A 46,865-nucleotide genomic window follows, 5' to 3' on the forward strand; every position below is an offset into this window, starting at 1 on the left:
ATTAAAAGTGCTGGTGACAGCGGCACCGCGATGTGATCGCCAACTATCAGGCGCTGCGTGCAGAAGGCGTCGATGTGCCGGGATACGTGCTGCCGACGGTGGGCGATTCGCTGATGGGGCTGCGCCGCCCTGCCGAAGCCGAAAGCGTACTTCGTCAAGCATTGCAGCACTCACCGAACGACTTCAATACGCAATTGCTGCTGGCCTACGCATTACTGGAGCAGGAACGCTTCGATGAAGCAATGCCGCTATTCGAATCACTTGCCGCCACGCAAGCCCCATGGCCGCGTCGGGAAGGTGCCACCAGCGGTTACGAAAACTGGGACCGCTTCAGCGCCGATATCGCGCTGGCTACCGCACGTTCTGCGGCCAACGATAATCGCGGTGCGGAGGCATTGCTGCGCGAGCGTGCGGCCATTGGCCCGGATAATGCCGAGCTACAAGCGGCACTGGCATCGATCGAAGCGCGTCGCGGCCAGACCACGCAGGCACTGCAGCGCAATCGGATGGCGTTGACGCTGGATCCGCATCAGAAACAGGCGCGCAGCGGCGTGGTGGAAGCGCAACGCGATCTGGACCGCCTGGATCTTGCGGACGCCGCATTCGCGTCGCTGCAACCGGAGTATCCGGACGACGCCGGCCTGCAACGGCTTGGCGCATCGCTGGAACGTCAACGAGGCTGGCAGGTGCACCTGAGCCATGCATGGGGGCACAGCGAGAACGACACGCCGACCAACAGCACCTCGCCGCTCGGCAATCATTTCGGCAGTTCATTGCTGGAAGCCGAATCGCCGTTGCTGGGCGAGCGTTGGCGCGTGGGCCTGCGCGCACGCGACGATTGGGCGGATTTCCAGGACACCCGCGTGCGTTATCGCAGCTTCTGGCTGGGTACGCATTACCGCTACGACCGCCTGGATTTCAGCGCGTATGGCGGCCGCGCCCTCGATGATTTCGATCGCGACGGCACTGCCTGGGCACTGGATGCCGGCTGGCGCTTTTCCGATGCGTGGTATGGCAGCGTCGCCTGGCGCACGCGCGACCCGGAGGCCTCGCTGCAGGCGCGCCGCCTGGGCATCACCGGCGACAGCATCGGCGCTTTCGTCGCTGGACGCCCAGCGACGAAAGCCGCTGGGAACTGCAGGCGCGCCAGTTGCGTTATAGCGACGGCAATCGACGCGATCAGCTGGATCTTTCCGGCAGCCAACGCATGTGGGCCAACCCGCATGTCCTGGTCGATGGACTGTTCGCCGCCTCGGCCGGGCGCGCCGAAGACGACCGCGCGGTCGATTACTTCAATCCACGCCATAGCTCTGCAGTTGCCGCCGGCGTACGGATCGAACAGATCGGCTGGCGCCGGTACGACGATGCGTTTCGGCAGCGACTGGAAGTGACGGCCGGGCCGACCTACCAGTCCGGCTTCGGCAGCCGCTGGGTACCTGCGCTGGCCTATCGCCATCTGTGGTCGCTGGGCGATGGCAGCGCATTGAGCTACGGCGTGAGTTGGTCGCGCCCGGTCTACGACGGCCAGCGCGAACAGCAACTTGGATTGGATTTGGATTTCCGATGGGGAGGTACGCCGTGATCCGCCTGCCGCTGCTGCTGGTCGCACTGCTGCTGATGACGTTTGCCTCATCGGCGCAGGCGGGCCTGCTGGTGCTCAGCTACCACGACATTCGCGACGACGTCGCGGCCAAGGGCGACCCCGATCGCTATGCGGTGTCCACCAGCAATTTCGCCGCGCATCTGGATTGGCTGCGCTCGCATGCGTACCACCCGGTCAGCGTGCAACAGGTGCTCGATGCACGTGCCGGCAAGCGTGCCCTGCCCTCGCGGCCGGTGCTGCTGACCTTCGACGATGGCTTGCGCAGCGTCTATACACGGGCGTTCCCGTTGCTGCAGGCCTACGGCTATCCGGCGCTGGTCGCACCGGTGACCAGTTGGGTGGAACTGCCGGCTGGCCAGGTCGTGCCCTATGGCCCGCGCGATTTCACCCGCGACGATTTCGTCACCTGGGCACAGTTGCGCGAGATGCAGGACAGCGGCCTGGTCGAAATCGGCTCGCACAGCGATGACCTGCATAAAGGCATTCCCGGCAATCCGTTCGGCAATGAAACCCCGGCAGCGGTCACGCGGCGCTGGGATGCCGGCAACGGGTACGAAAGCGAAGCGCATTATCGTCAGCGGATCGAGACCGATCTACGCCATAGTCGCGACGCAATGGTGGCGCATCTGGGCAAACCGCCGCGCGCCATGGTGTGGCCATACGCTGCCTACAACCGCGCCAGCAACGAGATCGCCGCGCGCCTGGGCATGACGCTTAGCTTCGACCTGGAAGGCCGCTCGCACGAAGCCGATATCGGCCAGCAGGGTCGCGACCGGGTAGATGGTCAATCGTTGGCCAGCCTGGGCCGCCTGCTGCTGTTCAACAATCCCGACGTGCGCGATCTCGCTGGCGAACTGCGGCGTGATCTGTCGCGTGACGGCGTGCGTGCGATCCAGGTCGATCTGGATTATGTCTACGACCCGGACCCGGCACAGCTGGAGCGCAACCTTGATGTGCTGGTACAGCGCGTCAAGGACATCGGCCCCAGCCATGTGTTCTTGCAAGCCTTTGCCGACCCGGATGGCGATGGCGCTGCAGATGCGCTGTATTTCCCCAACCGCCATCTCCCGATGCGCGCGGATCTGTTCGGGCGCGTCGCCTGGCAGCTGCGCACGCGTGCCGGCGTACGTGTATTCGCCTGGTTGCCGGTGCTCGGCTTCCATTTGCCCGACGCGCAGCAACAAGCCGCATTGCAGATTCGTGGTAACGACCCCAAGGATGTGCCGCGCCTGGATCCAGGCAACCCGCGCACCCGCCAGCTGGTGGCAGACATCTACGAAGACCTCGCGGCTAATACCTACTTCGAAGGTCTGTTGTTCCATGACGATGCCTATCTGCGCGACGATGAAATACCGGCCTACGGCAATGGCGACCCGGCCAAGCGCACGCAGCAACTGATCGGCTTTACCCAGGAACTGAAAGCCGCCGCCGAACGCTGGCGGCCGAAGTTGGTGACGGTGCGCAATCTGTTCGCACAGCCGGTGCTGGAACCGCACAGCGAGGCCTGGTTCGCGCAGCGTCTGGAAGCCTTTGCCAGCGCGTACGACTACACCGCGCTGATGGCGATGCCATACATGGAGCAAGCCAACGACGCGAATGCCTGGCTCACGCAGTTGGCCACACGCGTCGGCCAACTGCCGCGCGGTTTCGACAAGACCATCTTCGAACTGCAGACGGTCGACTGGCGCAGCGGCAAACCGCTGTCCGACGGTGTGTTGCTCGCACACAGCAAGCTGCTGCTGGCAGCCGGCGTGCGTCATCTGGCGTATTACCCCGACGATTTCATCGGTGGTCATCCGTCTCTGCCCGAAGCGCGCGAAGCCATCTCGGCTCGCCAATTCCCCTATCTCGAGCGATGACCGATGACGACCAGCCTCCTACTGGCCGCCCTGTTCAACTTTGCGTTTTATTACCCGATCATCATGGCGTTCTTCTGGATGATCGGCGGCATCTACTACCACCTGCGCCGTGAGCGCGGCACGCCCGGTCCATCCAAGCCACCGCCGATGGCCAGCGAGCCGTTCGTCTCGATCCTGATGCCCTGCTACAACGAGGCCAAGCAAGTTGCCGAGACCATCGCGGCGATGAGCGCGCAGCAGTACGCAGACTTCGAGATCATTGCCATCAACGACGGCAGCACCGACCGCACTGCCGAAGTACTCGACGACCTCACCCACCACCACCCGCGCCTGCGCGTCGTGCATCTGGAGCAGAACCACGGCAAGGCCAACGCGTTGCGCGTCGGCACGCTGGCCGCGCGCTCGGACTATCTGGTGTGCGTGGACGCCGATGCAATCCTGGACCCGAACGCAACGCGCTGGATGGTCGGCCACCTGATCGCCGGCCCACGCGTGGGCGGCGTTACCGGCAATCCGCGCGTGCGCAACCGCACCACGCTGATGGGCCGCATGCAGGTGGGCGAATTTTCCGCCATCGTCGGGCTGATCAAACGCGCGCAACGCGTGTACGGACGGCTGTTTACCGTGTCTGGTGTGATCTGCGCGTTCCGTCGCTCGGCGCTGCATCACGTCGGCTTCTGGTCCGACAACATGGTGACCGAGGACATCGACATTTCCTGGCGCCTGCAGCTGGACGGCTGGGATATCCGCTACGAACCCAATGCGTTGTGCTGGATCCTGATGCCGGAAACCTTTCGCGGCCTGTGGATGCAGCGCCTGCGCTGGGCGCGCGGCGGTGTCGAGGTGTTGCTGAGCCATGGCCGCCGTGCGCTGGAATGGCGCAGCCGGCGTATGTGGGCAGTGCTGCTGGAATACGCGCTGAGCCTGGCCTGGGCGTACGCCATGCTGCTCATCATCGTGCTGTGGCTGCTCGGCAAGTTCATTGCGCTGCCGCCGGCCCTGTATGTCGACACCATCCTGCCGCGCTGGCATGGCCTTGTGCTGGCCGTGGTCTGCCTGCTGCAGTTCGCCACCAGTCTGATGATCGAACGCCGCTACGAAAAAGGCCTGGCTTGCCAGTTCTTCTGGGTGATCTGGTACCCGGCCGCGTTCTGGATGATCGGTATGCTCACCGCCGTCATCGCCTTCCCACGTGCCCTGCTAGCGCGCCGCAACAAGCGCGCTCGCTGGAAAAGCCCCGACCGAGGAATCCAATGACCCCGCCCATCATCAACCTGCCGCAACGCCTCGGCCGCTCGCGCCGCCTCGCCTACGGCGCCGCCACCGCCGGCGCATGGATGGTCTACTTCTATCTGTGGGCACCACTGGCAACGCTGATCGCCTGGTTTTTCGGCCTGCGCAGCGCCTATACCGAGCTCTATCTGCAACACAACGCGCTGGACCCGTTCGCTTTGGGCTCCCTACCGGTGATCGCCTTGATGAGCGCCGTCACCACGGTTGGCTGGGCCGAATACAACCGCCTGCGCTTCGTCAACGCCGACAAGCGCAAGCGTCCGCGCACCGTCGCCGAACCCGACGTCGACCAGCGCCTCGGCGCCACCGAACAACTCGGCACCCTGCTGCGGCATAGTCGCATCTCCTCGGTGGCAATGGACAAGTTTGCACGGCCGGTGGCGGTGCGGGTGGTGCGACATCGGTAACAGACGCAGCATTGGAGGACCGGTGGAAGACCACGTGGCAGCCTGCACAGGCAGGCCTTGGTTTACGAACACTGGTCAAGCTTGAAGGTTGCGAGGCTGCCACTGTCAAGCCCGCTGCAAACTTTTGAGCAGCCCGTTCAAATCTGACTCAGAGAATTGCGGGGTTCCGGCGAGTTGTGGTTGCTCCCCCGCCCGGCGCTGCCTGAGCGCGGATGAAAATCGAGGCTAGATCGTGCGGCAGATATCCGTTGTCAGGCAGCCATGTGTCGCGCAACCTGATGAGTATAGTTCCTGCAGACATGCGTATGAGGCACGGCATCCGGCCGCTGCGCAAGTTAGAAGCGGCCCTGAGAACTGCTGACCTCGATCTGGTGACCCCGGCCCGATTCGAACGGGCGACTTCCCCTTAGGAGGGGGCTTAGAAGATCATGCAGATAAGGCTCTGCGCCTCTTGTGTGGCTATGCTGTGGCTAAATAGCTTCAGCACCAAGACCCTTCTGCCCGATATGGGTCCAGCGAATCGGTACTTAAGGAGGGTTTACCCGGGTCTGCAAGCTGGCGGCACTATGGAATCGCAATTGTCTGCATAAAGAGACGTGTTTAGCCTTCAAAAAAAGGCCGCTCTCAGAGCGGCCTTTTTTCATGAGCAGAAGCTCATCCCACCGTGACAGTACACTTTGGGCAACCATTTGCCGGCGGAGGCGTCCAACCGCCGCCGCCACCGGTGCCGCCGCCATTGCCGCCGCCACCGCCACCGCCAATACCCGTACCCGCACCGCTACCTGGTGCTACCTGAGTATTCGGCAATGGTACAACGCAGACTGTCCCAGCAAAGCACGCAACCTGTGCTTGCTCTTTGCTTCCATCAGTGTACGTCACAGCAACAACGTCCCCGATGCTGACACTTGTAACTCCATAGGCAGTTTGGTACATACCAACGAGTCCTCGAAGCGCAGCCATCCGCAACTCAACACCGTCACCAATACCTACTCCTTGAGCGGCCGCAACGTTCCGAAAAACGCCAGAGCCAGCATTTATGCCGATCGTCTTTGCCACAGCAACAAACGAGATCGCAATTAAACCCAGAGCCATCAGGCGCTTCTTCAACGATTTCTTTTCCATGAAACTATCCTTAGTTTTTAGATAAAATACTTTTTACTTCCTTGACCTTGCTATCAAGCAAGGCTGCATCGCCCACACCAAGCAGGTTGCTTCGCACATACGATTCAAAGCTTGCACTCGAACACCCGCCGGTATTCATGCAAATCGAATTCATTAAGTCTGATCCCGCATCACAATTCAGACCCATTTGACACGCCGCTATGCTCCAAGCGTAGCCAGAAACTGGCCCCGCCGCGACACTACCATATTCTCCAAGCGACGATATATCGGAATTACCAGCCAATAACTGACCCAATTCAAAAACCGCAGCAGGGTCTCCCGCTACTGCAACCTTATCGACAAAGCCGCGGAGATCCTCCCCGTGCAAAGGTTTTAAGGTTGACATTTGCAAGCGAGCTTGTGCTGCAAGATCGCCCCCTCTTGCAGCTTGCTCCAGCCACAAGTTCCTCGCGTCCAGCGGAACGATTGCTCCACCATCCACTACGGCGCATTCTTCGACATATGCACGTGCCACGTTCATCATTCCCTTCGCATTGCTTTGTGACGTGGCTTGCTTCGCAATCGCCTCATAAGTCCCGAGAAATTTTTGAGGATCTCCACTAACCGCCACGCATCTGCCATAGGCTTCAGAAAGATCACGCTGTGCGGCAGGATCTCCTCGATTAGCTCTTTCTTTCAAGTCCAAAAATTTTTCTAGCGAACTATTGGAATTTGTGACTGGTCTAACAGCTCTCTGATCTGCCCCCGCTTGTACTGCACCAAACTCACCCGCAGAATTGTCGGATGGCAGCGCGTGCGTCTTGGTTGCAGAAACTGATTCGACTGGATGTTCCGCCATGCCGAACTTCCAAAAAATAACTACACCGAGCCCTGCAGCAAGTAATATGCTGCCGCCCCAAGCTAGATACTTTGATTTCATAATCGCTACAGCAGTCCATTGAATTTGACCCGCAGTGGGCCTCCCCTGAACGAGGAGTATGGCAGGTTGTCCATCAGCATCCAATAGATCGATGCTTGAATTTTGCAGCCGTGCAGTGATGCCGGCGTCCCCCGTGAAGCGTCCCCGTTTCTTCGAGTCACTCAGAAGTAGAGGTAGTTTGTAATTGTGCCATTGCGAAGCGGATGGGCGGCAAGCCGTCGAGTGATCGATGTGGTCGTTGGTGGTTGTATCGATGACGCCAGTCCTCGGCCATGCGCCGAACCTGCTCGAGCGTGGTGAACACGAAGCGATCCAGCACTTCTGTGTGGAAAGTTCGGTTGAAGCGTTCGATGTAGGCGTTCTGGGTGGGCTTGCCGGGCTGGATGTGGATCAGGGTGACGCCGTGCTGCTGTGCCCACTGCCTGAGCGCGGCGCTAATGAACTCTGGGCCGTTGTCCAGGCGCAGTCGCCTTGGGGCACCACGCAGCTCGACCAACTCGTCCAGTACACGGATGACCCGTGCCGAGGGCAGGCTGGTGTCGATTTCGATCTTCAACGATTCGCGATTGAAGTCATCGTTGATGTTGAAGGTGCGGAAGCGACGCCCAGACCACAGAGCATCGGACATGAAGTCCGCCGACCAAGTGTGGTTTGCCGCTTGCGGGATCTCCAGCGGCGCGCGGATGCGATCAGGCAGCCGGCGCTTGCCGCGACGTGGAAGGTTGAGCTTGAGCGTGGTTTAGACCCGCCAGGCGCGGGTCTTGCCCTAGTCCCGCGGCCGCAATGCCCACTCCATCAGCAGGCCAAAACCATGTCCGGGGTTGTCCTTCAGGAGCTCCTCGATTGCGGCGATGAGCGGGCCATCGTCGCGCTGGCGCGGACGGTAATGCCGTGCAGATCGGGATAGCTGCAACATCCGATCAGCTCGACGGGCACTGAGGCGGTGAGCGGTTTGCATGGCCAGACTCAATTGCAGTCGACGAGCCTGGCTCAACCTTTTCGCGACAGCACGTCCTTGAGCGCGTGGTGATCCAGTGCCAGCTCGGCATACATGCGCTTCATCCGGGCCAACTCGGCTTCCACGTCCTTCAGATGCCGCAACTGCGATACATCCATGCCGGCATATTTGGACTTCCAGACGTAATCGGTCGGCTCGCTGATCCCGTGCTTGCGACAGGTCTCGCCGACCTTTGCACCGGCCTCGACCTCTTTGAGGATCCGGACCATCTGTTCTTCGGTGAACTTGGACTTCTTCATGCAGAGCTCCTTGGGGTGGAACTCTACTTCCAAGTGGATCGAATTAACGAGGGCGCTTCACCACGTCTTACAGGAATTTTGTTGCGCAACACCCCACCAGAACAAGCTACTTTCAACCAGTTGTGGACATGCTTGAATATGTGGCGCCCACAATAATTGCCCCCCCCTTTCGTGGTAGTAGAAGGCATAACGGATTTTTACGCCCTTTCAATTGCGCTGAAATTTTCAGATAAAATATCTCGCCTAGCGTTCATACCCGGTGTCGGATCTGGAGCATCGGGCCTTCAGATAAGCTTACTTCTGGGCCGTGGGGATGCCTTTACGGTAATGTTAGATGACGATAAAGCCGGAAAAACATCTGCGAATAAATACCGTGCAGAATGGTATCTAACCAATCAGAGTGTTTTTACTGTCGGCGAACTTTTACCGGATTTCAAAAGCAAGAGACTAGAAGGATTTCTATCTGAAGCCCTAGTAGAGGACATTATGGCTCAACAATCACTGACTTCCCGCCCTTCTAAAAAGCAAATCGGCCTATTTCTAGCCGAGAAATTTTCTTCAGGTGCTGAAAAGAACCCTTTCGACAATGAAACACAGTCGAGATTTGAAAAACTCTTACAAGCTCTGCAAGACAGATTCCCGACTTGAGGCAGCCCACATAGTCTAGTCATCGGCTGTGTCCACTGCGTCCATTACCAGCGAACAAGTGGACTCAGGACCGAATTCAGCCAGATAGGTAAGGCTCAAACCATTGATTTCTGGTGACCCCGGCCCGATTCGAACGGGCGACCTTCCCCTTAGGAGGGGGACGCTCTATCCAGCTGAGCTACGGGGCCAAGGGTGGCATTGTCGCACGATCGTTGCGATTGCCAAGCCGGCCGGCGGTGGGCGGCCGGCGGAGCCTGCTAAAATCGGCGGCTACCGTGTTGCGGGTGGCTCTGCCACCACGACCGCCACTGTTTCCAGGAGATCCCATGTCCGCTGACCTGCTCAAGGCGCTCGACCTCGCTGCGTCCAATTCCGGCACCTATCTTGGCGAGGCGACCTGGTCGCAGGCCACCGGCGCCGGGGTGCTGCAGCCGCTCAATCCGACCACCAACGCGGTGATCGCCGAGGTGCAGGCCACCACGCCGGAAGACTACGAGCTGATCGTCCAGCGCGCGCAGGCGGCCTTCAAGGTGTGGCGCACCACGCCGGCGCCGCGTCGCGGTGAAGCCGTGCGTCTGTGCGGCGAGGCGTTGCGTGCGCACAAGGATGCGCTCGGTTCGCTGGTGGCGCTGGAAATGGGCAAGAGCAAGCCCGAAGGCGATGGCGAAGTGCAGGAGATGATCGACATCGCCGACTTTGCCGTGGGCCAGAGCCGCATGCTGTACGGCTACACCATGCATTCGGAGCGCCGCGGCCACCGCATGTACGAGCAGTACCAGCCGCTGGGCCTGGTCGGCATCATCAGTGCGTTCAACTTCCCGGTGGCGGTATGGGCCTGGAATGCGTTTTTGGCGGCGATTTGCGGCGATATCTGCATCTGGAAGCCGTCCAACAAGACGCCGTTGACCGCGATTGCCACGATGAAGATCTGCAACGCGGCACTGAAGGATGCCGGCTTCCCGGACATCTTCTTCCTGATCAACGATGCCGGCACGGCGCTGTCGGAGAAGCTGGTCGAAGACACCCGCGTGCCGTTGATCAGCTTCACCGGTTCGACCCAGATCGGCCGCGTGGTGGCAGAGAAGGTCGCCCGTCGCCTGGGCCGCTGCCTGCTGGAACTGGGCGGCAACAACGCCATCATCCTGGACGAAACCGCCGACCTGAAGCTGGCCATCCCGGGCATCGTGTTCGGCGCCGTCGGCACTGCCGGGCAGCGCTGCACCACCACCCGCCGGCTGATCGTGCACGCTTCCATTTATGACACCGTGCTGGCAACGCTGGTCAAGGCGTACAAGCAGCTCGACAGCAAGATCGGCGACCCGACCGACCCGGCAAACCTGATGGGCCCGCTCAACAGCCAGGGCGCCGTTGCGCAGTTCCTGGACTCGATCGCCAAGGCGAAGGCGGCCGGCGGCACGGTCGAAGTGGGCGGCACGGCGATCGATCGCCCGGGCAACTTCGTGCTGCCGGCGATTGTCACGGGGCTGCAGAACAGCGACGAGGTGGTGCAGCACGAGACCTTTGCGCCGATCCTGTACGTGATGAAGTACAGCACGTTGGATGAGGCGATCGAGCTACAGAACGGCGTGCCGCAGGGCCTGTCGTCATCGATCTTCACCCAGAACCTGAAGGCGGCCGAGAAGTTCCTGTCGGCGGCGGGCAGCGATTGCGGCATCGCCAACGTCAATATCGGTACCTCGGGTGCGGAGATCGGCGGCGCGTTCGGCGGCGAGAAGGAAACCGGCGGCGGGCGCGAGTCCGGCTCGGATGCGTGGAAGGTCTATATGCGTCGCCAGACCAACACCATCAACTACTCCGATTCGTTGCCGCTGGCACAGGGCATCAGGTTCGATCTTTGATCGGAAGCGGCTGGCAAGAGCACCGCGCTGCCGTCAGGCGGACGCGGTCGCTGCCCGGCACGGCACCTGCCATGTGGGCACTCCAGGGCTGAGCGCGCGGCTTGCATCCGCGCCGATTATTCGCTCCGTTTCGCTGATCACTGGAAGACTGTAAGGCTCATCTGGCCTTAGCCGGCGCGTCCTTTTGCGATGCAGCCGTGCTGCGACGACATACGGATGCAGGCTGACATGGACTGGCTGCAGCTCCTGATGCGGGTGGACGTGAAGCCGAAAGCCTGTCTTTGCTGCACGAAGCCGCGCCCGGCCACCACTCTCAGCTTGGATTGCAGCAGCAGCTGCCGACCTGCAAATGACAGCGTCGCAAGCGCGAACCGCATGGCCTGCATCGTCGGCTAAGCCAAGCCGCGTCGCCCATCTGCGATAGCACCAAGGCGGCCAGATCGGACCGTTCAACCCGTCAAATTTGACTCACCACGCCCAGCCGACTGCGTTTGGCCGCAAACGGCACGCCTTTTGCCCGGCGGCTCTGGGATAATCGTGCAACGCCAGCCTTCGGCTGCCTGCTCTTCAAGGAGTTCATGATGAACGTTGTCGTTCGACAGACCAGCGCCATGGCGATCGTCAGCCTGGTTGCCGGCATTCTCGGCTGGACGCTGATCCCGTTCCTGGGCAGCATCTGCGCCATCATTACCGGGCATCTGGCCCGCGCGGAAATCCGCCGCAATCCACAGGCCCTGGACGGCGAAGGCCTGGCCATCGGCGGTCTCATCATGGGCTGGCTGGCAGTGGCGCTCTGGATTGTGGGGATCGCGTTTTTCCTGCTGTTCTTCGGCGGCATGGCCTGGCTTGCGGCCGCCAACAGTTGAGCATGGCCACGCCCTCCTCCGCCCAGCGCTTCAACGACCGCGTGGCGGCCTACGTGCGCTACAGGCCCAGTTACCCGCCGCAGTTGCTGCGCTGGCTGCACGGAGAACTGGGCGTGACGCCCGCAACGGCAGTGGCCGACATCGGCGCCGGCACCGGCATTTCCGGCCGCCTGTTTTTGGAAGCCGGATATGCGGTGACGGCGGTGGAGCCCAACCAGGCCATGCGCGAAGCGGCGCTGCAGTGGCTGGCGGAATACCCTAAGTTTCAGGCGATCGCCGGCACCGCCGAAGCCACCGGGCTGGACGATGCCAGCGTGGGCCTGGTGTCTGCGGCACAAGCCTTCCACTGGTTCGACATGCGGGCCGTGCGCGACGAATGGGCGCGCATCCTGCAACCCGGGGGGCTGGCGGTGGTGTACTGGAATTCGCGCGAACTGGACAGCACCGCGTTCCTGCGCGGTTACGAGCAGTTGCTGCTGGATTACGGCACCGATTATTCCGCAGTGGCCGAGCGGTATCAGGACGATGCCACCATGCAGGCGTGGTTCGGCGAGGGTTTCCGCGCAATGGCGCGTTTCCCGAATGTGCAGCGGCTGGATTTCGAGAGCCTGCGCGGCCGCCTGCTATCGTCCTCTTACGCCCCGCTCGCGCACGACCCACGTCATGCCCCGATGCTTGCCGCGCTACGCACGTTGTTCGATGCGTATGCGTACGATGGGCTGATCGACTTCCAATACCAAACCCGCGTGTTCGCCGGGAGATTGAACTGACCCGCATGTATTCGCTTGCCCGCCCCTTCCTGTTTTCCCTGGATGCCGAGCGCGCCCACGCGCTGGCGTTGCGCTCCATCGACACCGCCTACCGCACCGGCACCACGGCGTTGCTGGCCAGGCGCCCGGTGCCGCTGCCCACCCCGGCTTTCGGCCTGATGTTCCCCAACCCGGTCGGGCTGGGTGCCGGGTTGGACAAGAACGGTGAGCACATCGATGCGTTATTTGCGCTGGGCTTTGGCTTTGTCGAGATCGGCACGGTGACGCCGCGCGCGCAGGAGGGCAACCCGAAGCCACGTATGTTCCGATTGCCGGAATACCAGGCGGTGATCAACCGCATGGGCTTCAACAATCTGGGCGTGGATGCGCTGGTGGCCAACGTGCAGCGCGCACGCCGCACGGCAGGCCTGCTCGGCATCAACATCGGCAAGAACAAGGACACGCCCAACGAGGAGGCCACCAGCGACTACCGTTACTGCATGGAGCGCGTGTATCCGCTGGCCGACTACATCACGGTCAACATCTCCTCGCCCAACACCGCAGGCTTGCGCGAGTTGCAGGAAGAACAATCGCTGCGCCGCCTGATTTCCGACTTGCGCGAAACCCAGGAAGCGCTAAGCGCGCAGCATGGCAAACGTGTGCCGATGCTGGTCAAGGTGGCGCCGGACCTCAACGACCGCGACATCGATGCCGCCGCACGCGTGCTGGCCGACCTGGCAGTGGATGGCGTGATCGCCACCAATACCACGGTGACGCGCACGCTGGTGGCCAATCACCCGCTGGCTGCCGAAGCCGGTGGTCTGTCCGGCGCGCCGCTGCTGGGGCAATCCACGCTGGTGCTGCGGCGCCTGCGCGCGCGCCTGCCCGAATCGATTCCGTTGATTGGCGTGGGCGGCATCAACTCCGGCGCCGATGCGGTGGCCAAGATGGCAGCCGGTGCGAGCCTGGTGCAGTGCTACAGCGGGTTGGTGTATCGCGGCCCGCAGCTCATCGGCGAATGCGTCAACGCCATCCGACGCCGCCGCGAAGCGCCCAGCGGCGGTGCGGTGTCGCCGTTATGAGCGATGCAGTGCAGACAGGCTGGCAGCTGAGCGAACAGGCGCCGCTGCGTGCGCTCAACACCTTCCATGTCGAAGCCACCGCGCGCTGGTTGCTCAATGTCCACGCGCCTGAGGCATTGCCGCAGGCATTGGCTGCGCCCGAGATCGCCGGACAACCGTTGCTGGTGCTGGGCAGCGGCAGCAATGTCTTGCTGGCCGGCGATCCGCCAGGCTGCGTGCTGTGTTTCGACAACCGCGAGACGTCCATCATCGCGCACCGTGCCGACCACGCCATCGTGCGGGCCGGCGCCGGCGTGAACTGGCATGCGCTGGTGCTGTATGCGCTGCAGCAGGGCTTGTCGGGGCTGGAAAACCTGGCACTGATTCCGGGCACCGTGGGCGCCTGCCCGATCCAGAACATTGGCGCGTACGGCGCGCAGGTGGGCGACTTCATCCACGTGGTGGAAGCCTTCGACCGGCATAGCCAGCAGTTCGTGCGGCTGGATGCGGCCGACTGCGCGTTCGGCTACCGCGACAGCGTGTTCAAGCAGCAGCCCGAGCGTTATCTGATCGTGGCGGTGGAATTCAATCTACCGCTGCTGCACGAACTGCGGCTGGACTACGCCGGCATTCGCGAGGAACTGGCAGGCATGGGCGCCGAACTGGCAGGCGCGGCCGATGTGGCGCAGGCGGTGATCAACATCCGTCGCCGCAAGCTGCCGGACCCGGATGTGCTGGGCAATGCGGGCAGTTTCTTCAAGAACCCATTGCTGCCGAGCGAGCAGATTGCCGCGTTGCAGGCCAGCTTTGCCGACATGCCGGTGTATCCGGGCGAGCAGGCCGGCCAGGGCAAATTGTCGGCCGCCTGGCTGATCGAGCAATGCGGCTGGAAGGGCAAGCGCGAAGGCGACGCGGGCGTGTCGCCCGACCACGCGCTGGTGCTGGTCAATTACGGCACCGCCACGGGCGCGCAGTTGCTGGATTTCGCGCGACGCATCGCCGAGTCGGTGCGCGAGCGCTATTCGGTGATTCTGGAGCCGGAACCGCGCATCATCGGGGCGCATTGGTGACGCCAGCGCAGGTTTCGCAGCGAGCCGCGCTGTGGATGCTCACCAGTACCGTCGCCTTCGGGCTGATGGCAATCACCATCCGCCTGGCCTCGAGCACCATTGCCACCGCCGAGATCGCATTTTTCCGCAATGCGTTCGGGTTGCTGACGTTGTTGCCGTTGATCCTGCGGCCGGGCAAGCCGCTGCCGCGCACGCGGCAATTGCCGCGGTACTTCGCCCGTACCTTGATCGGCCTGGCCTCGATGCTGTGCGGGTTTTGGGCGATCGGCCATCTGCCCCTGTCGCAGGCCATCTCGCTCTCCTACTCCACGCCGTTATTCGTCACGGTGCTGGCAGTGGTGTGGCTGCATGAGCAGGTACGGCTGCGGCGATGGCTGGCGGTGGCGGCGGGTTTTATCGGCGTGCTGGTGATCCTGCGGCCGGGCTCGTCCACGTTCACGCCCGGCTTGCTGATTGCGCTGCTGGCTGCGGTCATCAGCGCCATCGTCGCGATCCAGATCAAACAGCTCTCGCGCAGCGACGACTCCGACACGGTGGTGTTCTACACCTACGTGTTCTGGGTGCCGATGTCGCTGATTCCGGCGCTGTTCCAATGGACATGGCCGCAGGGCATCGACTGGGTATGGCTGGTGGCCACTGGCATCTTCGGCACCGCCGGGCAGTTGTTCTGGACGCGCGCACTCAAGCTGGGCGAAGTCTCTGCGCTGCAGCCGATCAGCTTCATGCAACTGCCGTTGGTGGCGCTGCTGGGCTGGTGGCTGTTCGGCGAGGCGATCGAACGCCACACCGTGATCGGTGCGGCCATCATCGTCGGCGCCAACGTCTATATCGCCCATCGCGAAACCGTGCTGGCGCGTCGCGCTGCGACGCATGCGCCGGTGGAAGGCGCCAAGCCGGGCGAATGAGCGACGCTCCCTGAGCTGGCTGCGCGTGGTCGGGCATGCCTCTTGTCGGTACTGCCGACGTACACTTCGTTCGTAATGCGCAGTGCACGCTCTGCACTGCACGTCGAGCGATCCGTCATCCAATGCACTGTCACGGAGTTCGCATGCCGGTTCCAAGCAAGACACTCGGTTTGATCGGTGGAATGAGCTGGGAATCCACGCTGCCCTACTACCGCATCATCAATCAGCGCGTCCGCCATGCATGCGGCGGCCTGCATTCGGCGAAGCTGCTGCTGTATAGCGTCAATTTCCACGAGATCGAGCGACTGCAGCACACCGGCGATTGGGATGGCGCTGGCCAGGCGATGGCAGCCGCCGCGCGTGCGCTGCAGGCAGCAGGCGCCGACTTCATCGTGCTATGCACCAACACCATGCACTGCGTTGCCGACGCGATTACCGCCGCGACGCCACTGCCGCTGCTGCATATCGCCGATGCCACCGCCGATGCGCTCGTCGCAGCGGGCATCAGCCGGATCGGATTGCTCGGCACGCGCTTCACCATGGAGCAGCCGTTCTATCGCCAGCGCCTGCAGGCACGTGGCCTGGACGTGCTGGTGCCCCCGGCCGAAGCACGCGCGCAGCTGCATCGCGTGATCTACGACGAACTCTGCCAGGGCGTGATCAAGCCCGAATCGCGCCAATAGGTCTGCCAGGTCATGACCGAGCTCGGCCAGCACGGTGCGCAAGCGATCATCCTGGGCTGCACCGAGATTTCGCTGCTGGTGGACAGCACCGATGCGCAACTGCCGCTGTTCGACACCACCGCACTGCATGCCGAGGCAGCGGCGCTGGCGAGCGTGTCCGGCTGATCCGCAGCGAAGGCCCGGACGCGTGCGGCAACCGAAGCCCGCAGGCGTGTTCGCCCCAGGCCTGATAGGTGCCATCGGCATTTCATTGCCGAAAACGGCGTAGCGACGGCCCCGCCCGGCAGCTAGCATTGCCTGCTCGGCGCATCAGCAGGCTTCAATGGCAATGCGCGCCACCCGCGACAGGATGCGATTGCATGACCACCCATGCCCCACCAACGCAGCTCACCCGCAGCGATTACAAAACGCTGGGCTTGTCCGCGCTGGGCGGCGCGCTGGAGTTCTACGACTTCATCATCTTCATTTTTTTCGCCAAGGTGCTGGGCGAGTTGTTCTTTCCGCCAGGCATCCCGGAGTGGACGCGGCAGCTGCAGACATTCGGCATCTTTGCGGCCGGCTACCTGATCCGCCCGTTGGGCGGCATCGTGATGGCCCACTTCGGCGATCTGCTTGGTCGCAAGCGCATGTTCGCGCTGAGCATCGGATTGATGGCACTGCCTACATTGGCCATTGGCGTGCTGCCGACCTACGCGCAGATCGGCGTGGCCGCACCGCTGCTGCTGTTGACGATGCGCCTGCTGCAGGGTGCCGCCATCGGTGGCGAAGTTCCCAGTGCGTGGGTGTTCGTGGCAGAACACGTGCCGGCACGGCGCACAGGGCTGGCCTGCGGCACCTTGACCGCTGGCCTGGCTGCTGGCGTGCTGCTTGGCTCGCTGAGTGCCGGCGCACTGAATCGTGCGTTTTCTCCGGACCAAATCGCCGGGTACGCCTGGCGCCTGCCGTTTCTGGCCGGCGGCATCTTCGGGCTGCTGTCGGTGTACTTGCGGCGCTGGCTGCATGAAACGCCAGTGTTCGCCGAACTGGTTGCCATGCGCGCACTGGCACGCGAAACGCCAGTGAAGGTGGTACTGCGCGATCACCCGCGCAGTCTGGCAATGTCGCTGTGGCTGACCTGGGTGATCGCCGCTGCAGTGCTGGTGGTGTCGCTGATGACACCCACGCTGCTGCAGAGTGCATACGGCTACCCGGCACCGGTGGCGTTGCAGGCCAATCTTCTGGCAGTGCTGCTGCAGGCGGTCGGCTCGGTGGTGGCCGGGGCACTGTCGGATCGTTGGGGCAACGGGCGTGTGCTGCTGGCCGGAAGCGTGCTTCTGGGCGTCAGCGCATGGCTGTTCTACCGCCTTGCGGGCGTCCCGTACCTGCTGTTCCCGCTGTATGCCCTGCTCGGCGCTGCACTGGGCGTGCTGGGTGCGATTCCGCGGGTGATGGTCGAGGCGTTTCCACCGGTGGTTCGCCTGTCCGGGGTGTCGTTCGCCTACAACCTGGGCTATGCCGTGTTCGGCGGCCTGACTCCGCTGCTGGTGGTGATGCTGCTCAAGCAGCACCCGATGGGGCCGGCGTACTACGTGATCTTGCTGGCTTCCATCGGCGCCATCGTTGGCGCCCGGCTATCGCAACGGGAGCGTACCCGTCGCTGGTAGAGCGGCTAACAAAAACGGGGCCGGCAGTGGTCAGGTGGGCGTGGACGACGCGCCTAGAACTGGAGTGTTCGAGTGGTACCTGCTCGATTCCGAGCACCGGTCACGCCCGCCTGGCAGCTGTGCAGTAGTTTTGTCAGCTGCTCTCAATCGGAAAACGGCACGCGCCCGGGCTGCTCCACCACCGCTCCAGCCGGCGTGCGCCAATGCGGCCGCCGCGCGCCGCGGAACATCACCAGATACAGCCCGACCACCCACACCAGCGCGGCCGACCAGCCGCCCAGGATGTCGGACGGATAATGCACGCCCAGGTAGATGCGCGAGATGCCCACCAGCAGCGCGAACAAGCTGGCGACAATGGTCACCGGCCAGCGCAAGCGCGTGCTCCAGGCCAGCGCGATGACGACCGCTGCCAGCGTCATCGAGCCCATCGCATGGCCGCTGGGAAAGCTGAACGTGCTTTCCGGGGCGATCGATTCCCACAGGCTCGGGCGGTCGCGCTGGAAAAACTGCTTGGCGCCCATGTTGAGCAGCGCCGAGCCACCGAATCCCAGCGCGGCAAACGTGCCCTCGCGCCAACGCTGCAAGACCAGCAATACCAGCGCAATGGCGATATCGGCCGGAATCACGCCGTACTGGTAGCCCACCTTGGAGATCGCGCCGAAAAACGCATCCAGCTCAGGCGTGGCGATGCTGCGCATGCTCCACAGCAGCGGCTCGTCGAAGTAGACATTTTCCAGCGCGTGGACTTCGTCGGCCAGGTCCACGAACAGGCCCAACGGGAGCAGCACCCCGGCAAACAGCAACGCCATCCGCCACGCATTGCTACGCAACCATCCCTTGAACCCGGCCGGCGATTCAGCCGACGCGGCGGACATAGGTGCGTTCGACGTATTGATCGATCAACTCGATGAATTCGTACGCGATGTTTTCGCCGCGCAAGGTGACGCTCTTTTCGCCATCGATGAACACCGGCGCCGAAGGTGCCTCGCCCGTGCCCGGCAGCGAAATGCCGATATTGGCGTGGCGCGATTCGCCTGGCCCGTTGACCACGCAGCCCATCACCGCCAGGGTCATGTTTTCCGCGCCCGGGTTGCTGATCTTCCACTCCGGCATCTTGGCGCGCACGTGGTTCTGCACTACCCCGGCCAGCTCCTGGAAGAACTCGGAGGTGGTGCGGCCGCAGCCCGGGCAGGCGGTGACCATCGGGGTGAAGGCACGCTGGCCGGTGGTCTGCAGCAGTTCCTGTGCCACCACCACTTCCTGGGTGCGCGACTGCCCCGGCTCGGGGGTCAGCGAAATACGAATGGTGTCGCCGATGCCTTCCTGCAACAGCACGCTCAGTGCGGCCGCCGAAGCCACGATGCCCTTGCTGCCGATGCCGGCTTCGGTGAGCCCCAGATGCAGCGCGAAATCGCAGCGGCTGGCCATGTCGCGATACACCGCGATCAGCTCCTGCACACCGGACACCTTGGCCGACAGGATGATGCGCTCGCGCGGCAGGCCCAGCTCCACCGCACGCTCGGCCGAATCCACCGCCGAGCGGATCAGCGCCTCGCGCAGCACCCGGCCGGCATCCCACGGGGTATCGCGTTGCGAATTTTCGTCCATCAGCTGCGCTGCCAGCGACTGGTCCAGCGAGCCCCAGTTGGCGCCGATCCGCACCGGCTTGCCGTACTTGATGGCGAACTCGATCAACTGACCGAACTGCAGGTCCTTCTTCTTGCCGAACCCGACATTGCCCGGATTGATGCGGTACTTGGCCAGCGCCTCGGCGCAGGCCGGCTCGGCAGCGAGCAATTGATGGCCGTTGTAATGGAAGTCGCCGATCAAAGGCACTTCGATGCCCATCATGCGCAGCTTGTCGACGATGCGCGGAATGGCGGCAGCGGACTCGGCATTGTTGACGGTCAGGCGCACCATTTCCGAGCCGGCGCGCCACAGATCGGCCACCTGCTTGACGCTGCCGGCGATGTCGGCGGTGTCGGTGTTGGTCATCGACTGGACGACGACCGGATGGCCCCCGCCTACGGTCACGCTGCCGATCTTGACGGCCTGGGTGATGCGGCGCGGCCAGGCGGTGGCGTCGGCGGGAGGGGTTGGGCGGGTCACGGCGTCATGCATCCCGCTATTTTAGCCTGTCCGCCGTGCGCTCACAGCTGAAGCGAGAGGCACGCCGATCTCTAGAGCGTGTTCTGTACGTTGAGGTGAGTGCGAAGCGTCCGGTGGCGCGTCGGGACAAGGCGGGCGCTGCGACCCAGGCTGGCCGCCTGGGCAAGGCGCGCAACGCGGTATCGGCGCGCTGCAGGCCGCTTCCCGGAGGGTTGGCCGCCAGCGGCGGGCGGCGGGCGGCTTGCCTTGGCGCCAGCCAAGCCGGAGCCATGCAGCCCCCCCTCCGCACCGCTGGCGGCCGACGCATCTCAATCTCAACGTGCATAACCCGCTCTAGGCCGATGCGACGGTTTGTCGCAGGCCACCATCTTCTCAAGCGCATAGCATTGCCGTGATGAACAGCTCCGACGCTTCCTTCCTGCGGACCCTCTGCAGCCTGCGCTGGCTGGCCACTGCCGGCCAGGCCGCCACCATCCTGGTCGCGACCGGGCTGATGGGCCTGAACCTGCCGCAGCAACCCCTGTGGGCCGGCGTGGCCGCGTTGGCGGTCTTCAACCTGTATGCGCAGCTGCGCGTGGCACACCGCGGCGCGGTGAGCCCGGCCACCGAGTTCGGGCACATCCTGGTCGACGTGACCGTGCTGACCTGGATGGTGGGCTGGAGCGGCGGCATCGCCAACCCGTTCGGCTCGTTGTTCCTGGTGCTGATCGCGCTGGCCGCACTGGCACTGCCGCTGAGCTGGGCGATGGCGGTAGCGGCATCGTGCGTGGCCGGCTATGTGATCAGCGCGGCGTTCGGGCTGCCGCTGCCCTACGGCGGCTTCGACCCGCTCAGCCTGCACATGTGGGGCATGGCGGCCAACTTCCTGCTGTCCACCGTGGTGGTGCTGGCGTTCGCGACACGGCTGGCTTTTTCGATGCGCGAGCGCGAGCGCGAAATCTCCACATTGCGTGAGCGCTTTGCGCGCAACGAAGGCATCGTCGCGCTGGCCACGCATGCGGCCTCGGTGGCGCACGAATTGAACACGCCGCTGGCCACCATGACCCTGCTGGTGGACGACATCGCCGATCAGTGCGAGCAGGGCGAATTGCGCGAAGACCTGGATACCTTGCGCGAGCTGCTGGTGCAGTGCCATGAGCGCGTGCTGGCATTGGCGGCACCGGCCGACAACGGCCATCTGAGCCGCGAGGTGGCGGTGAAAGACGTGCTGGAACAATGGCGCCTGGTGCGTCCCACCATCGAGCTGCGCCGCAATGATGACGCACCGATGCGGCTGATGCTGCAGCCCGGCGTCAGCCACCTGCTGATGGTGCTGCTCAACAATGCCGCCGATGCCGGCGAACGGGCCGGGCGTCCGCAGATCGACCTGACCCTGCGGGTGGAACACGACCATCTCAGCGGCGAAGTGCGCGACTACGGACCCGGCTTCGACACCGCGCAAGCGATGCTGCCGGGCACGCTGTTCAATAGCGGCAAGCACGACGGCATGGGCGTCGGGCTGGCGCTCTCGCATGCCACTGTCGAACGCCTGCAGGGCGAGCTGTGGATGCTGCCCGCCGAAGGCAGCGGCGCGCGCGTCGGTTTCCGTCTGCCGCTCTCCGACCACGAGGCACTCGCATGACAAGTCCCCCAATCCGTACCGGCCTGCTGGTCGACGACGACACCTTGTACCTGCGCACGCTGCAACGCAGCCTTGCACGCCGCGGCGTGGAAACGCTCACCGCCACCGATGCGGCCAGTGCATTGTCCACGGCACGCAGCGCGTTGCCGGATTTTGCGTTGATCGATCTCAAGCTCGGCCACGACTCCGGTTTGAGCCTGATCCAGCCGCTGCGCGAGATCCGCGCCGACATGCGCATCCTGCTGGTCACCGGTTACGCCAGCATCGCCACGGCGGTGGAGGCGATCAAACTCGGCGCCGATGACTACCTGCCCAAGCCGGCCAATATTCCCACCATCATGCGGGCGCTGGGCGAAGAGGATGACGAGTTGCCAGAGCCGGACGAAGAAGAAAGCGCGCAGGAAATGATGACGCCGCTCAGCCGCTTGCAGTGGGAGCACATCCAGCAGGCGCTGCACGAAACCGGCGGCAACGTGTCGGCGGCCGCGCGCCTGCTCGGCATGCATCGCCGATCGCTGCAGCGCAAGCTGACCAAGCGCCCGAGCCCGGGGCCGTTACGCTAGCCGTCTTGCCCCTGTCGCCGGACCTTATACGGCAGGCATATCGCGAAGACTTGTGACGCATCTGAAATGCGTGTCACGCGTGCCGGTGTGCCGATGCCGGCTGCGCAACGGCGCACAGATCGACAGCGTTGCAATGCCCTTGTGCGCGGCCGAAAAACTACAGTTTCCGGCTGCAGGACTTCATCTCACAGCGGGCCGAACACGCTTGCCCGACGCGAGGTTGCCGCGATGCCATCGGTGCCCAGGATCAGGTTGCGGCCCCAGCTGCTCAGTTGTGCGGCATTCCAGCCGATCGCGATATCCAGCGACTGCGTGCTGCTGTCGTTGCCCGACCATGACCAGCCCATGTAGCCAACCTTGTAGTCGCGCGCGCGGCGCATGATCGCCGCTTCGTCCACATGCGCACCGCGCTGGTCGCCACCGAATTCGCCGATCACCAGCGCCAGCTTTTTATCGTTAAAGGCGCGCAGGTAATTGTTGATCGTGGCATCGCTACCGAACACCTCGTACATGTGCACGCTGAATACCAGGTTGCGGCGGCTGTCGCGGGCCAGCAGCACAGCGGCGTTGTCGCGCATGTAGAACTGCCAGTCCTGGCCCCAGTTGGGCGCATCCACCATCAAGGCGTGGGTCAGTCCATTCTTGCGCAAAGTGGCGATGGCGGTGGCATGGCCGTTGACCCATTCGCTGGCAGTCAGGCTATTGCCGAACGGTTCGTTGGCGATATTGATGACCACACGGTCTTCGTTGCCGATCAGCGCCTTGCGGATGGCGACCCAGTAATTGGTCGCATTGACCAGATTCGCAGCGGCGGTGTCTTCGCCGTAGCCGGTGGTGTCGTGGACCTCCAGCACGGCGATCAAGCCCAGGCTTTTGCAGCGCGCGATGATGCGGGCCACATCGGCCTCCGGTGTGCGCGTCCAGCGGTAGCCGGAACTGAGCACGACGCGCACGCTGTTGGCACCGGTGGCCGCAATGACTGCCAACGCCGCATCGGTGCGGCCCGCGTACCAGGCATGTGGAAGATTGACGCCGCGCAGCACCAACGCATTGCCATTGGACTCGCGCAACTGCGTGCCGGACACCGTGAGCCCGGCATGGGCGGCAGACGACAGCGCCAGTCCGGCGACGACGAGAAGCGTGCGTTGTGCAAAAGACAGCAATGAATTCACGATAATTCCAGAAAAGAAGTGACAAAAGCCGCGATGGCCAACTCACAGCGCGAGTGAAGACTGTGTCAACTCGTGTCACGCATGAGGCGAATGCGCATCACAAAAGCAAACATCGGCCAAAGACCATTGGTCGCATGCGCGACGCGGATGGTTGCGCTGCGTCAACACTGCTGCCTCCAAAAGGTGATCGGCAGCGCACGCGGGATATTTAGGCGTCGCCACCGGAGGGCATGCGCCACTGCGCATCGGAGCGTGTCCACGTCCTGCAACGGCAGCATTGGCCGGTCGAGGGAAGCGGATCGACCGTTTCCGGCGCATGCCTGCGACAGCGCTGCGCAAATGGCATTCCGATCGCGCGCGGCGCGTGTGTGGCTCTGCCAAGGCACTGTTCGTGTGTTCCAACGCGGCCCGGGCCCGCCTGCTGCAACTGAACGGCACCCATCAGCGCCAATCAAGGGATTACGCTTCAGGCCGATACGAGCACATGCCTTCCCTGCCTGCCCCCGTCGCGTCTCTTCTTCCGCCCACGCTCGACGAGTCCACCCGGCTCGAGGTGCTGCGCGGCCTATGCCTGCTGGATTCGCCGCCAGACCCGGTGTTCGACACCGTGGCGGCCATGGCAGCGCGCAGCCTGGACGCGGAAATTGCGTTGGTATCGCTGGTGGACGAGCACCGCCAGTGGTTCAAGGCGCGCATTGACCTGGAAGCGCGCGAAACGCCGCGTAGCCAGGCGTTCTGCGCGCATGCAATCCGCTCGGACGAAGTGATGGTGGTGCCGGATGCGCAACTGGATCCGCGCTTTTGCGACAACCCGCTGGTGCTGGGCCCGCCATTCATTCGCTTCTATGCCGGCGCACCGTTGAAGCTGAGCGACGGCCATAGCATCGGCACCCTGTGCGTGATCGGCACCAGCCCGCGCCCCGGGCTGGATCAAGCTGCAATCACGCACCTGGAAGGCCTGCGCGACCTGGCCGTGCTGCGCGTGGAAAACCTGCGCAGTACCACCTACCGCGATGGTCCGACCGGGCTGCCCAACCGCTCGCGCTTCAGCGAAGACCTGGATACCTGGCTGTCGCAACGCGACACGGCGCCGGCCACCACGGCAGTGGCCATCGATGTCTGCGGCAGCGACTACTTCCGCGATATGGTCAAGGCGCTGGGCTGGGAATACGCAGACGGCTACGTCGCCCTGGCACAGCGTCGCCTTGCCGCCTACCTGCCTGGCGGCACCCTGCTGTATCGGCTGGACCCGACCACCTTCGGTTTCCTGGCGCAGGCCGAAGGCCAGCGCCTGGCCACGCTATGCACCAAGGTCTCCAAGGCGTTCACCGAGCCCTTGGAACATCAGGGCATTCCACATACCGCAGTGGCTTCGATCGGCGCGGTCTCGCTGCAATCCAGCTACGGCGCCGCCGATACCATCCGCTCGCTGACCACCTCGGTGGATATTGCACGCGAGCGCTGCCTGCCGTGGAGCATGTACGAGCGCAAGCACGATGTTGCCCAGCGCAACACCTTCCGCCTACTCGCCGCCCTGCCCGCGGCCCTGGACAGTGCCAGCCAGCTGCGCCTGCACTTTCAGCCGCGCGTGGATCTGCACGACCACCGTTGCGTCGGCGTGGAAGCCTTGCTGCGCTGGCAACACCCGATGATCGGTCCGGTGATGCCGTCGGATTTCATTCCGATGGCCGAAAAAACCGCGCTGATCAACCGCATCACGGCCTGGGTCATCGACAACGGCATCGCGCAGGCAGCGCGCTGGCAGCAGCAAGGCCTGGACTTCAACCTGGCCTTGAACGTGTCGGCTGCCGATCTGGACCGCCCCGGCTTTGCCGGCCTGCTGCGGCGCGGTCTGGACCGTCACAAGCTGGATCCGCGGCGGCTGGAAATCGAATTCACCGAAAGCGCGATGATTCGCCACCCCGACCACCTGGCCGAACAACTGGCCACCATTGCAGCGCTGGGCGTGCATATCGCCATCGACGACTTCGGCACCGGCTACAGCAATTTCAGCTATCTCAAGCAGCTGCCGGCCAGTTCGTTGAAGATCGATCAATCCTTCATCCGCTCGCTGCCGGACAGCCAAACCGATCGCACCCTGGTACCGGCGATGATCCAGCTTGGCCACAGTCTGGGCCAGCGTGTGGTCGCCGAAGGCATCGAATCGGCGGAGGCGTACGCGCAATTGCGCGCCTGGGGCTGCGACGAAGGCCAGGGCTACTGGATCGCCAAACCGATGCCGGCCGCCGCGTTGGAAACCTGGCTGGAAACGCCGTGGCACGAGCAACATGCCGCGCCGGCCAACCTGCTTGCCGCCAGCTTGGCCGCGGCGCGCGTCTAGGCGCAGCCAACAAACCAACCGCTTCCACCATTCGGTGGCGCGTGCGGTACGCGAGCGGCATCTCCCACGCGTGCACAGTGGATCCTGTGGGCCATCCAAACCCGCTTGACGAAGCTCGCCGCCGAAACGGCAGGCTGTCAACGCAGCGCGGCGCAACACCAAGGTGCCGCGCCGCGCTGCATTTCAAGACATGGCTGCTTACCAGAACACGGTGTACAGCACGATCAGAATCGCGATCACGCCGGCCGCGCCGATCTTGAAGCCGAGGGTGGTGCCGTAGGCGACGTCGTTGGTACGGATCAGATCGCGTGCCTGCGTGGCAGGCGTCAGCAACGACACCACCACCGCCAATACCAGCGCGGCAACGAACACCACACCGATGCGGTCCATGAATGGCAGTTCGGGCCAGGCGAACTTGAGCGTGAAGGACAACACCACCGAGCCGATCGCCGCGGTCAGCGCGCCGGCTTCGTTGGCCAGCTTCCAGAACAGGCCAAGCATGAAGATCACCACCACGCCCGGGGTAAAGAAGCCGGTGAATTCCTGGATGAACTGAAAGCCCTGATCGAAGTTGCCCAGCAACGGCCGCGCGGTGAGGATGCCGATCAGCACCGAGGCGGCGGCCACGAGACGCCCCACGCGCACCAGCTGCTTCTGCTCGGTCTGCGGACGGAACTTGGCGTAGAAATCCAGGGTGAAGATCGTCGCCACCGAATTGATCTTGGACGCCAGCGAGGCCACGATCGCCGCAACCAACGCGGCAAACACCAGGCCCAGGATGCCGGTCGGCAACAACTGCATCATGGTCGGGTAGGCCTGATCGGGCTTGGCCAGATCAGGCGCCAGCACCACTGCGGCAATGCCCGGCACCACGATCACCAACGGCATCAGCAGCTTCAGGAACGCGGCAAACACCATGCCCTTCTGCGCCTCGCCGATGTTCTTGGCGGCCAGCGCGCGCTGGATGATGTACTGGTTGAAACCCCAGTAACTGATGTTCATCACCCACAGCCCGCCGAACAGCACGCTCAGGCCCGGCAGATCCTTGTAGAACGGGTTGTCCCTGGTCAGGATCATGTGGAAGTGCTCCGGGTGCGCCGTCCACAGGTGCTGGAAGCCGGCCAGCACGCCGGCACCATCGCCAATGCGCGCCAGGGTCAGCCCCGCCACCAGCAGGCCGCCCAGCACCAGCAGGGTGACCTGCACGATGTCGGTCAGCGCCACCGCCTTCAATCCGCCATACAACTGGTAAACCAGCGCGAACACGCCGATCAATGCCAGCGCCAGGGTCTGGTCCATGCCGGTGACCTGGCTGACCGCGATCGATCCCAGCCACAGGATCGAGGTCAGGTTGACGAACACGTACAGCAGCAGCCAGAACACCGCCATCAGCGTGCGGATCCACGTGCCGTAACGCTGCTCCAAGAACTGCGGCATGGTGTAGATGCCGTTGCGCAGGAAGATCGGCAGGAAGAACTTGCCGACGATCAGCAGCGTCAGCGCCGCCATCCATTCGTAGGAGGCGATCGCCAGACCGATCGCATAGCCGGAACCGGCCATGCCGATGATCTGTTCGGCCGAGATGTTCGCCGCGATCAGCGAGGCGCCGATCGCCCACCACGGCAGCGACTTGCTCGCCAGGAAGTAATCCTCGGCGCTCTTGCTGTGGCCTGCCTTCTCGCGCGAGACCCACTGCGCGAGCACGAAGATGCCGGCCAGATAGACCAGCACGATCACGATATCCAACGTCGCCAAACCCACTGCACTCTCCTGTCTGGCTTTGGGGTGTGCGTCGAACGCCAGACAGGCCTGCAGAATGCCGCCGCAACGCACGGCGTGCGCCACGGCAGCGCGGCGAACCGCAGCTGCAGGCCATCCCGGCCGATCGACACGCGCGTCCCGCGGCGGCTGATGACACCACCGATCAGGGTGGCCGCTATACCGCGTCGCCGGCACTGGCGACGCAGCTGTTTGGTCTCATCTCAGGCGCGCACGCACGCCTGCGGGAATGCTGCTTACTTGACCGGGCAGTCGACGGTGACTTCGGCTTCGTTGAGCGCGCCAAGCGACACCTTGGACACCGACAGGTCCAGCGCGGCAGCGCTTTCGATGCTGGCGACCTGGGTCAGCTTGGTCACATCCGCGCCGGCCACTGCGAAGCACTTCAACGGCACGCCGACCACTTTCCACTGGCCTTGCGGCAGCGCAGCCAGGGTCTTCTGGACGTCGACACGACCACCGCACTTGTCGCCACAGCCCACGCCCAGCCACACCGGCGCGGTCACCGCGCTGTCGCGGCGCAGGGTCAGCTGCAACTGCACATCGCCGTTGCTTTCACGCGAGACGTCCACCGGCTTGGCGGACACCAGCAACACGCTGGAGGCGGTACTGCCGGACCACACCAGACGGCGCGCATCTTCCTGCGCCTTGTGGTCGACTGCGGTCATCTTCAGGCTGCCATCGGACAAGCCCACCGGCAGCGTGGTTGCCGGCATGTTGGCCTGACCGGCATTGGACAGCTGCATGGCGATGCCGAGCGCAGGCTTGCCGCGCACGAAGTACATCCCGCCTACCGACTGCTCGCCGGACACGCCGGATTCTTCCGGCAGTGCTGCCAGGTCGCCCTTGTCGGCGTAGGTCAGGCCGAAGCCGAACTTGAACTGCGGGTCGTAGTCCTTCTGGCCGACGTTATTGGCGAACTGCACGGCGGTCTTGGGCCAGGAGAAGCTGAGCTTGCCCTTGAAGTCGTTCTGCACCGAGCCATCGGCCTTGCGCAGCAGCACATCGGCAATGCCCTCGCCTTCGGAGCCCGGCAACCAGGCAGCGACGAACGCGTCGGAGGCGTTGATGTACTGATTCATCCACAGCGGACGCCCGCTCAGGAATACCGCCACCACCGGGATGCCTTCGGCCTTGAGTTTCTTGATCAGGGCCAGTTCGCTTTCGTCGCCCGGCTTGTACAACAGGGTGGCGATATCGCCCTGGAATTCGGCATACGGATTTTCGCCGAACACCACCACGGCCACGTCGGGCTTGGTCTTGTAGGCGCCATCCACGGCCAGCTCGGCGCTGCCGCCGGCGGCCTTGATCTGCTTGTCCAGGCCTTCCCAGATGGTGGTGCCGTTGGGATAGTCGCTGCGCTTGGTGCCGGTGCCCTGCCAGTTCAGGGTCCAGCCGCCGGACTGCTTGCCCATGTCGTTGGCACCGTCGCCCAGCACCAGCACGCGCTTGGTCGGATTCAGCGGCAAGATGCCGGCCTGGTTCTTCAGCAGCACCAGCGACTCACGTACCGCCTGACGGGCGATCGCACGGTGTTCCGGTGCGCCGAGCAATTCGTACTTGCCACCGAGTGGGCGCTTGGACGGCTTGCCGGCCTCGAACAGGCCCAGGCGCATCTTCACGCGCAGGATGCGGCGCACGGCATCGTCCAGACGCTCGGCCGAGATCTGCCCGGACTTCACCGCCGCCAGTTCGGTCTCGTAGATACCTTTCCAGCTGTCGGCGGCCATCGCCATGTCGACACCGGCGATGAACGAGGCCGGGCAGTTCTGGTTGGTGCAGCCCTTGACCTGGCCGTGGCCATTCCAGTCGCCGACCACGAATCCGCCGAAATTCATGCGGCCCTTGAGCACGTCGGTCAGCATGACCTTGTTGCCGTGCATCTTTTCGCCGTTGAAGCTGTTGAACGAGGCCATCACGCTCTGTGCGCCAGCGGCAATCGCAGGCGGATAGCCGGCGGCGTGGATATCGCGCATGGTGGATTCGGACACCTTGGTGTCGCCCTGGTCCTTGCCGTCGGTGGTGCCGCCGTCGCCGACGAAATGCTTCACCGACGAAATGACGTGGCTGCCGTCCAGGAACTGCGGCGTGCCCGGCACGCCCTGTACGCCTTCGACCATCTTGCCGGCAAAGCTGGCCACCACCTCCGGCGACTCGGAATAGCCTTCGTAGGTGCGGCCCCAGCGGTCGTCCTGCGGCACGGCCACGGTCGGCGCAAAGGTCCACTCCATGCCGGTGACGCGGGTTTCGGCAGCGGTGACTTCGCCGATCTTCTTGATCAGTTCCGGATTGCGCGTGGCGCCCAGGCCGATGTTGTGCGGGAACAGCGTGGCGCCGACGATGTTGCTCTGGCCGTGCACCGCATCGATGCCGAAGATGATCGGAATCGCGTTGCCGCCCTTGGAAGTGTCCATCGACGCCTCATAGAACGCGTCGGCCAGCTTCAACCATTCGGCCGGGCTAGCGTTGTACTTGCCGCCCGGATCGGAATTGCCGCCGGCCAGCACCGAGCCGATGCGGTACTTGCGCACGTCGTCCGGGGTCATGCTGGCGATATCGCCCTGGATGGTCTGGGCGACCTTCTCTTCCACGCTCATCTTGGCCATCACATCGGTGATGCGCTGCTCCAGTGCCGCGTCCTGCGGGAACGGCCACTTCCGCGACGGCCACTGGTCCGGATGGATGGCGGTCGAGGCCTCGGCAGGTGCGGCGGCCGGGGCGGTCTTGCTCGCTTCGGCAGCGGTGTCCTTGCCTTGGCAGGCGGCCAGCATCAGCACCGCAGCGGCGGTGGCCAGGCAGAGGGCGCGACGCGCGACGGGCGCGGCGGTACGACGGAGCAGCTTGTCCAAGATTCGTTTCTCCAGGGTGGTTCTCCCACGGCGATGCGTTGCGCCGCAGGCCATTAGGCGGCGTACGCTTGCGTGATTCCCCTACCCTGTCAACAACAGCTGCCCGTATGCCGAATACCGGGCAACTTATTGGCCGCGGCTATAGCATTGGAATACCGGCAGCACCTGTGAAACCGCGCAAAACCACCTGATCTGCCGCAGCGTCTGAGCGCGCGAGCAGATGCACTTTGCTGCATCGCACCACCCGCCGGTCTGACCAATGCGCAGCATCGGCGTGTCAAGGGAATCTGGCAGCGCTCGCTTGCCACCACACGTTCGAATGCAGGCCAACGGGTGAGCCTGCTGTCAAACAACCGTCATACCAGCGGCCTAGCGTGACCGGCTTGCCGATGCGCCACGGCCATCGTTGATCGTCGCCTTTGCCTGGAGTTTCGATGTCCCCCTCCCCCGACCCCTCCCGTCGTCGCCTGATGCAATTGCTGGCGGCCGTCCCCCTATTGCCGCTCGGCAACGCCAGCGCTGCCGCCCTGCAACAGCTTGGCGGTGCGGCGTGGGCCGCGCGCCCGCTGCGGCCGTCGGACAACCCGACCCGCCTGGTCTCGGCCACCTTCCACGGCATGCCGGCGCCGAGCCTGGCCGATCCGGCGGCAATGGCCACCACCACGGTCGGTTCGGCCCTCAGCGTGACCCGCAGCGACGGCAGCACGCAGCGGTATGCGCTGGCCTACCACCCGTTCTTCATTACCGGCGATCAGGTGCCGGACGGCAACGGCGGCACCGTGCTGGCGGGCGGGTACTACGACATCCAGCATCGCCCGATCATCGACCGCTCCAAACCCGGTGCCGAGCGTCCGTTCTTTTCCGATTGCCCGGACGGCTCCTCGCTATTGACCCTGCCCAATGCCAAGGTGCCAGGCGTCAAGGGCAACCATGTGTTCGCAGTGGTGCAGTTCGAATACACCACCCGCGACCAGGCCGGCAACGACACCAACCGTCACCTGCCTGCGCCGATCGCGGTGCTGACGCTGGACCAGGACCCGGCCACCGGCAAGCTGTCGCTGGTGAAGTACCACAACGTCGACACCGCACCGGTCCATGGGCTGTGGACCACCTGCGGCGCCAGCCTGTCGCCGTGGAATACCCACCTGTCCAGCGAAGAGTACGAACCCGATGCCACCGCGCTGGCCGGCAACACCCAGTTCCGCAGCTACAGCACGCATCTGTACGGCGACCCGGAGAAAGCCAACCCGTACCACTACGGCCATCTGCCGGAGATCACCGTGCACCCGGACGGAACGGGGAGCGTGCGCAAGCACTACTGCCTGGGCCGCATCTCGCACGAGCTGGTGCAGGTGATGCCCGACCAACGCACCGTGCTGATGGGCGACGACGCGACCAACGGCGGGCTGTTCATGTTCATTGCCGACCGCAAGGCGGATCTCTCCGCCGGCACCTTGTATGTCGGCAAGTGGCACCAGACTTCGGGCGTCGGACCGGGCGCGGCCACGCTGCGCTGGATCAAGCTCGGCCACGCCACCAGCGCCGAGATCCAGGCCATGGCCGACCGTCTCACCGCTGCCGACATCCTCGACGTGCACCTGAGCGACCCGAGCGATGCTTCGTTCACCAAGATTCCGTTCAACGGCACCTTCAACTGGATCCGCATCAAGCCCGGCATGGAGAAGGCCGCCACGTATCTGGAAACCCATCGCTATGCCGCGCTGGCCGGCGGCAGCCTGGGCTTCACCAAGCTCGAAGGCACCACCGTCAACGCGCGCGACAAGGTCGCCTACATGGCCATGTCCTATATCGTCACCAGCATGCTCAACGGCTCGGGCGATGTGAAAGTGCAGGGTCCGGAAGCTGGCGCGGTGTATGCCCTGAACCTGCGCGGCGGCCAGCGCGATAGCCAAGGCGCGCCGATCCACAGCGATTGGGTGCCGATCGACATGGCCGCCCCGGCCGCCCTCACCGGCCACAACCTGGCCAAGGCCGACGCGCTGGGCAACCTGGCCGACCCGGAACGGATCGCCAACCCGGACAACCTCAAGTTCTCCGAATCGCTGCGCACCTTGTTCATCGGCGAAGACAGCAGCCTGCACGTCAACAATTTCCTGTGGGCCTACAACGTGGACAGCGGCACGCTGACGCGCGTGCTGTCGGTGCCGGCGGGCGCCGAATCGACCGGCCTGCATGCGGTCGACGAGATCCACGGCTGGACCTATGTCATGAGCAACTTCCAGCATCCCGGCGACTGGGAAAGCCCGTTGCACGACACCGTCAAGGCCACGCTGGATCCGCTGGTCCGCGCCAACTACAAGGATCGCTTCGGTGGCGCGGTGGGTTATCTCACCGGCGACCCGGTGGCAGTGCAGTTGAGCAAGGCGTAAGCGTCGCCGTTTCCAGGTACGGCGCTGCATGACGCAACAGCCGACACGTGCAGCGGGGCATTCCCGCTGCTGTCGCATCCCGGTAGCAGCGCACCTGGGCGGGAGGAGCGTTGCCGATATGGACTGTCGCGCCCGGGTGCGCTCCTCCGGGTAAGGTCGATGGGTGTCTGGCCGCGTCGGTGAGACGGATCAAAGCATAAGCGCCTGAGCAAGCGACTCAGGACTGCCGCAACTCCAGCGCTGCCATCACGATGGGCTTGGCCCAATCGGGTACCTGCGCCAGTTCGTCCGGCGTTTGCGGGTAATGCAGGCCGCTGCGGTCCAGTTCCAGCACCAGTATGGGCGATGCCTGAGCTGCGGCATCGGCCGATGCGCTGTTGTCGTAGACATGCAGCACTGCCAGGTGAGGCAGCAAGGCAATCAGGTTGGCACGCGAGGCGTCGTAACGCTCGCGGATCTTGTGCTCGGGAATGGCATGACCGCCGGCCGCAACCCGCGCCGCCACGCGCTCGATATGCAGGTCCACGGTCGCCAACCCGCAAAACCAGACCGCGACCGTGTGCTGCGCGCAGGCCTCGCGCAGCAGGCGCGGAATGGTCGTCGCGCCCAGCGTGGTTTCGAAGGCGAAATCGCTGCCATCGGCCATGGCCTGGCGCAGCCGCCGTACGCCTTCCTGCCAGGCCTGCGCGTTCGCTTCTGCAGGCGCCCAGCCCTGTTCCACCAAGTCCCTGGTGAAGGCGTCCGGGTTGAACCAGGTGGCGCCGTCCTCTTGCAGAAACCGGCCCAGTAACGAACTCTTGCCCGCGCCATTGACGCCGGCCAGCACCAGAAGATTACCCATCGCTTACAGCGACGGGCCCAGGGTGACCTTGCGGCCGCGGCGTGCCGGTGTGGCGATCGCCTTGGCCAGGCCCGCACCCTCAGTCGCCCCCGCAAGATGCGCGTCGAACTTCGCCTGCAGTGCCTGCAGCGACTGCGCGCGCGCCGAGGTTGCGGCCGCCGCACTGGCCTGATTGACCAGGCGCCGATACTCCTCGGCATCCACCACCACCGCTTCGGGATGATTGTGGTTGGTGATCACCACTGCCCCGTGCGAGCGCACCTTGCGCATCAGGCTGGGCCAGCCCTTTACCTTGATGTCGGCAGCGGGGGATTTTTCGAGCTCGGGCAGATCCTGGAAGCGCGACATGGGGAAATCCGGGGCGAAGTGCTGGCGATCAGCCTACTCCCAAATTCCCAATTTAGGAAATTTGTCCATTTTGTCCAAACAATCCGGTCGATCATGCCGTCCAAAACAAAAACGGGGCCCGCAGGCCCCGGTTTTTCAAGCGCGATGCGCACATGCTCAGCCGCGCAACTTGTTCAGCAGCTCGCGCGTCACCGGGTCGGCCACATCGGCCGATTCGCCCTTCAGCGCCGGCAGCAACTGGCTGGCCAGCTGCTTGCCCAGCTCCACGCCGAACTGGTCGAACGCATTGATGCCCCACATCACCGATTGCACGTAGACGCTGTGCTCGTACATCGAGATCAGCGCGCCCAGCGCCTGCGGGGTGAGCGCATCGAGCAGGATCACCGTGCTCGGGCGGCCGCCCGGGTAGCTGCGGTGCGGGTCGCTACTGTCCTGCCCGTTGGCCAGCGCCTCGGTCTGCGCCAGCACATTGGCCATCAGCGCAGTATGGTTTTCCGCGTACGGGTCGTCGTTGTGCACGGTGCCGATGAAATCGGCCGGCACCACGCTGGTGCCCTGATGCAGCGCCTGGAAGAAGCTGTGCTGCACATCGGTGCCGGCACCACCCCACCACACCGACACGGTGTCGCTGTCCACCGCCGAGCCATCGAGCTTGACGCGCTTGCCCAGGCTCTCCATCACCAGCTGCTGCAGGTAAGCCGGCAGCAGTGCCAGGCGCTGGTCGTAGGTCATCACCGCGTGCGTGGCGCTACCGAGCAGGTTGCGGTTCCACACTGCCGTCAGGCCATGCAACACCGCAACGTTTTCTTCCAGCGGCGTGTTGAGCACATGTGCATCGAACTGCGCGGCGCCTTCCAGCAGTTGTTCGAAACGCTCGAAACCAATGGCCAATGCAATCGGGAAACCCACTGCCGACCACAGCGAGTAGCGCCCGCCCACCCAGTCCCACATCGGCAGCACGCGGCCGGGTGCGATGTCGAAGGCCTTGGCGGCACGCTCGGGGTTGGCACTGACCGCGTACAGCCGCTCGCTGCCACCGAGCCAGGCATGCAGGATGCTGCCGTTGAGCAGGGTTTCCTGGGTGCCGAAGGTCTTGGAGATCAGGATGCCGGCGGTGCGTGCCGGATCCAGCGTGGCCAGCGTGCGCTGCATCGCCGCACCATCGACGTTGGAGACGAAATGCACGCGCAAGCGCGCTCCGGCCACCGGACGCAAGGCATCGGCCACCAGCCGCGGGCCCAGGTCCGATCCACCGATGCCGACACTGACGATATCGGTGACCTCGGTCGCTTCCAGCTGCTGGATCAGCGCGCCCATGCGCTGGCGCACGTCGGCAGCGGTGGCATACGCCTCCGATGCCACCGCTGCGTCGGTCAAATCGCCGCGCAACGCGGTATGCAGGGCCGCGCGCTGTTCGGTGACATTGACCTGCTCGCCACGGAACAGGCGCTGGAACGCGCCGGAAAGATCGCGCGCGCGCGCGATGGCGAACAGCGCATCGAGCGCGGCGCGGTCATACTTCTGCCGCGCGAAGTTGAAATACAACGGACCGACTTGCCTGGCGTATTGCGTCGGCCGCTGCGGCTCGGCGGCAAGCAATGCGGGGATGGCAGCGCCGCGCAGGCGCTGGGCGTGGGCGTGAAGCGCGTCGAATCCGTTGGTGTGTGTCATGCGGCCTGCGTGGGGATGCTGTGGTTGGTGTGGGAGATCGCGTTGTGCGCGTTCACATATACCAGATTGGGCTTGAAGGTCTTGGCTTCGTCTTCGCTCATGCTGGCGAACGCCGCCACGATGATCAGATCGCCCACCTGCACGTGACGCGCAGCGCCACCGTTGAGCGACATGATGCCGCTGCCGTCTTCGGCGCGGATGGCATAGGTGCTGAAACGCGCACCGTTGGTGACGTCCCAGATGTGGACCTGTTCGAATTCGCGGATGCCGGTCGCTTCCAGCAGCAGGCCGTCGATGGCGATCGAGCCTTCGTAGTTGAGCTCGGAGTGGGTGACGGTGGCGCGGTGGATCTTGGCTTTCAGCAGGGACAGGTGCATGGACGGAAGGCAACGACAAAAGGAAAGCCGGCATTTTAGCGGAAAGCGCCCGTCCCCACCGGTTTGCGCTGCGGCCGGTGGTGAGGGCTTCAGGCCTGCGCAGCACGCACAACCGCGCGCCCGGTTCGCTGGCGCTGCCGGACGGCTCCGACGGCGCGTCGGCCTGCTCAGAATTCCAGGTTGTCGATCAAGCGCGTGTTGCCCAACCGGGCCGCGATCAAGGCCACGCGCGCGCCGGTGTGGCTGTCGCCCGGCTCGCTGAGGTCAGGCAGCCGCACCACCGCGTAATCGACCCTGAAACCGGCCTGTTCCAGCGTGTGGCTGGCCGCATCTTCCACCTGCGCACGCGGCGTGCCGGCGGCATAGCTGTCGCGCATCTGCAGCAGCACCTTGCGGATCGTGCCCGAGATCGGGCGATCTTCCGCCGACAGATACTGGTTGCGCGAGCTCATCGCCAGGCCATCGGCCTCGCGCACGATGCTGCCGCCCAAAATTTCGATCGGAAACGCCAGGTCGGCCACCATCTGCCGGATCACCGCCAACTGCTGGTAATCCTTCTTGCCGAAGGCGGCCACGTCCGGCTGCACCTGGTTGAACAATCGCGCCACCACGGTGCACACGCCATCGAAATGCCCGGGCCGGCATTCGCCTTCCAGCACATCGCTGACGCCGGGCGCATGGATCGGTGTGGCCAGCGCGGTGCCGAGCGGGTACATGGTGTCCACGTCCGGCAGCCACAGCGCATCGCAACCGGCGTCTTCCAGGCCGCGCAGGTCGGCCTCGGGCGTGCGCGGGTAGCGCGCAAAATCTTCATTCGGTCCGAACTGGGTCGGGTTGACGAACACGCTGGACACCACGCGGTCGGCGTACTGGCGCGCCAGCATCACCAGCGAATAATGCCCGGCGTGCAGGTTGCCCATGGTGGGCACCAGCGCCACACGCAAGCCCTCGCGCTTCCAGCCATTGACCAGGGCGCGCAGTGCGGAAAGATCGGTCAGGGTCTGGATCATGCGGCGTATGCATGCTCTGCATCGGGAAAGCTGCCGTCGCGCACCGCCTGTGCATAGGCGCGCACCGCGCCGGCAACCGAGCCGCCCTCGGCCAGAAAATCCTTGACGAACTTGGGCCGGCGGTGGCCACTGTCCAGCCCAAGCATGTCGTGCATCACCAGCACCTGGCCGTCGCAACCGGGGCCGGCACCGATGCCGATGGTGGGCACGCTGAGGTCGGCACTGATCTGCGTGGCGATCGGCGTCGGCACGCATTCCAGCACCAGCAGGCTCGCACCGGCGTCGACCACGGCCTGCGCGCCACGACGCAGCTGCTCGCCAGCCTCGCCGCGGCCCTGCACCTTGTAGCCACCGAACCGCAGCACCGATTGCGGGGTCAGGCCCAGGTGCGAGCAGACCGGGATCTCGCGCTCGACCAGGTAACGGATGACCTCCAGCTTGTGCCCGGCGCCTTCGATCTTGACCATCTCCGCGCCAGCCTGCAGCAGCTGGGTGGCGGCGTCCAATGCACGCTCAGGCGTGGCGTCGGCCTGGAACGACAGGTCGGCCACCAGCAAGGCGCGATCGAGCGCACGGGCCACCGAGGCCGTGTGGTAGACCATGTCGGCGGTGGTCACCGGCAAGGTGGAATCGTGCCCCTGCACCACCATGCCGAGCGAATCGCCGACCAGGATCAGGTCCACGCCATTGGCGTCGAAGGTGCGCGCAAAACCGGCGTCGTACGCGGTCAACATGACCAGTTTTCGACCCTCGCGCTTGGCCTGCGCCAAGGCGGGCACGGTCCAGGGCTTGCTGTCGGCGTGGCTGCTCATGAAGTCATTACGTGGGGTGATAAGCCGGCCATTATCTACCCAATCGGCTCCAGCCCGCAGGTATCGATGGCGTGCAGGGCGCGCCGCACTGTTCCATGCCCCGGAATGATCGCCTCCGGCGCCAGCTCCGACAGCGGCAGCAGGGCGAAGGCGCGCGCGTGCAGATGCGGATGCGGCACCTGCAGCTGCGGCAGGTCGATCACCTGGTCGGCGTACAGCAGCAGGTCCAGGTCGAGCGTCCGCGGGCCCCAGCGCTCGCCGGCGCGACGCTCGCGGCCGAACGCCTGTTCGATGCCGAGCAAGGCCTCCAGCAGCGGCAGCGGCGCAAGCTCGGTACGCAGCTGGGCCACGGCATTGATGAAATCGGGCTGGTCTTCGCGGCCCCAGGCCGGCGTGCGATACAAGCGCGAAGCGGCGATCAGCGTGGTCTGCGGCACGGCGCCCAACGCGGCGATGGCCGCGCGCACGCTGGCCTCGGCCTGGCCCAGGTTGGCACCCAGGCCAACAAAGGCGGTCTGCATGCCCTACTCGCCGGCCGGTGCGCCGGTCCGACGGCGGCGTCGGCGACGCTTGCGCGGTGCGCCCTCATCGCTGTCGTGGTCGGCCTGCGCCGATTCGATCGCATCCACCAGCTCCTGGCCGGAGGACTTCTGCGCCTCGCGCCAGAACTCCACATCGGCGGCGTGGTCGGCCGATGCGAACTGACGCAGCACCAGGAAATCGAATGCCGCGCGGAAGCGCGGATGCGACAAGGTGCGAAATACCCGCTTGCGCTGACGCGAGGAGAAACGCGTCTGCAGTAACCAGATTTCCTGCATCGGCAGCGAGAAACGGCGCGGCAACGCGACGCGCTCCAACTGATGCAAGGTGACGCGATCGGCCGCGCGGCGCTGCGCATCCTCCGGTTGCACGCCTTGCGCCTGCAGCCCCATCAAGGTGCGGCAGAACGCCGGCCACAGCAGCAATGCAAACAGGAAGGCCAGCGACACCGGCTCGTCGTTGGCCACGCGTGCATCGGTATTGCGCAGGCCTTCCAGCACCATGGCGCGCAACGCGCCACTGCGGTTGGACTTCAATGCCGCCGCGCTTTCCGGAAACAACGCGCTGAGCAGGCCGTAACGCTCCAGACCTTCGAAGCTGGCCACACCGTGCCCAGACAGGAACAGCTTGAGAATTTCTTCGAACAACCGCGCAGGCGCAGCTTCGGACAGCAGCCCGGCCAGACGCGGAATGGGTTCGGCGGTGCCGGCTTCGATGTCGAAATTCAACTTGGCCGCCAGACGCACCGCGCGCAGCATGCGCACCGGGTCTTCCTGGTAACGCAACTGCGGGTCGCCGATCAACTTCATCAGGCGCGCCTGCACGTCTTCGAAGCCGCCGCAGTAATCGCGCACCGAGAAATCCTCGATGGCGTAATACAAGGCATTGCAGGTGAAGTCGCGGCGGATCGCATCGTCCTCGATGGTGCCGTAGACGTTGTCGCGCACCAGCCGGCCGTTATCGAGTTCGCGGTCGCCGCTGCCATCGTCGACATTGGCGCGGAAGGTGGCCACTTCGATGATTTCGCGACCGAACACCACATGTGCCAGACGGAAACGGCGGCCGATCAGGCGACAGTTGCGGAACAGCGCCTTGACCTCTTCCGGCGTCGCGTCGGTGGCCACGTCGAAATCCTTCGGGTGGCCGCCAACCAGCAGGTCGCGGACCGCACCGCCGACCAGATAGGCACCAAAGCCCGATTCGCGCAGGCGGTACAACACGCGTAACGCGTTGGGGCTGATGTCCTTGCGCGAGATGGTGTGCTGGTCGCGTGGAATGACGCGCAGCGTGAACGGAGATGTAACTGAGGGTTCGATGATGGCGCTTCCGTCTTGTGTTGCAGGATTGCCCAACGGCTATTACCTCACTATACTAGCGCGCTGCACAAGACGTGACAAAAGCGCTCCCTTCGTCTAATGGTTAGGACGTGGCCCTCTCAAGGCTAAAACAGGGGTTCGAGTCCCCTAGGGAGCACCACGATCGGTCTGACTGCTAAACGCCAGAGCCCCGCAATGCGGGGCTTTTGCGTTGTAGCGCAGGCACTCGCACATGCGTTGGTCTGTGTGGCATCGGGCAGGCCGCAACCATCTCGGTCTCATCTCCTGGCCTGGGCAGGACCACCGGCCCCAGGAAGTAGTCGAGGTTGGTTGCCGCCGATAGGGCGCCGGATTCCATCTGACGCCTCCAACGCGGCAGCGCTTGTCGGGATGCAATACGGGCCACGCCTCTCACTGCGCGGCAGCCAAGCGCATGCAGATTCGCCGGCATCACACCGCAAGCGTTCGACGATGTGTCGATCTCAGGAATGCGGCTCAGATCAGCCACATCAGCACGAGAAGAACGGACCTCATCGCGGCGCGCTCGGCGGTGCGCGTTCGCTGCGCAGCGACGTGAGTCGACGTGTTGTGTCTATGCACCATGCGTGCCGACCGCCTTGGGAATTTGCAGTGCATCGCGTCTGCTCACGTGGTTGTCGGTCCAAGCACCACTTCGTCGCTGCCGGTTTCGGCGACGGCGTCGTGGGCATGCAGGCTTTCCAGATGGCGTACCGCTACATGAAAGGCCGCGTAGTGCTCTGCCAGCGGCTTGCGCAGGCGTCGCGCCGCATCTTCGACATACATCAGGTTTGCGCCATTCAGGCGCGCAAATGCCTGTTCGTCGGGTCGCCGCACTGCTGCCTGCACCGGCGTCGCCAACGCCTGCTCGCACAGACCGACCAGTTGCTGGATGGCCAATTGCTGCGCATCGGCGGGCAGCTCGACGCGTACCTGCGCTACGCTGCGTTGGCTATGCGGCGTGGCGTAGGTACCGTGGTCCTGCAGCCATTGAATAACATCGCGCAGCGGCAGCGTATCGCGCCCGGCATGTTGCTGAACGAATGCATCACTCAGCAGCTGCCGCGACAAGGCTGCCGAACAGGGGCAGGTGGAGGCGTACAACACCTCGACCTGGAGCTGGATCGTGGTGCGCCCTGCCCTGCATTGCGCGGCGATGTGCACCGGATAGGCACGCCAGCCACTCAGTCCCTCACTGCGCAATGCCGGCGTGCGTAACATCAGTTCGAAGCTGAGCGTCAGCCGAGCGGCGCGGCTCGCGCAATCGGCATGGCTGTCGATCAGCGCCTGCAATAACTGCGAGAGCATGGCCGGCGACAATAGCTGCTGCAGATGCGTATCCAGCAGGCGGTACAGCCGCGACATGTGGATGCCTTTCAGCTCTGCCCGCGGCAGATCGACCTGCACGCTGGCGCGCGCGGCAAGCTGGCTGCCACCGGTCTCCAACTGCACGGGAATGGCGATGTCCTGCATGCCCACCCATCGCAGGGGCGCGCTCAGCGTTGATGGTTCAGTCACAGCAACATCGGGAAGCGTAGCGGACATCGGGGTCTCGTCGAAGATAAAGGTGACGACCGCGCCTCAGGCGCGGCCAGGAAACGCAGCGAAGTAGTCGTCGATTCCCGCATGCAATGTCTGCGCGAGTTCGTCCTGATGCGTATCGCTGCACAGGCGGCTGCAATCGTCGCGATTGCTCATGAAGCCGGTTTCTACCAGCAGCGACGGAATGTCCGGCGACTTCAACACCGCAAAACCGGCCTGCCCCACCTGGTTTTGATGCAGGCGCGTCACCTGCTGCAGGCGCTCCAACATCAACGTACCGAATGCCAGGCTGCTGGCGATGGTGCCACTCAGCGACAGATCGGCCAGCACCTGCGACAACACCGGATTGCTTGGCACCCGCAGCCGGCGCGCGGTATCGCCCATGTCGTCGGCAGCGTTTTCGCTATCGGCGATCCAGCGCGCCAGCGCGGAGCTGGCGCCGGTCTGCGACAGCGCAAAGACCGAGGCGCCGCGCGCTTGGCGCGTTGGTGCGGCATCGGCATGGATGGAGACGAACAGGTCCGCATTGTGGCGATGCGCGATAAACACGCGCTCGTGCAGCGGCACGAAGCGGTCATCGCTGCGGATCATGGTCGGCCGGTAGCGCGCATCGGACGCCAGGCGTTGATGCAGCCGCCCGGCCACCGCCATGGCCACATGTTTTTCGTAGCGCGCATCGCCACTGACCGCCCCCGGGTCCTTGCCGCCGTGGCCGGCATCGATGGCGACCACGTAGGGATGCAGGCGTGAGCGGGTCGGCTCCGTCCGCCCCGTCGGCGCTGCCGCTGCAGCGGCGTCGCTCGTGGACAACGCGACGCTGCCAGTGGCAGCAAGCTCCACCACTAGCGCGCCACCTTCCCAGTGCATGTTGGTCGAACATGGTTGCTGGAGGTCGATCACGACGCGCAGACCATCCAGATGTGGCGCGCTACGTATGCGGGCCACCGCAGCACCGGCAGGCATCGGATCGATGCGCGGCGACTGCGACGACACGCCAGCCAGGTCGATGACAACCCGCTCGGGATCGGTCAACCGGAAACTGCGATAGGCAACCTGCGCGCCCAGTTCCAGCCGCAGGCGCAGCGACTGGCCCTGCTGCTGCACGCTGCACCCCCGCAGGACGGGAAGTCCTTGTGCAGCCCCCAACGCCGGCAGAAGCATCAACGCGGCAGCGCCTCCCTGTAGCAGGTGACGGCGCTTCATGCCTGCACCTCAAAATCCAAGCAATCGACCCGACACAGCGGACGGCAGCACCGACTGCGGCGCGATTCCAGACAACACATCCAACACAAGGGGAGGCAGGACACGGGAGGCAAGACTGCGCGGCAACGGACAAGTGTTATAAAGTAACATCAATTCAGCGAAAGCAACTCAGCTCTTCCCATCCTGCGCTCTTGCGTTCATTTTTTCGCCCCAAGCTTGGAAGGCGCGGCCATCCGCCATGCCGAAATGTCTTTATCACTGCGACGAATCGATTGCGCACAGACGATGACCACGCTGTTCCCAGGCGACTCGCGACTGTCGTGCATTTATATAGCAACCTAATAACCTCTACGCGGGCGTGTCACGCACTATTCGAATAACCCGCTATTTTCTGCAAAGTTATATGACTGTAAAAATCCAACATTTCAAATTTCCATAACCGCGTCACCAACGAAATGAACAGCAATGACCCCAATCTATGACAACCTGTCAGCCCTCGGCATTTCACACAATATACAAATAAGAAGACAGCAAGAACTACGAAGGTGAACTCAGAAGGGCTGACACCTACACAAGTGTCAACACATTGACACAAGGCAAGTGCAATGAATTTTGACTTAGCCACTTACGAAGCTACGGAGAAACACGTACCGTAGGCGTGCCTGAATTGCAGGCGAATGTTTCCCGTACACGGGAGAAGGCGAAGTCATGGAAGTGAAGGCAAAGCTGGCATTTAAGACCCTAGGTGCCGTCGCCGTCGCGATACTGGCGGGCACCGGATCAGCAATTGCATGCTGTCCAGGCGATGGAACAGTTGCCACGCTGGCTGCCACGGGCCTGGGCGAGTCCGTGCCCCAAGCAACCAATCTAGCGGTAGATCCGGCATGGCGGATCTATGAATTTGAACGCGAGGGCATGCTGTACCTACAGATTAACGATGCAACTGGCGTAGTGCGTGGCGCGGTTGGTCGCGCAGGCGAGGTCCTGTGGGTGCTGCCGATGGGCAAGGACGTCAGTCGTGTGACGGTCTCGACGTTGACGGTCCCAACGCTCGCACAATTGGTTTATCAGACCAACAATTTCACGTTGCATCTCATCCCGGGCACCGCTGGAGAGCGCTGGATTGTCACACGGACGAAGTGATCGAAACTGGCTCGGCGACTAGCAGACTGAGGATTCGCGCATGGCGGCGGCGAAACATACCGCCATGCGCTTTTAGTCGCGTCCGCAATTCAGTACTCGCTTCAGTTGTGTCCCGCTGCAGTGGATCCAGCAATGAGCTATCCGCGAAGATCCTGATGACAATACCCTGTGAACCACCACTTTTCCATGTGCGAGCTTGCACAAGGTGCCGCTCGGCTTGTGGAAGCATTTCGAACGCGTTGAGCGCGCACCTATACGCGGCCAGCTGCAAGCCAAGTGATAGATCGCCACAATGACCACGCAGCGCGTGATGAATCTCAGTGTTATAGAACCGTGCCAGCACGGGTGAGCGCAGCGCCTGGTACACGCCATGCGTCTCGATTTCTAGCGGATATAACCCAGCGACATATTCATGCAGCAGGCGCGACTCGATGACTCCTGCCCTGGTCATCTCCATGGCTGCTGCGTGATGCCCACGCTCACGCAGCTGAGCAACGCAATCCTTGCGCAATCGATTTATATGAACGTTTATATCGGAATAATCCACCACGCGATTGCGGAGGGTGCGCTCTGCAGCCAGATAGCCCGCCTGAGCAAACTGCAAAGCGTCCAGTTGTGCCTGCTCCTGGTTCCCTGCCTGCGTGTAGGCAAAGGCCAACCTTGAACCAAGGACGAAGAGTCCCGTCGCAAGCACCGCAATCAGTAGCTGAACACTGAACAATTCGGAGTCATATGCGGCGATTCCGTACTTGGACCCAGACAAGGCCGCAATGAGGTTTGCCAGCAATGCGCCAGCCGCGGCTCCCCGCCAGCCATGACGGAGCGTCACAACAATTGCCGGCCCAATAAGCGACACCATCAAAACCTGTCGCAGCAGTGGCTCAGGGACAACATTGGCAGTGCAAAACAATGCCGCCATCGCAAATCCGGCAAATGCACTGTCACGCACCAAATCGTCACGAAGATAGCCTTCAGCACGCCGGTACCAAAGCAAACCCGGCAGCAAGAACATCAAAATGCCGAGATACGAACCCAACCAGGTTCTCAACAGAATCTCAAGGGGAGAGCTGGCTATGGGGCCACCGAGCGCGGCATTGAGCGCCATGCCACACAGCGTGCTCCACAAAGCGAGAATCGCCATGATGGGAAGAATTCGATTGCGGGTAATGACGTCCGGTGTATGACGGCGAATTGCCGAGACAGCCAGGGCGACCGCAGGCGCGAGTAAAAACGGACTCAGGTATGCCCACATCGGGGCGTAATCCCTTGTCTCCAACATCGGGACACGCAACCAGAGCATTGCGGCGGCATCGCCCACCAAGAGAAACGGCCAACGACGGTATGGCATAAATAAAAGCGACGCAGCTCTCAAGCCAGCCGGCAGGTACCATTGATCGACAGACAGATGCCAGACAAGCAGATAGACAACGCAATAACCCAGACTTAGCAGAAGCCCTTCAGCCAGCTCTCTTGCAACTGCCATACAACCACTCCCTGGTTCGTCGACGAATTTTGCCTAGTGTGAAGCCATTTGCCATACCGCGTATAGCTGAAGCGCACAGATCGCGAGAGTGATCAGCGCAACCGCCCTTCGTGCCATCCCTGGCCAACGTCCTTGCACTTCAGTGGTGCAATCGGTGGCTGTCGTAACTTTGCCCGTCACCTAACTCATTCAACGAAAGAGGCCGCGCAATGCGCGGCCTTTTTCGTCTTCGATGCCGATATCGGCACAACCGGGCCATCAGCCCTCCATCTGCTCCAGCTCCTTGCCCTTGGTCTCGTAGACGTATTTGAGCACGAAGAACACCGAGATGAAGGCGGCGACGGTGTAGATGCCGTAGGCACCGGCCAGACCGATACTGCCAAGCAGGATCGGGAAGCTGACGGTGATGGCGAAGTTGGAGGTCCACTGCGCGGCACCGGCAATGGCCAGGCCCGAGCCGCGGATCTGGTTGGGGAACATTTCGCCCAGCATCACCCACATCACCGGGCCCCACGAGGCGTTGAAGAACACCACGTAGACGTTGGCGGCCACCAGCGCGAGCATGCCCATGGCATCGGACATCGCAAGCTTGCCGTTGGGATCCAGCGAGGCGGTGGCGAACGCGTAAGTCACCAAGGCCAGCGAGACGGCCATGCCGGCCGAGCCGATCCACAGCAGCGGCTTGCGGCCGATCTTGTCCACCAGCATCACCGTGACCAGGCAGGCGCCGATGCTGAGGCCGCCGGAGAGCACGTTGATCAACAGCGCATCCTGCTCGGAGAAGCCCACTGCCTGCCACAACACCGCGCCGTAATAGAACACCACGTTGATGCCGACCAGTTGCTGGAACACCGCCAGGCCAATGCCGATCCAGACGATGGGGCGGATCTTGCCGGTAGCCTTGTTGATGAGGTCGGAGAACTTGGGCTTGTGCTGGTCGGCCGCCATCGAGGCGGAAATCTCGCCCAGCTTGGTCTGCGCGGCGGCGTTGCCGTACAGGCGCTTGAGCACCACCAGCGCCTGCTCGCGGCGACCCTTGACCACCAGATAGCGCGGGCTTTCCGGGATGACCAGCAGCAGCAACAGGAACAGCAGCGACGGAATCGCCTGCATCCAGAACATCCAGCGCCATGCGGCCTGCCCGGCCCAGAGCGGCTCGGTGGAAGCACCTGCAGCGTTGGCCAGCAGATAGTTGCTCAGGAATGCGCAGAACAGTCCGCTGATGATGGCGATCTGCTGCATCGTGGCGAGCCGGCCGCGATAGCGCGCCGAGGCGACCTCGGCGATGTAGGCCGGCGAAATGACGCTGGCCGCGCCCACCGCAAAGCCGCCCATCACGCGCGCAAAGATGAAAAAGGCAGAGCTGTGCGAGGCGCCGGCCCCGATGGCCGAGAGCAGGAACAGCGCCGCGGAAATGATCAGGACCGCGCGGCGGCCCCAGCGGTCGGCCAGGCGGCCGGCAAAGAAGGCGCCGATGGCGCAGCCCAGCAGCATCGAGGCGACCTCGAAGCCGGTCTCGGCAGCGGTGGACTGGAAGGTCTGTTTCAGGCCGTCGACGGTGCCATTGATCACGCCGCTATCGAAGCCGAACAGGAAGCCACCGATCGTGGCCACACAACTAATCAGGATGATGAAACGGGTGTTCTCGCCGGCATCGGGGGCGCCGTCAATGGAAACACTGGACATGGGTTCACCTGGGAACATGCAAGGGAGCGTCCACGGGGGTGGCCGCCATCGGCCGGCGACGCAATGCGCCGCCGGCCACGGGACATCAACGCGTCAGATACTGATTG

37 protein-coding genes, 2 tRNA genes, 1 other RNA gene and 3 pseudogenes are annotated in these 46,865 nt (G+C 63.8%); 20 read left to right on the forward strand and 23 right to left on the reverse strand.

The genetic code is table 11. The annotated features are described in order from the left end of the window. Positions 1 to 113: 113 nt before the first annotated feature. The 5 genes and pseudogenes from J7360_RS21660 to pgaD form a co-directional block, all read left to right on the forward strand. Positions 114 to 230: pseudogene (locus tag J7360_RS21660) on the forward strand (tetratricopeptide repeat protein); the annotation flags it as partial. Positions 231 to 1,006: 776 nt separating this feature from the next. After that, a complete protein-coding gene (locus tag J7360_RS21665) occupies positions 1,007 to 1,582 on the forward strand; it encodes a hypothetical protein (RefSeq protein ID WP_343237351.1) in 576 nt (191 codons plus the stop codon). Then, the gene (pgaB, locus tag J7360_RS13725; protein ID WP_057663941.1) at positions 1,564 to 3,462 is read left to right on the forward strand and encodes a poly-beta-1,6-N-acetyl-D-glucosamine N-deacetylase PgaB; all 1,899 of its coding nucleotides are present in this window, start codon (positions 1,564 to 1,566) and stop codon (positions 3,460 to 3,462) included. Before J7360_RS21665 ends, pgaB begins: the two co-directional genes overlap by 19 nt. A gap of 3 nt (positions 3,463 to 3,465) precedes the next feature. After that, positions 3,466 to 4,719 (forward strand): poly-beta-1,6-N-acetyl-D-glucosamine synthase, encoded by a 1,254-nt coding sequence (pgaC, locus tag J7360_RS13730; protein ID WP_209034081.1) that lies wholly within the window; start codon positions 3,466 to 3,468, stop codon positions 4,717 to 4,719. Further along, positions 4,716 to 5,162: a poly-beta-1,6-N-acetyl-D-glucosamine biosynthesis protein PgaD gene (gene pgaD, locus J7360_RS13735; RefSeq protein ID WP_022559030.1), complete on the forward strand. Its 447-nt coding sequence runs from the start codon at positions 4,716 to 4,718 to the stop codon at positions 5,160 to 5,162. Before pgaC ends, pgaD begins: the two co-directional genes overlap by 4 nt. A gap of 654 nt (positions 5,163 to 5,816) precedes the next feature. Here the strand turns inward: pgaD and J7360_RS13740 are convergent. From J7360_RS13740 to J7360_RS13750, 3 genes and pseudogenes are all read right to left on the reverse strand, one after another. After that, positions 5,817 to 6,284 carry a hypothetical protein gene (locus J7360_RS13740; RefSeq protein WP_101062272.1) on the reverse strand — a complete coding sequence of 156 codons (468 nt, stop codon included), beginning with the start codon at positions 6,282 to 6,284 and terminating at the stop codon, positions 5,817 to 5,819. A 10-nt stretch (positions 6,285 to 6,294) separates the two neighbouring features. Continuing rightward, positions 6,295 to 7,203, reverse strand: a complete 909-nt coding sequence (locus J7360_RS13745) for a sel1 repeat family protein (protein ID WP_209034083.1) — start codon at positions 7,201 to 7,203, stop codon at positions 6,295 to 6,297. A gap of 157 nt (positions 7,204 to 7,360) precedes the next feature. Continuing rightward, a pseudogene (locus J7360_RS13750) lies at positions 7,361 to 8,460 on the reverse strand (IS3 family transposase). Positions 8,461 to 8,631: 171 nt separating this feature from the next. Here J7360_RS13750 and J7360_RS13755 point away from each other — a divergent pair. Further along, positions 8,632 to 9,108: a hypothetical protein gene (locus J7360_RS13755; RefSeq protein ID WP_209034085.1), complete on the forward strand. Its 477-nt coding sequence runs from the start codon at positions 8,632 to 8,634 to the stop codon at positions 9,106 to 9,108. A gap of 111 nt (positions 9,109 to 9,219) precedes the next feature. On the opposite strand, the gene J7360_RS13760 is transcribed toward J7360_RS13755, so the two are convergent. Continuing rightward, a tRNA-Arg gene (locus tag J7360_RS13760) sits at positions 9,220 to 9,296 on the reverse strand. Positions 9,297 to 9,434: 138 nt separating this feature from the next. Between J7360_RS13760 and J7360_RS13765 the strand changes: the two genes are divergently transcribed. Beyond that, entirely contained in the window at positions 9,435 to 10,967 is a 1,533-nt protein-coding gene (locus J7360_RS13765; protein WP_057664228.1) for an aldehyde dehydrogenase family protein, read from the forward strand. A gap of 167 nt (positions 10,968 to 11,134) precedes the next feature. On the opposite strand, the gene J7360_RS13770 is transcribed toward J7360_RS13765, so the two are convergent. Further along, entirely contained in the window at positions 11,135 to 11,344 is a 210-nt protein-coding gene (locus J7360_RS13770; RefSeq protein WP_139792658.1) for a hypothetical protein, read from the reverse strand. 204 nt (positions 11,345 to 11,548) lie between these two features. On the opposite strand from J7360_RS13770, the gene J7360_RS13775 reads away from it, so the two are divergent. The 7 genes and pseudogenes from J7360_RS13775 to J7360_RS13805 all read left to right on the forward strand — a co-directional run bounded on the left by J7360_RS13775 (position 11,549) and on the right by J7360_RS13805 (position 17,944). Next, positions 11,549 to 11,833, forward strand: coding sequence for a DUF4190 domain-containing protein (locus tag J7360_RS13775; protein WP_057664237.1), 285 nt, complete (start codon positions 11,549 to 11,551; stop codon positions 11,831 to 11,833). Positions 11,834 to 11,835: 2 nt separating this feature from the next. Beyond that, positions 11,836 to 12,603 carry a class I SAM-dependent methyltransferase gene (locus tag J7360_RS13780; protein ID WP_057664225.1) on the forward strand — a complete coding sequence of 256 codons (768 nt, stop codon included), beginning with the start codon at positions 11,836 to 11,838 and terminating at the stop codon, positions 12,601 to 12,603. 5 nt (positions 12,604 to 12,608) lie between these two features. Continuing rightward, positions 12,609 to 13,664, forward strand: a complete 1,056-nt coding sequence (locus J7360_RS13785; protein ID WP_007965740.1) for a quinone-dependent dihydroorotate dehydrogenase — start codon at positions 12,609 to 12,611, stop codon at positions 13,662 to 13,664. Continuing rightward, positions 13,661 to 14,713, forward strand: coding sequence for a UDP-N-acetylmuramate dehydrogenase (gene murB, locus J7360_RS13790; protein WP_057664223.1), 1,053 nt, complete (start codon positions 13,661 to 13,663; stop codon positions 14,711 to 14,713). The genes J7360_RS13785 and murB overlap by 4 nt, the downstream gene beginning before the upstream one ends. Continuing rightward, a complete protein-coding gene (locus J7360_RS13795) occupies positions 14,707 to 15,618 on the forward strand; it encodes a DMT family transporter (protein WP_209034087.1) in 912 nt (303 codons plus the stop codon). Before murB ends, J7360_RS13795 begins: the two co-directional genes overlap by 7 nt. Positions 15,619 to 15,761: 143 nt before the next feature. After that, positions 15,762 to 16,466 (forward strand): annotated as a pseudogene (locus tag J7360_RS13800) (aspartate/glutamate racemase family protein). 194 nt (positions 16,467 to 16,660) lie between these two features. Then, positions 16,661 to 17,944, forward strand: coding sequence for an MFS transporter (locus J7360_RS13805; protein ID WP_057664218.1), 1,284 nt, complete (start codon positions 16,661 to 16,663; stop codon positions 17,942 to 17,944). Positions 17,945 to 17,947: 3 nt separating this feature from the next. Here the strand turns inward: J7360_RS13805 and J7360_RS13810 are convergent. The 3 genes from J7360_RS13810 to ispG form a co-directional block, all read right to left on the reverse strand. Further along, positions 17,948 to 18,025, reverse strand: a non-coding RNA gene (locus J7360_RS13810) — sX9 sRNA. 62 nt (positions 18,026 to 18,087) lie between these two features. After that, entirely contained in the window at positions 18,088 to 18,819 is a 732-nt protein-coding gene (locus tag J7360_RS13815; RefSeq protein ID WP_209034089.1) for a phosphatase PAP2 family protein, read from the reverse strand. Then, on the reverse strand, positions 18,800 to 20,065 hold the full coding sequence (gene ispG, locus J7360_RS13820; RefSeq protein WP_007965749.1) for a flavodoxin-dependent (E)-4-hydroxy-3-methylbut-2-enyl-diphosphate synthase: 1,266 nt from the start codon (positions 20,063 to 20,065) through the stop codon (positions 18,800 to 18,802). The genes J7360_RS13815 and ispG overlap by 20 nt, the downstream gene beginning before the upstream one ends. Positions 20,066 to 20,447: 382 nt before the next feature. Here ispG and J7360_RS13825 point away from each other — a divergent pair, with 382 nt between their 5' ends. Beyond that, positions 20,448 to 21,674 (forward strand): ATP-binding protein, encoded by a 1,227-nt coding sequence (locus J7360_RS13825; RefSeq protein ID WP_057659222.1) that lies wholly within the window; start codon positions 20,448 to 20,450, stop codon positions 21,672 to 21,674. Beyond that, positions 21,671 to 22,237: a response regulator transcription factor gene (locus tag J7360_RS13830; RefSeq protein WP_017158628.1), complete on the forward strand. Its 567-nt coding sequence runs from the start codon at positions 21,671 to 21,673 to the stop codon at positions 22,235 to 22,237. Before J7360_RS13825 ends, J7360_RS13830 begins: the two co-directional genes overlap by 4 nt. 185 nt (positions 22,238 to 22,422) lie before the next feature. Here the strand turns inward: J7360_RS13830 and J7360_RS13835 are convergent, their stop codons facing one another. Continuing rightward, positions 22,423 to 23,409, reverse strand: a complete 987-nt coding sequence (locus J7360_RS13835; RefSeq protein ID WP_057659221.1) for a glycoside hydrolase family 5 protein — start codon at positions 23,407 to 23,409, stop codon at positions 22,423 to 22,425. 484 nt (positions 23,410 to 23,893) lie between these two features. Between J7360_RS13835 and J7360_RS13840 the strand changes: the two genes are divergently transcribed. Then, positions 23,894 to 25,750 carry an EAL domain-containing protein gene (locus J7360_RS13840; protein WP_209034091.1) on the forward strand — a complete coding sequence of 619 codons (1,857 nt, stop codon included), beginning with the start codon at positions 23,894 to 23,896 and terminating at the stop codon, positions 25,748 to 25,750. A 198-nt stretch (positions 25,751 to 25,948) separates the two neighbouring features. Here J7360_RS13840 and J7360_RS13845 read toward each other — a convergent pair whose 3' ends face one another. Both J7360_RS13845 and J7360_RS13850 read right to left on the reverse strand, forming a co-directional pair. Further along, positions 25,949 to 27,511, reverse strand: a complete 1,563-nt coding sequence (locus tag J7360_RS13845) for a sodium/sugar symporter (RefSeq protein WP_057659225.1) — start codon at positions 27,509 to 27,511, stop codon at positions 25,949 to 25,951. Between the two features lie 254 nt (positions 27,512 to 27,765). Then, a complete protein-coding gene (locus J7360_RS13850; RefSeq protein ID WP_057659215.1) occupies positions 27,766 to 30,378 on the reverse strand; it encodes an exo 1,3/1,4-beta-D-glucan glucohydrolase in 2,613 nt (870 codons plus the stop codon). A 434-nt stretch (positions 30,379 to 30,812) separates the two neighbouring features. Here J7360_RS13850 and J7360_RS13855 point away from each other — a divergent pair, with 434 nt between their 5' ends. Continuing rightward, positions 30,813 to 32,768, forward strand: coding sequence for an alkaline phosphatase PhoX (locus J7360_RS13855; RefSeq protein WP_057659212.1), 1,956 nt, complete (start codon positions 30,813 to 30,815; stop codon positions 32,766 to 32,768). A gap of 217 nt (positions 32,769 to 32,985) precedes the next feature. Here the strand turns inward: J7360_RS13855 and J7360_RS13860 are convergent, their stop codons facing one another. The 8 genes from J7360_RS13860 to pcnB all read right to left on the reverse strand — a co-directional run bounded on the left by J7360_RS13860 (position 32,986) and on the right by pcnB (position 39,719). Next, positions 32,986 to 33,609, reverse strand: a complete 624-nt coding sequence (locus J7360_RS13860) for an AAA family ATPase (RefSeq protein WP_057678959.1) — start codon at positions 33,607 to 33,609, stop codon at positions 32,986 to 32,988. Between the two features lie 3 nt (positions 33,610 to 33,612). Beyond that, complete coding sequence (locus J7360_RS13865; RefSeq protein WP_007965758.1) at positions 33,613 to 33,957, reverse strand: type II toxin-antitoxin system prevent-host-death family antitoxin; 345 nt, start codon at positions 33,955 to 33,957, stop codon at positions 33,613 to 33,615. Positions 33,958 to 34,113: 156 nt separating this feature from the next. Continuing rightward, positions 34,114 to 35,628 carry a glucose-6-phosphate isomerase gene (gene pgi / locus J7360_RS13870; RefSeq protein ID WP_057659210.1) on the reverse strand — a complete coding sequence of 505 codons (1,515 nt, stop codon included), beginning with the start codon at positions 35,626 to 35,628 and terminating at the stop codon, positions 34,114 to 34,116. Next, positions 35,625 to 36,005 carry an aspartate 1-decarboxylase gene (gene panD / locus J7360_RS13875; protein ID WP_003481969.1) on the reverse strand — a complete coding sequence of 127 codons (381 nt, stop codon included), beginning with the start codon at positions 36,003 to 36,005 and terminating at the stop codon, positions 35,625 to 35,627. The genes pgi and panD overlap by 4 nt, the downstream gene beginning before the upstream one ends. Positions 36,006 to 36,172: 167 nt before the next feature. Then, positions 36,173 to 37,015 carry a pantoate--beta-alanine ligase gene (panC, locus tag J7360_RS13880; RefSeq protein ID WP_007965764.1) on the reverse strand — a complete coding sequence of 281 codons (843 nt, stop codon included), beginning with the start codon at positions 37,013 to 37,015 and terminating at the stop codon, positions 36,173 to 36,175. Beyond that, positions 37,012 to 37,827 carry a 3-methyl-2-oxobutanoate hydroxymethyltransferase gene (gene panB / locus J7360_RS13885; protein WP_057659208.1) on the reverse strand — a complete coding sequence of 272 codons (816 nt, stop codon included), beginning with the start codon at positions 37,825 to 37,827 and terminating at the stop codon, positions 37,012 to 37,014. The genes panC and panB overlap by 4 nt, the downstream gene beginning before the upstream one ends. A gap of 35 nt (positions 37,828 to 37,862) precedes the next feature. Beyond that, complete coding sequence (folK, locus tag J7360_RS13890; protein WP_007965767.1) at positions 37,863 to 38,348, reverse strand: 2-amino-4-hydroxy-6-hydroxymethyldihydropteridine diphosphokinase; 486 nt, start codon at positions 38,346 to 38,348, stop codon at positions 37,863 to 37,865. A gap of 3 nt (positions 38,349 to 38,351) precedes the next feature. Further along, positions 38,352 to 39,719 carry a polynucleotide adenylyltransferase PcnB gene (pcnB, locus tag J7360_RS13895; protein WP_057659202.1) on the reverse strand — a complete coding sequence of 456 codons (1,368 nt, stop codon included), beginning with the start codon at positions 39,717 to 39,719 and terminating at the stop codon, positions 38,352 to 38,354. Between the two features lie 49 nt (positions 39,720 to 39,768). Between pcnB and J7360_RS13900 the strand changes: the two genes are divergently transcribed. Beyond that, positions 39,769 to 39,843 (forward strand) — tRNA-Glu (locus tag J7360_RS13900). Between the two features lie 485 nt (positions 39,844 to 40,328). Here J7360_RS13900 and folE2 read toward each other — a convergent pair. Next, entirely contained in the window at positions 40,329 to 41,246 is a 918-nt protein-coding gene (gene folE2, locus J7360_RS13905) for a GTP cyclohydrolase FolE2 (protein WP_057659200.1), read from the reverse strand. A 36-nt stretch (positions 41,247 to 41,282) separates the two neighbouring features. Continuing rightward, positions 41,283 to 42,446, reverse strand: coding sequence for an N-acetylmuramoyl-L-alanine amidase (locus J7360_RS13910; RefSeq protein WP_057659198.1), 1,164 nt, complete (start codon positions 42,444 to 42,446; stop codon positions 41,283 to 41,285). Between the two features lie 708 nt (positions 42,447 to 43,154). Between J7360_RS13910 and J7360_RS13915 the strand changes: the two genes are divergently transcribed. Further along, positions 43,155 to 43,589, forward strand: coding sequence for a hypothetical protein (locus J7360_RS13915; protein WP_209034092.1), 435 nt, complete (start codon positions 43,155 to 43,157; stop codon positions 43,587 to 43,589). On the opposite strand, the gene J7360_RS13920 is transcribed toward J7360_RS13915, so the two are convergent. Both J7360_RS13920 and J7360_RS13925 read right to left on the reverse strand, forming a co-directional pair. Then, positions 43,573 to 45,072 (reverse strand): MASE1 domain-containing protein, encoded by a 1,500-nt coding sequence (locus J7360_RS13920; protein WP_209034093.1) that lies wholly within the window; start codon positions 45,070 to 45,072, stop codon positions 43,573 to 43,575. The genes J7360_RS13915 and J7360_RS13920 overlap by 17 nt on opposite strands. Positions 45,073 to 45,330: 258 nt before the next feature. Continuing rightward, the gene (locus J7360_RS13925; protein WP_033481945.1) at positions 45,331 to 46,758 is read right to left on the reverse strand and encodes a sugar porter family MFS transporter; all 1,428 of its coding nucleotides are present in this window, start codon (positions 46,756 to 46,758) and stop codon (positions 45,331 to 45,333) included. Between the last annotated feature and the right edge of the window lie 107 nt (positions 46,759 to 46,865).

This window comes from Xanthomonas sp. D-99, assembly GCF_017746145.1.
Taxonomy (GTDB): domain Bacteria; phylum Pseudomonadota; class Gammaproteobacteria; order Xanthomonadales; family Xanthomonadaceae; genus Xanthomonas; species Xanthomonas cissicola.

What these genes read in the sequence shown, in the direction of transcription:
- pgaB (WP_057663941.1), top strand. Translation starts at nt 1,564, where the DNA reads ATGGGGAGGTACGCCGTGATCCGCCTGCCGCTGCTGCTGGTCGCACTG.
- pgaC (WP_209034081.1), top strand. Translation starts at nt 3,466, where the DNA reads ATGACGACCAGCCTCCTACTGGCCGCCCTGTTCAACTTTGCGTTTTAT.
- pgaD (WP_022559030.1), top strand. Translation starts at nt 4,716, where the DNA reads ATGACCCCGCCCATCATCAACCTGCCGCAACGCCTCGGCCGCTCGCGC.
- J7360_RS13740 (WP_101062272.1), bottom strand. Translation starts at nt 6,284, where the DNA reads ATGGAAAAGAAATCGTTGAAGAAGCGCCTGATGGCTCTGGGTTTAATT.
- J7360_RS13745 (WP_209034083.1), bottom strand. Translation starts at nt 7,203, where the DNA reads ATGAAATCAAAGTATCTAGCTTGGGGCGGCAGCATATTACTTGCTGCA.
- J7360_RS13765 (WP_057664228.1), top strand. Translation starts at nt 9,435, where the DNA reads ATGTCCGCTGACCTGCTCAAGGCGCTCGACCTCGCTGCGTCCAATTCC.
- J7360_RS13770 (WP_139792658.1), bottom strand. Translation starts at nt 11,344, where the DNA reads ATGCGGTTCGCGCTTGCGACGCTGTCATTTGCAGGTCGGCAGCTGCTG.
- J7360_RS13775 (WP_057664237.1), top strand. Translation starts at nt 11,549, where the DNA reads ATGAACGTTGTCGTTCGACAGACCAGCGCCATGGCGATCGTCAGCCTG.
- J7360_RS13780 (WP_057664225.1), top strand. Translation starts at nt 11,836, where the DNA reads ATGGCCACGCCCTCCTCCGCCCAGCGCTTCAACGACCGCGTGGCGGCC.
- J7360_RS13785 (WP_007965740.1), top strand. Translation starts at nt 12,609, where the DNA reads ATGTATTCGCTTGCCCGCCCCTTCCTGTTTTCCCTGGATGCCGAGCGC.
- murB (WP_057664223.1), top strand. Translation starts at nt 13,661, where the DNA reads ATGAGCGATGCAGTGCAGACAGGCTGGCAGCTGAGCGAACAGGCGCCG.
- J7360_RS13805 (WP_057664218.1), top strand. Translation starts at nt 16,661, where the DNA reads ATGACCACCCATGCCCCACCAACGCAGCTCACCCGCAGCGATTACAAA.
- J7360_RS13815 (WP_209034089.1), bottom strand. Translation starts at nt 18,819, where the DNA reads ATGTCCGCCGCGTCGGCTGAATCGCCGGCCGGGTTCAAGGGATGGTTG.
- ispG (WP_007965749.1), bottom strand. Translation starts at nt 20,065, where the DNA reads ATGCATGACGCCGTGACCCGCCCAACCCCTCCCGCCGACGCCACCGCC.
- J7360_RS13825 (WP_057659222.1), top strand. Translation starts at nt 20,448, where the DNA reads ATGAACAGCTCCGACGCTTCCTTCCTGCGGACCCTCTGCAGCCTGCGC.
- J7360_RS13830 (WP_017158628.1), top strand. Translation starts at nt 21,671, where the DNA reads ATGACAAGTCCCCCAATCCGTACCGGCCTGCTGGTCGACGACGACACC.
- J7360_RS13840 (WP_209034091.1), top strand. Translation starts at nt 23,894, where the DNA reads ATGCCTTCCCTGCCTGCCCCCGTCGCGTCTCTTCTTCCGCCCACGCTC.
- J7360_RS13855 (WP_057659212.1), top strand. Translation starts at nt 30,813, where the DNA reads ATGTCCCCCTCCCCCGACCCCTCCCGTCGTCGCCTGATGCAATTGCTG.
- J7360_RS13860 (WP_057678959.1), bottom strand. Translation starts at nt 33,609, where the DNA reads ATGGGTAATCTTCTGGTGCTGGCCGGCGTCAATGGCGCGGGCAAGAGT.
- J7360_RS13865 (WP_007965758.1), bottom strand. Translation starts at nt 33,957, where the DNA reads ATGTCGCGCTTCCAGGATCTGCCCGAGCTCGAAAAATCCCCCGCTGCC.
- pgi (WP_057659210.1), bottom strand. Translation starts at nt 35,628, where the DNA reads ATGACACACACCAACGGATTCGACGCGCTTCACGCCCACGCCCAGCGC.
- panD (WP_003481969.1), bottom strand. Translation starts at nt 36,005, where the DNA reads ATGCACCTGTCCCTGCTGAAAGCCAAGATCCACCGCGCCACCGTCACC.
- panC (WP_007965764.1), bottom strand. Translation starts at nt 37,015, where the DNA reads ATGATCCAGACCCTGACCGATCTTTCCGCACTGCGCGCCCTGGTCAAT.
- panB (WP_057659208.1), bottom strand. Translation starts at nt 37,827, where the DNA reads ATGAGCAGCCACGCCGACAGCAAGCCCTGGACCGTGCCCGCCTTGGCG.
- folK (WP_007965767.1), bottom strand. Translation starts at nt 38,348, where the DNA reads ATGCAGACCGCCTTTGTTGGCCTGGGTGCCAACCTGGGCCAGGCCGAG.
- folE2 (WP_057659200.1), bottom strand. Translation starts at nt 41,246, where the DNA reads ATGTCCGCTACGCTTCCCGATGTTGCTGTGACTGAACCATCAACGCTG.
- J7360_RS13910 (WP_057659198.1), bottom strand. Translation starts at nt 42,446, where the DNA reads ATGAAGCGCCGTCACCTGCTACAGGGAGGCGCTGCCGCGTTGATGCTT.
- J7360_RS13915 (WP_209034092.1), top strand. Translation starts at nt 43,155, where the DNA reads ATGGAAGTGAAGGCAAAGCTGGCATTTAAGACCCTAGGTGCCGTCGCC.
- J7360_RS13920 (WP_209034093.1), bottom strand. Translation starts at nt 45,072, where the DNA reads ATGGCAGTTGCAAGAGAGCTGGCTGAAGGGCTTCTGCTAAGTCTGGGT.
- J7360_RS13925 (WP_033481945.1), bottom strand. Translation starts at nt 46,758, where the DNA reads ATGTCCAGTGTTTCCATTGACGGCGCCCCCGATGCCGGCGAGAACACC.